We start from the raw sequence: 53,431 nt of genomic DNA, 5'->3' as shown, positions 1-53,431 counted from the left end.
GCCGGGCAGGAGGCGGCGCTCGCCCGCGATGGCGCGGGTGCAGTATGCGACAGCGATCCCGTGCTCATCGCCATGCCGGCGGACCACCTGATCGCGGATCGCGCGGCGTTTGCCGCCGCACTCGAAGAAGCGGTGGGGTACGCGGCGCGTGGCGCGATCGTCACGCTGGGCGTGCCGCCGCAGCGCGCGGAGACCGGCTACGGGTACATCGGCGCGGGGGCGGCGCTCGGTGCCAGCGGCGCGCGCGTGATCGAGCGTTTCGTGGAAAAGCCCGCCCCCGAACTCGCGGCGAATTACGTGGCCTGCGGCGATTACCTCTGGAATAGCGGCATTTTCGTGGTGCGCGCATCGGTCTGGCTCGCCGCGATTGCGCATTGCCGGCCGGCCATCGCGGCGCAATGCGCGGCGGCGTTCGAGGCGGCCGCAATCGACGCCGACGGCACCGTGCATCTCGATGCCGCGGCGCTCGCCGCGTGCCCGTCCGATTCGATCGACTACGCGGTGATGGAGTCGCTCGGCGCCAACGCGCGGCTCGCGGGCGTGGTCGTGCCGCTCGTGGCCGGCTGGTCCGACGTGGGCGCGTGGGATGCGGTGTGGCAGGTGTCGAACAAGGACGCAAGCGGCAACGTGGCCCGCGGGCGCGTGATGTTCGAAGACGTGACCGACACCTTCGCGCATTCGGACGGTCGGCTCGTGGCTTGCGTGGGCGTGCACGGCGTGGTGGTGGTCGAAACGGCCGACGCCGTCCTCGTCGCGGCGAGGGATCGCGTGCAGGACGTGAAGGCGATCGTGGGCAAACTCAGGCGGGAGCGCAGCGCGGTCGCGCAGCATCACCGGCGCGTGGAGCGGCCGTGGGGCTGCTACGACTCGCTCGATCAGGGAGAACGCTTCCAGGTCAAGCGTATCGTCGTGAAGCCGGGCGGGCGGCTGTCGCTGCAGATGCATTATCACCGCGCGGAACACTGGACCGTGGTGCGTGGCACGGCGTGCGTCACGCGCGGCGAGGAAGTTTTCCTGCTTTCGGAAAACGAATCGACCTACATCCCGCTGGGCGTCAAGCACCGGCTGGAGAATCCAGGCAAGACGCCGCTCGAGATCATCGAGGTGCAGTCGGGCGGTTATCTGGGCGAAGACGACATCGTGCGCTTCGACGATGAGTACGGCCGGATACAACGTTGAATAAGCGCAACGTCGAAAAGCACAACGTTGGGCCGCGCGCGAAAAGCGTGCGCAGAAGAAACATGCACGCCGGCGTCCCTGCATATGCACAGCCAGGGACTGCCGATTGATTTGAAGCCGATTGAAAGCGTGTCGATTGAAGTAAGTGGACGATCCATACGATCGCCTTACAAAAAACAGCAGCGCAAGGGCCGACGTAACACGCGTAAATACGAACAAGATGCATCCCGCAAGCATCATGTCAGGAGATATCCTGGCTGGCGAATTATGCGAAGCGCATGCAACGTAATACCTAAGTTCGACGACGCACGAGGGCCCGCGCAGTATCCGGCAAACATGGGCGATAACGCCCACATCGGGGGGGTAGGGTCATGGAACTGGGGAACAAGGAACGCTCGCTCGTCAGCAAGGTGATGGACGGGCTGATTTCAGGCATCGTCGAGGAGCGGTATGGCGCCGTGCTGCCACCGCAGGACATCCTCTCAAAGGAGTTCGACGTGAGCCGCACGGTGATGCGCGAGGCGCTCTCCATGCTGCTCGCGCGTCACATGCTCGACGTGCGGCCGAAAATAGGCACGCGCATCCGGCCCATGCGCGACTGGCGCATGATCGACGAGGACGTCGTGAACTGGCGTTTCCGTTCGAAACCGGACAAGACGTTTTTGCGCGACGTGATCGAATTTCGCGGCCTGATCGAACCGGCGGCGTGCGCGCTCGCGGCCACCCGCGCGAGCGCGGCGGAGATTACCGGTATTCGCGAGGCGTTCGAAGCGCTGCGCCAGACGAGCACCGACGATCCGAATTTCCAGACCGCCGATGCGCTTCTGCACACGCGTATCCTCGCGGCGAGCGGGAATCAGTTTTATCAGCAGATGGCGGCGATCATTCGCGGCGCGCTCTCGCTTGTGAATCCGATTCTCAGCACGCGTGACGGTGGCTGGAACAACGTCGTGGCGGCCCATGGGCGCATCGTCGAAGCGATCGAGCGGCGTGCGCCGAAAGAGGCCGAAGCGGCCGCGCTGGCGATGATCGAATACACCGCCGACGAACTCACTCGTGCGCTCGCGCCCGAGGCGTTGGAGCAGCGCTAAGCCCGTTCGCAGCGTCGCTTCGCTCGCGTCAGTCAGTGCGCTCGCTGCGCGCGGATTGAGGCGAGCGCATTGCGGCGCGCTGCGCGTGCCGGTATCGTGCGTGTCTTTGGGTGCGCCTCGCGTGACGTACGTGACATACGTTGTGCGGCGGGCCCTTGACCTCACAGCCGGAGCACGCAGCATATGAGCGAAACACAAACGATACGTTGGGGCATCGTCGGCGCGGGCCGCATTGCGCATCGCTTCGCGCAGGGCGTTGCGCACGTCCCGCATGCACGCGTCGAAGCGGTCTGGTCGCGGCGCGCGGCGACTGCGCAGGCGCTTGCCGCTTCCCGCGGCGCGCAGGCGTGCGAAAGCGTGGATGCGCTCTTCGCGAGCGGCATCGACGCCGTGTACATCGCCACCATGCAGGACAGCCACGCCCAGTACGCCATTGCCGCGCTCGAGGCCGGCCTGCCCGTGCTGTGCGAAAAGCCCGCCACCGTCAACGGCGCGCAGCTCGAACGCGTGCTCGACGCGGCGCGCCGCGCGCAGCGCCTCTTCATGGAGGCGATGAAGCCGCCGTTCTATCCCCTCTATCGAAAGTTGCGCGCGCAACTAGATGCCGATCCCATCGGGCCGGTCGGGCTCGTGCGCGCGGGTTGTTCGGTGGCAAGCGTCCCTGCCGACCATCCCTCGCTTTCGTTCGAGCAAGCGGGCGGTGCGCTGCTCGACATCGGCGTGTACGAAATGTTTCTGGCCGTCGACTGGCTCGGCGCACCACGCGAGGTGCAGACCGTCGGGCGCCTCGGCTCGACTGGCGTGGATACGTTCGCGAGTCTGAACTGCCAGCATGAGCGCGGCATTGCGCAGTTGTTCTGCGGGCTCGATCTGCACGGTTATGGCGACGCGCTGCTGGCGGGGCCGCTTGGCAACGTGACGATACACGCGAACTGGTGGAATCCGGCGCGCGCGACAGTGCGCTATGTGGATGGCCGAGTCGTCGAACTCGACGAGCCGTTCGAGGGCGGCGGCCTGAACTACGAGACCGCGCACTTCTGCGAGCTGCTACGCGCGGGCGCGCTGGAAAGCCCGGTGATGACGCATGACACCTCGCGCCGCATGCTCGCCATGGCCGACGCCGCGCGAGCGGCGCTCGGACTGCGTTTCCCCTGTGAGTGACAAGCCGAATAGCGGCCCGAAAGCGACACGGCCCGCATGTGCGGGCCGTGTATGAAAAAACGCGCGTGAGGTCAGGGACGTAATCAGTGGCGCGCAGGCAGTGCGAGGCGCCTTTCGTACCAGTGCTGCACCCATTCGAGCACCTGGCAAAGCACCCAATACACGGCGGCGGCCGCGAGATAGAGCGGCAGCGGCTGATAGGTCGAAGCGATGATTTCCTGCGCGCTGCGCAGCAGCTCCGTCACGGTGATGACCGAAACGAGCGACGTGTCCTTGATGAGGCTGATGAGGCTGTTCGAAAGACTCGGCACGGCGATGCGCAACGCCTGCGGCGCGATCACGTAGCGCAGCGTCTGCGTGCGCGAGAGGCCGAGGCTATAGGCCGCGAGCCACTGTCCGCTATGAATGCCGAGAATCGCGCCGCGCATGCTCTCCGAGAGATACGCCGCCACGTTCGCGGAAAGCGCGATCACGCCTGCGGGCGTCGGGTCGAGCGAGATGCCGACGCTCGGCAATCCGTAGTAAATCACGAAGATCTGCACGAGCAGCGGCGTGCCGCGCATCAGGCTCACATACACACGCGCGATGAACACGAGCGTGCGGTTCGAGCTGATGCCCATGAGCGCGAGCACGGCACCGCCGATGAGCCCGAAGATCATCGAAAGCACGGCGAACTTGACCGTCAGCACCGCGCCCTGTGCGAGCACCGGCAGCGACTGGATGATGAGCGTATAGATGGGCATGGGCGTAGGTAACCAATGGAAGTGGCGCGGTTTGCAATGGATGCATATGTGCGAAGGGCGGCATCGTTCGATGCCGCCCTTCGCGTCAGCCGGACTGTGCGGCGCTCTCGATCATTGCCGGATCATTGCGAGATCGGCTTCGTCACGTCGATGCCGAACCACTTGTCCGAGATCTTCGTGAAGGTGCCATCGGCTTCGAGCTGCGTCATCGCTTCGTCGATCGCCTTGGCGAACTTCGGATTGCCCTTCTTGAACGGGATGGCCGACGGGTTGCCGGCGCCGACCGTCGTGCCCGTGCGCAGCGGCAGCTGCGAGTTCTTCATCAGGTAGGCGAGCATCAGGCGGTCGTTGAGCGCCGCGTCGAGGCGGCCCGCTGCGAGGTCGCGCAGATATTCGGGGGCGCCCGGATAGGTCTTCACGTCGATGCCCGGGACCGACTTGGCCATGTCCATGTAATTGGTGCCGAGACCGACGCCGAGCTTCTTGCCTTTGAGGTCTTCGAGCGTCTTGAACTGGCGCGTGTCGTCCTTGCGCTGGATGAGCTGCGCGGCCGAGTACGTGTACGCCGGCGAGAAGTCGAGCGCGGCCTTGCGCTGGTCGGTCACGCCGACCTGATTCACGATCACATCGAACTTGCCTGCCTGCAGGCCGGCGATGATGCCGCTCCATTCGGTCGTGACGAATTCGGGCTTGAGGCCCATTTTCGCGGCCACGGCTTTGGCGATGTCGACGTCGTAGCCGACCAGCTCGCCGTTGGGCGCCTTCGAGTCGAACGGAGGGAACGTGCCTTCGAGACCGATGCGCAGCGTGCCGCGCGCCTTGACCTGGTCGAGCAGGTCGTCGGCGTGGGCGCTCGCCGCGACGAACGATGCGCCGACGATTGCAAGTGCAAGGAGTTTTTTCAGCAAACCGGATTTCATGTTTTCCTCTTGTTCTGCTGCTGCGATTCTGGTGCTAGCGCACAGCGCCTCCGATGCGCCATGACTAGCCTGCCACTATAGCTTTACGCGCGGCCCGAGGCCAGCGCCCGCGCACATTCGGCGACGAGCGCCGGGCCCCGGTAGATGAAGCCCGTATAGACTTGCACGAGCGAGGCGCCGGCCGCGATCTTCGCGCGCGCATCGTCGCCCGAAAAGATGCCGCCCACGCCGATGATGGGCACGTCGCCGCCCAGCTCGGCGCGCAGCTTGCGGATCACGTTGTTCGATGCGTCGAATACCGGGCGCCCCGAGAGGCCGCCCGTTTCGTTCGCATTCGGCATGCCTTCCACCGCCGCGCGCGAAAGCGTGGTGTTGGTCGCGATCACGCCTTCGATCTTGTGGCGCAGGAGCGTGTCGGCGATTTCCTTGATCTGCTCGTCGTCGAGATCGGGCGCGATCTTGAGCGCGAGCGGCACGAGCTTGCCGTGCATGTCGGCCAGACGCTGCTGCTTGTCCTTGAGCGCGGCGAGCAGGGCATCGAGTTCGCCGCCGCCTTGCAACTGACGCAGATTCTTCGTGTTCGGCGACGAGATGTTGATCGTCACGTAGCTCGCAAACGGATAGACGCGCTCGAGGCAGAAGAGATAGTCGTCGGCGGCGCGCTCGATCGGCGTATCGGCGTTCTTGCCGATGTTCAGGCCGAGAATGCCGCGATAGCGCGCGGCCTGCACGTTCTTCACGAACTGCTCGACACCGTGATTGTTGAACCCCATGCGGTTGATGATGCCGCCCGCCTGCGGCAGCCGGAAAATGCGCGGGCGCGGATTGCCCGGCTGCGGACGCGGCGTCACGGTGCCCACCTCGATGAAGCCGAAGCCGAGCGCGGCGAAACCGTCGATCGCGGCGCCTTCCTTGTCGAGGCCCGCGGCGAGCCCTACCGGGTTGCGGAAGGTGAGGCCCATGACGGTGCGCGGCGAATCGGGCACGCGTGGGGCGAGCAGGCCCGCCATGCCGGTGCGGCCGGCGGCGCCGATCATGCGCAGCGAGAGGTGATGGGCGTCTTCGGCGTCCATGCGAAAGAGCTGGTCGCGGACGAACGGATAAAGGGTGCTGAACACGGGAAGAAGGCGCGGGCGCCGGAAAATGGGAACCCGCTATTTTAGCGGCAACGCGGGCCCGGGGCGACGCGCCGCGGGCTCAGGCTTCGGGCGTGAGTGCGGCCCATGCGCCGTCGAAGAGGCCTTCGAGCGGCTGGAAGCGCGCCTTGTAGGCCATTTTCGGGCTCTCGCGGATCCAGTAGCCGAGATAGACGTAAGGCAGCTGAAGGCTGCGGGCCTGCTCGATCTGCCAGAGGATGTTGTAGGTGCCGTAACTCGTGTGGACCGTGTCCGGGTCGAAGAACGTGTAGACCGAGGAGAGCCCGTCGCCGAGGATGTCGATCATGCTCACCATGCGCAACGCGCCGGGCTCGTCCGGATGCGCGGGGTCCGGCTCGCGGAATTCGACCAGCCGTGAGTTGATCCGGCTTTGCAGCAGGAACTGCTCGTACTGGTCGCGGCTGTCGCGATCCATGCCGCCGCCCGCGTGGCGCGCGGACTGATAGCGCATGTAGAGCGCGTAGTGCGCCTCGTCGTAGTGCAGCGGCGCGACCGTGGCGACGAGCGCGCCATGCCGCTTCCACGCGCGGCGCTGCGTGCGGCTCGGCGTGAAGCGCTCGACCGGCACGCGCACCGGCACGCACGCGCGGCAGCCGTCGCAGTAGGGACGATAGGTGAACACGCCCGAGCGCCGGAAGCCGGCCTTCACGAGATCGGTATAGACGTCGGAGTTGATGAGATGACTGGGCGTCGCCACCTGCGAGCGCGCGATGCGCCCCTCCAGGTAACTGCAGGGGTAGGGCGCCGTTGCATAGAATTGCAGCGCGGAAAGCGGTGAAAGCGGCAGCTCGTTTGGATGCGTCACGTTGGCAGCTCTCGTAGCAGTTCGGATCGTCGCGTGGCGCGCGCGTCGCGCACCCAGCCTCGCGCGCAAGCCTTGCCAGACCACACGGCGCGCCGCACGTGGCGTGCCAGGGAAGGCCGGGCGGCGACAGGTTCGCTCTTGAGTCTAACATTGACGCCGAACATGTATCCATCGAATTGCGCGGGCTGTCGCAAGCGCGCACGCGAGCGCTCATGCGCCGTTCATGTGCCACTCATTTGCCGCTCATTTGCCGCTCATGTGCCACTCATGTGCCACTCATTTGCCGCTCGCCGGCCACTCACGCAGCGGGCAAGAACTCGTCGGGCGCGCCTGACCCGCCGAGCAGATCGGCGAGCACCGCTTTATCGAATTTCCAGGGAATGGGCGCGGCGTTCACGTGCGTGCGCACGTGGGCGATGAACGCCTTGCGCGAGATTTCGCGCCCGCCGAGCGAGGCGAGATGCGCGGTGTTCTGCTGGCAATCGATCAACTCGACGCCGTGGCGGCGCAGATGCGCGACGAGCGCCGCGAGCGCGATCTTCGAGGCGTCGGTCATGGAGGCGAACATCGACTCGCCGAAGAACATCGTGCCGAGCGCCACGCCGTAGAGTCCGCCCACACGTTCGCCGCCGAACCAGGCCTCGACGCTGTGCGCGTCGCCCACGCGGTGCAGGGTGGAGTAGGCGTCGATCACATCGCCGGTGATCCAGGTGCCGCGCTGGCCGCGCCGCGGCGCGTTCGCGCACGCGCGCATCACGGCGGCGAAATTGTTGTCGACGCGAATTTCCCACGCGTCCTCACGCAGCACGCGCTTGAGCGTTTTCCGGAACGAGGGCGAGACCTTGAATTCGTCGGGGCGCAGGATCATGCGCGGGTCGGGGCTCCACCAGAGCACCGGCTGGCCGTCGGAGTACCACGGGAAAATGCCGCGCCGGTAGGCGTCGATGAGGCGCGAGGGGAGCAGGTCCGCGCTGGCGGCGAGCAGGCCAGGCGCGCCGCTCGACGCGCCGAGTGCGCGCTCGACGGCGGGAAACGGTTCGTCGGGCGAAAGCCAGGGGACCATCGTCGCGGGCGCAGTCAGATAAACAATCAGCCGTCGCGCAGCGAGCGCAGGACGTCGCCGGTGTGCAACCCGAAGCTGCCCGACTGGCGATCGGCGAAGAAACAGCGCAGGGTCTGCCCGACCGTTGGGAACGCAATGTCGTTCCAGGGAATCTCGTGCTCTTCAAAAAGCCGCACTTCGAGGCTTTCCTCGCCTGCTGCGATGTCGATGTCGAGCAGGCGCGCGAGATAGAACAGATGCACCTGATGCACGCGCGGCACGTTCAGGAGCGAAAAGAGGTTCTGCACCTCGACGCGCGCGCCGGCTTCCTCGAGCGTCTCGCGCGCCGCGGCTTCGGCGGTCGTCTCTCCCATCTCCATGAAGCCCGCGGGCAGCGTCCAATAGCCGTAGCGCGGCTCGATTGCGCGGCGGCACAACAGCACCTTGTCTTCCCAGACCGGAACCGTGCCGACCACGTTGCGCGGATTCTGATAGTGGATGGTGCCGCAGTGTGAGCAGACGTAGCGTTCGCGATTGTCGCCGGGCGGAATGAGCAGGCTGACCGCCTGACCGCAAGTCGAGCAGAATTTCATGGGCACGATAGGGGGATGGGTGATGCGAGTTTATCACCGCTCAGTGCCTTCGCTCACGTGCCCTCATGCGCCAGCAGGGAGCGACCGAAGAAGGCGGCGAGGATGCCGCGCCTTGAAGAGGCGTAAACGGAAAAAGGGTTACAGGCCAATGACCTGTAACCCTTTCGAATTCTGCTGGTTGCGGGGGTAGGATTTGAACCTACGACCTTCGGGTTATGAGCCCGACGAGCTGCCAGACTGCTCCACCCCGCGTCCGTCGAAGAAAAGATTATATGACAGTTCGCGCCGCGTTGCAACAACTAATGACGAGCGCCTTTCCATGCGTTTGCAAAATGTTTGCAGGACGCGTGCGCAAAGGCTTTTGAACCGTCAGGATAGAATCGGGGCTCGGTCGGCGCCGTGCATGCTCTTCGCAACGTTCATGCTGCGCCTTTGCCTTCTACAGCGCACTGCGCTTCATTTGCCTCTTCCATGGACATTCCCCTCGATCTGCAATCGATAGCCGCTCAGGAGCACGCGCTGGTGTTTCCCCGTTTCGACGCCGATCGCGCCTGGCAGCTCGGCTCGCATCTGCATGAACTCGCGCGCGCTCGCGCGCTGCCCGTCGCCATCGATGTGCACACCTTCGGCCAGCAGCTCTTCTTTTGCGCGCTGGACGGCGCCACGCCCGACAACGCCGACTGGGTGCGCCGCAAGTCGCGCGTGGTCGAGCACTTCCGGCGCAGCTCCTATGCGATCGGCTTGCGCATGCAGCAAACCGGCACGACGCTTGCCGAAAAGCACGGCCTGCCCATCAGCGATTTCGCGCCGCACGGCGGTTCGTTTCCGCTCACGGTGGTCGGGGCGGGCGTGATCGGCTCGATCACGGTCTCGGGCCTGCCGCAGCGCGCCGATCACGAACTGGTGGTCGAAGCGCTCTGCGCGCAACTCGACGTCGACTACGCGCAGCTCGCGCTCGCGAAGGTCTGACACGATGCGCATTCCGCCGTTCTCGGCCTGGACCTGGCTCGTCATCGCGATCGTCGCGGAAGTTATCGCCACTTCTGCGCTGCGGGCTTCAGATGGCTTCACGCGGCTCGTACCTTCGGCGATCGTCGTGGTGGGGTATGGCATTGCGTTCTACGGGCTCTCGCTCACGTTGCGCAGTTTGCCGGTAGGCATCGTCTATGCGGTGTGGTCGGGCGTGGGCATCGTGCTCATCACGCTCGTGGCGATGGCGCTCTATCGGCAGGTGCCCGATCTGCCGGCCGTGCTCGGGCTCGGGCTCATCGTGGCCGGCGTGGTCGTGCTGAATCTGTTCTCGAAGATGCAGGCGCATTGAAAGACGGTGGCTGAAGCGGCTGATTTGCCGACTGCGGTGGCCACCGCATTGGCCACATTCGCGCCAGACATTGCGCCTCGCGCGTAACATGGCCGGTTACCGCCGTGCGCCGCGTCGTCCTCCGGCGGCAGTGCTTTCTGCTGATGTTCCCCACTGGGGCTGGATATGATCATTCGCTTTCCCGCCGACGCGCCGCTCTATCGCGACGCCAATCTGACCGTGGTGTTTCCCGCACTCGTCGACGGCACACGCGTACCTTGCGCGATATCCGTCGAGGCGCTCGAGGACCATTTCGGCGCGCTGCCCGCTAACCTCGACGCGTGGATGCAGGCGTTCGACGCCGGCCGTCCGCGCATCGAGGCTGTGGCGCGCGCTCATCTCGAACTCAGCAACGGCACGCCGGTGCTGCTCAAGAGCGGTCACTTTCCGCCCGGACGCCTCGACTCGTAGGCTTGTACTCGTAGTCAGGCACGCCCGCTCGGGCGTCACGGGAATTTTCGATTGCCTCAGCCGTCTGGCGTCACCATGGGCATTGCCGAACACAAGGACCGCGAACTCCACGCACGGCACGCAGCGCGCGCGCACGACCAGCGCGAGCGCATCCTCGAGGCTGCGCGCCGCATCGTCATGCGCGAAGGCTTCGCGGCGCTCTCCATGCGCAAGATCGCCGACGCGATCGGTTATTCGCCTGCGTCCCTCTATCTTTATTTCGCCGGCCGCGATGAGATCGCCGAGGCGCTCGGCCGCGAAGGTTACGCGCAACTGCTCGCGCAGCTCGAACCGCTCGCGTTGATCGCCGATGCGCGCGAGCGGCTTCATGCGCTTGCGCAAGCATACGTGGCGTACGGCTGCGACCATCCGCAGACTTACGAACTCATCTTCATGGCGCACAAGGCGCGCTCGGAGCACGTGGGGCCGGCCGCCCGCCGTCAGCGCGACGCGGCCGATGCGGCTGGCGCGCCTGAAGCGGGCGCCGCGCTGGCCTGCGGCGCGCAGCTGTTTGCCGCTACGCTGTCCGCGCTGACGCCGGCGAGCGGGGCGCATATCGACGGCACCCTGCTTGCGCAATCGCTTTGGGCCACGCTGCACGGCGTGGTGATGCTCACACTCGCGCGCGCCGGCTTTCAGCACACGGCGCCCGGTCCGTTGATCGACGCCACGCTCGATGCCTGGTTCGGCGCGCGCGCCGCTTCGCCTCCGTTGCCGGCCGTGCAAGCGCCCGGTGTGGCGTCGTGATAGCCTCGGAAAGCCTGTGATCGCGCTTCGGCCGATTCAGGCGCCGCTCATCGTTCTGCCTTGCCAATCGCCATGTCACACGAAGCCAACGCAAGCCCGACCGCAGCCGATGCCGACTCGCATGTGCTTACGCGCGTCGCGAACCGTATCGGCTTTATCGAACTCGAGCGCCCGCAGGCGCTCAATGCGCTCACCACCGCCATGGTCCGCACGATGCACGCGGCGCTCGATCGCTGGCGCGACGACCCGGGCGTGCTCGCCGTGATCGTGCGCACGCGGCATGCGCGCGCGTTCTGCGCCGGCGGCGACATTCGCTTTCTGTACGAGTCGTATCGCGCGGGCGAACAGGCGGCGCTCGACACGTTCTTCTCCGACGAATATCGCCTCAATCACGCCATCTTCACCTTTCCGAAGCCGTACATCGCGATGCTCAACGGCGTGGTCATGGGCGGTGGCATGGGCATCTCGCAGGGCGCGCATCGCACGGGCGGGCTGCGGCTCGTGGGTCCGGCCACGCGCATGGCGATGCCGGAGACGCGCATCGGCCTCTTTCCCGATGTCGGCATGGGCTGGTTCCTTGCGCGCACGCCTGGCGCGATCGGCCGCTATCTCGCGGTGACAGGCGAGACGCTCGATCAGGCGAGCGCGGTCTATGCGGGCCTGGCCGATGCGTCGCTCGACGAGTCCGCGTGGCCAGCGCTGCTCGATGCGCTGGAGAGCGAGCCGTTTGCGAGCGGCGCGGAACTGGTCGCGCGCATCCGCCTGGCGGCGCTACCCGCGGCCGAGTTGAAGCGTCTCGCCGAAGGTTCGTCGCTGGCCACGGTTCGTGGCTGGATCGACCGGCATTTCTCGCCAGGCGATGTACCTGCCATGCTGGCTTCGCTCGAAGCCGCGCGCCGTGCAGACTCGGGCGAGCAAGCGCAATGGGCGGGGCAGATGATGGACGTCCTGCGCGAGCGTTCGCCGCTTTCCATGGCGGTGTCGCTCGAGGTGGTGTCGCGCGCCGAAGGCGCCATGGCCGACTGCCTGCGCCGTGATCTCGACCTCACGCGCTCGAGCTTCGCGATTGGTGATGTGATGGAGGGCATACGCGCGCGCATCATCGACAAGGACAATCATCCGCACTGGCGCTTTGCGAATATCGAGGACGTGCGCCGCGAAGACGTCGAGCGGATGTTCGAGAGTCCCTGGAGCTCGATGGAGCACCCGCTGCGCGAACTCATCGGTTGAACTGGCTGGCGCGGGGTAAGGGCGGAAGAAGTGTGAGGGGAAAACGCGCTGGGGAAACGCGGGCCGCGCATCGCGCACGGCCCTCAGGCGGGGTCAGTCTTCGGCGGTTTCGCTCATGAACGCGCGCATGAAAACCAGCGCGCCCCAGCCCCACATCGCATTCGAAGCAAAGCCCGTGGCAAGCCGCGGCAGCATGTTGCCGGTCGGCCAGATGCCGCGCAGCGGATCGACGACGAACACCATCGCCGCGGTGAGCACGATGCCGCCGAACACGAAGGCCTGAACCCACGGCGCGGGCCGCGAAGGCGACACGCGCAGTAGCCACGCCATCAGCACGGCCCAGATGGCGCTCCAGATCGCATTCACGAGGAACTCGGGCAGCCCGAGCGGCACGAACGGGTCCGTCGAAAATCCGGCCGTGTCGATGACCTGCGCGGCATGCAGGAGCGCGAGCGTCGCCTCGCGAAAGAAGAGCGACGCCAGAAAGCCGGATACGAACGGCAGAATCAGTTTTTGCATGGAGTCTTGCGAGAGCTTGCTTGGCCTCGCTGCGCAATGCGCCTTATGGAGCGTCGTGCGCGCGGCGTGCCGGTGTTTTTGTGGGTGCGTGCGCCATTATATCGGCGCGCGGTGCGCGCGAGGCGCACCGTACGCTAAAGCGTCGGGTAAAGCACGAAAGTGGAAAACCTAAGCTCAAAAAAATCGTTCTAAAGGGTGCGAGCCGTCCCTAGACTGGTTCCCCATGAAGACGGCGCCGCCGTCGCCGGGCGCTCCCGCGAGGCGCACGGAGAACGCGCCGGCGCATTCCGTCTGCTGTCGAACCCTTTCAATTGAGCCACGAGCGGCGCGTTCGTTTGCGCGGCGTGCCCGCGCGCGCCCGCTGGCCGGCAGTCACCCGATTCGTGTTTCGAATTTCCAGGCAGGAGCAATGCATGAATGTGTTCTGGTTCATCCCGACCCACGGCGACAGCCGCTATCTGGGCACGACCCAGGGCGCGCGCGCGGCCGATCTCGCGTATTTCCAGCAGATCGCCGTCGCCGCCGATACGCTCGGCTACGAAGGCGTCCTGCTGCCCACGGGCCGCTCGTGCGAGGACGCGTGGGTCGTGGCGTCGAGCCTCATTGCCGCGACGCGGCGTCTGAAGTTTCTCGTGGCGATCCGCCCGGGCCTCTCGTCGCCGGCGCTCTCCGCGCGCATGGCTGCCACGTTCGACCGGCTCTCCAATGGCCGCCTGCTCATCAACGTCGTGACGGGCGGCGATACGGCCGAACTGGAAGGCGACGGCCTTTTCGTCGATCACGACACGCGCTACGAGATCACCGACGAGTTCCTGCATATCTGGCGCAAGCTGCTCGCGGCATCGCACGCGAACGAGGCGGTCGACTTCGAGGGGCGCCATCTGCGCTCGGTGGGCGGCAAGGTGCTGTATCCGCCCGCGCAGCGCCCGCATCCGCCGTTGTGGTTCGGCGGCTCGTCGCCGGCCGCGCACACCATGGCGGGCGCGCACATCGACACCTATCTGACGTGGGGCGAACCGCCCGAAGACGTGGCGCGCAAGATCGCCGACATTCGCGCGCGGGCCGCAGAGCACGGACGCACGATCCGCTTCGGCATTCGCCTGCACGTGATCGTGCGCGAGACAGAAGACGAAGCGTGGGCCGCCGCCGACAAACTCATCAGCCACCTCGACGACGAAACGGTTGCGCGCGCCCAGGCCGCGTTCGCCAAGATGGATTCGGAAGGCCAGCGCCGGATGGCCGCGCTGCACGGCGGCAAGCGCGGCACGCGCAAGGATCTCGAGGTGTATCCGAATTTGTGGGCGGGCGTGGGCCTCGTGCGTGGCGGCGCGGGCACGGCGCTCGTCGGCAATCCTGAACAGGTGGCCGCGCTCATGAAGGAATATGCGCAGCTTGGCATCGAGACGTTCATTTTGTCCGGCTATCCCCATCTCGAGGAATCCTACCGGTTTGCGGAACTCGTGTTTCCGCTGCTGCCGGGGCGCGCGGCGAAGGGCGCCGGCGGCCCGCTCTCGGGGCCGTTCGGCGAAGTGGTCGGCAATCACTATCTGCCGAAAGTGAGCCAGAGCTGAGGCGCTGGAGAACGGCAGCAATCGTGGAGGACGCAACGATGACGCAATCCGTAGTCACGGCCGCACCGAGCCCAGGCGGCGCGCCGCGCGCCGCGCGGGCATTCGTGCGGGCGAGCCGGCGACGGCTCGCACCCTGGCTCGTGCCGCTGGCGGTGCTTTTGATCTGGGAGCTTGCCGCAAGGAGCGGCGTGCTCTCGACGCGCGTGCTGCCCGAGCCGCTCGCCGTGGTGCGGGCGGCCCGGTCGCTGATCGAGTCGGGAGAAATGTGGGCGGACGTGCGCGTGAGTACGTGGCGGGCGCTTTCGGGGTTCGCGATCGGCGGCGGCATCGGGCTCGTGCTCGGGCTGGCCACCGGGCTTTTCAAGCCCGTTGAAACCGCGCTCGATTCGACCGTGCAGATGGTCCGCAATATTCCGGCGCTCGCCATGATTCCGCTCGTGATTCTCTGGTTCGGCATTGGCGAGGAGGCGAAAGTCTTTCTCGTGGCGCTGGGCGTGTTCTTTCCCGTGTACGTGAATACGTTTCACGGCATCCGGTCGGTGGACGCCCATCTCGTCGAGATGGCGCGCAGCTACGGGCTCAAGGGTTTCGCGCTCTATCGCGAGGTGATATTGCCGGGGGCGTTGCCTTCGATTCTCGTCGGCGTGCGCTTTGCGCTCGGTCTGATGTGGGTGACGCTGATCGTCGCCGAAACGATCTCCGCGCAGTCGGGCATTGGCTACATGACGATGAACGCGCGCGAATTCCTGCAAACCGATGTGGTGGTGGTCGGCATCCTGCTTTATGCGGCGCTTGGCAAGCTCGCCGACTGGCTTGCGAAGTCGCTCGAGCGCGTGGCGCTGCGCTGGCACCCCGCTTATCAACAGGAGAACGAAGCATGAGCGCGAGTCAACTGGCGCCGAACTACGGCGTGGGGCGGGATGGTTTCGAGCGTGTGCAGGCGCGCGAACGCAACGACAGGGCGCAAGCGGCGCGCGAGGGCGTGGCGCTGCGTACGCCTACACCCGACATGGACGCCGCCGTTGCCCTTCGCGGTGTGGGAAAACGCTACGGCGAGCGCGCCGTGCTGGACGGCTTCGATCTCGCGATCGAGCGCGGCAGTTTTGTATCGATCGTCGGACGCAGCGGTTGCGGCAAGTCGACGTTGCTGCGCCTGATCGCCGGCCTCGAAACACCGGACGAGGGCGCGGTGGAGCGGCGCGGCGCAGGTGGCGCGCCGCTCGATACGCGCATCATGTTTCAGGACGCGCGCCTCTTGCCGTGGAAGACTGTCTTGCAGAACGTGATGCTAGGCCTCGGACGCGGCGCGCGTGACGACGCCCGCGCGGTGCTCGACGAAGTGGGCCTGCTCGCGCGCGCCGACGAGTGGCCCGCGCGCCTCTCGGGCGGCCAGCGCCAGCGCGTGGCGCTCGCCCGCGCGCTCGTGCATCGTCCGAGCCTGTTGCTGCTCGACGAGCCGCTCGGCGCACTTGACGCGCTGACGCGCCTCGAGATGCATGCGCTGATCGAGCGACTGTGGCGCGAGCATCGCTTCACCGCGCTGCTGGTGACGCACGACGTGCACGAAGCCGTCGCACTGGGCGACCGTATTTTGCTCGTCGAGGCCGGGCGCATCGCACTCGATCAGCGCGTGCCGCTCGAGCGCCCGCGGGCGCGCGTCGATGCACGCTTCGCCGCGCTCGAGGAGCGCGTGCTGCAGCGCGTGCTCGGCCACGGTTCACAGCAAGCCGCCGGGCGGCCAGCGGGTGCAGTGGCTTGAATCATTCATCAGGAATCCTCTTGTTTATACTCGAACTGACGGAGTCGAACTTATGAGTATTACCGCCATCAACGTGCGCAACCAGTTTCGCGGCAAGATCAAGGAGATTATTCGCGGGCCCGTCGTTTCGGAAGTCGATGTCGACACGGCATTCGGCATCGTCACATCGGTCATCACCACGCGCTCGATCGACGAACTCGAGCTGAAGGTGGGCTCGGAAGTGGTCGCGCTGGTGAAGTCGACGGAGGTGTCGATCGCGCGCCTGTGAAGCGCGTCTGTGAAGTGTGCCCGCGCGTCGCCGCCGCCTTCGAGGCGCGGCGCCCGGAAGTGCTAGCATGAACCGTCAGCAGCAGACGAAAGAGGCGAGCATGGAGCCGAAGGGCATCGACATGGGCGACTACCAGGAGCGCTACAAGGACTACGACATCGAAGTCGCGGTCGAGCAGGTGCTCACGGGCGTGAAGGCGCACTATCGCGTGCTGAAGGGCGAGACGGTCGTGGAGGACTGGCAACTCGTGCATATCACGCGCCTGTGGTCTACCGAGCACGCGGCCGCGGAAGCGGGCTTCGAGGCAGCGCGCGCGTGGATCGATGCGCGCGGCACGCAGGCGCGCTAGCGTTTGCCCTGCGAGCCCGCGCCAGCCGACTGGCTTGCCCGGCGCTCTGCATCGGCGAACATGTCGCGTAGTTGCTGGCGCTCGGCGCCGGTCAAATGTGCGGCGGCTGCCGGCATCGTGAGGACCAGATGCAGCGTAAGGTTGCCGCGTGCGCCGTTGCGGTCCGCGAGTCCAACACCGGGTAGACGGATTGGCGTGCGCACATTCGCGTTCGCCGGAATTTTCACTTCGAACGTGCGGCCGAGGACCCTTGCCTGAACGCCGCCGCCCAATATGGCCGTCATGAAGTCGATTGGAAGCTCGCAAGCGAGATCAAGCCCGTTGCGCGTGAAGCCCGGGCCGCAAACGATGGAGACCGAGAAAGTCGCGTCTCCCGGCGGGCCGCCGTTCACGCCGGGATGGCCGCCACCGGCTACCACGAGACGCTGACCGTCCCATGCTCCGCGCGGAATCTCAACCACTTCCGACTTGCGCCATGTCTTTACGCCGGTGCCGTGGCATTGTACGCAAAGCGCGCCGCGATCTTGCTGTTCGCACGCTGGGCACGGACCTTTGACAGGGTAGTGGGCCTGAACGCCGCCGCCATTGATCGCGACGTCGAGCGGCACGAATAGCTCGAGGAGGCAGTTGGCGCCGCGCATGGGCGGCGCCGCGCGGCGCTGGCGCGGTTGAGCTTCGTCGTTGCGCGTCTTGGTGGCTGAACTCGCGGCGCCCGTTGTTCTGGCCGTTGGGGCGATGCGCCTGCCGCTCAGAATCTCGAAGGCCTCCTGAATGAGCTTGAACACCGGCTCGACTGCCGCCTCGCGACCCTTGTTGCGGTCGGGGTGGTACTTCGCACGCAGTTGACGGTAGGCGCGCTTGATCTCTGCCGGCGACGCAGTCTCCGGCAGTTGCAGCCGCCTGTAGTATTCCTCGAAGCTCAAAGGCGTTCCCGGGTGTCTCTCGTGCACAGACGCAAAAAAGCCCGCAACCAGTGCGGGCTCATTTGTTCACTGCTGAATTCTTTGGGGTGGCTGATGGGACTCGAACCCACGACAACAGGAATCACAATCCTGGACTCTACCAACTGAGCTACAGCCACCGCTGTTTTCCTCAACTAGCGCTGCTTCGAAAGCGGCGCCAATCAAGAAGGAAGATTATATACATACCAAAGCTAGCTTGCCTAGCCCTTTATTCAAGAATTTCGTCCGGAACGCGCAGATATTCGCGGGCCTCGTCGAAGATCGCGAGGTCTGCTGTCGCGAGCTTGCGGCTGTCTGAGAGGATGCGGCGCCAGCCGCGCGCACCGGCTACGCCGCGGTACAGACCCAGCGCATGGCGCACGATCGCGCCCAGGTAAGTGCCGCGCGCGATTTCGCTCGCGCAGTACTCGATGAGCCTCGCTTCGACTTCCTCGCGCGTGAGCGCGGCACCGGTTGCGCCATAGAAGCGCGCATCGACGTCGGCGAGCACGTAGGGGTTGTGGTAAGCCTCGCGGCCGAGCATCACGCCATCGACATGCTGCAGATGCTGCTCGACTTCGTCGAGCGTCTTGATACCGCCGTTGATGATGATTTCGAGCTGCGGGAAATCGCGCTTGAGCTGGTACGCGTAGTCGTACTTGAGCGGCGGGATCTCGCGGTTTTCCTTGGGGCTCAAGCCCTTCAGGATCGCGTTGCGCGCGTGCACGATGAAAACCTCGCAGCCCGCTTCGGCAATCGTGCCGACAAAGTCGCGCACGTACGCATAGTCCTCGACTGTATCCACGCCGATGCGGTGCTTGACCGTCACGGGCGCGGATACGACATCGCGCATCGCCTTCACGCAGTCCGCCACCAGTTGCGGTTCGTTCATCAGGCACGCGCCGAACGCGCCGCGCTGCACGCGCTCGGATGGGCAGCCGCAGTTCAGATTGATCTCGTCGTAGCCCCACTGTTCGCCGAGCTTCGCGGCGCGCGCCAGGTCGACGGGTTCGCTGCCGCCCAGTTGAAGCGCGACCGGCGCCTCGGCCGGCGTGAACGCGAGATGGCGCGGCACGTCGCCGTGGAGGAGGGCGCCCGTCGTCACCATCTCCGTGTACAGCCAGGTGTGCCGGGAGATGAAGCGATGCAGCGAGCGGCAGTGGCGATCGGTCCAGTCCATCATCGGCGCGACGGAGACGCGGCGGGGGCTGGCTTGACGGTTGGCGGACATGGCGATGGAAACCGATGAGTAACGGCTGGCGTGGAACAACCTTGCATTTTAACGCATACCGGGCTGGCCCTTCGTACCCTTTGCGCACTGCGCCAATTTGCCGGATATCTCTGCAGGAAGCGCGCCCAAAGCCCCTTTTTGGCCGAAAAACCCTACCGGCGTTATGTAATCCGCGTGGAATTTGCTGCGTTGCGCAAATTCTTTTGTGGGCGCTTTTAGGGTCTGTTCGTCGCTCAGCCCCGTCAGAACTGCCTGACGGGATTGTTGTGGAACGGAGAATAGTAAATTCGGATTATCGCGATTATTTTCCAATAGTAGGTGTATACACTGAGTTTCGTTGACGCAGCTCGTGGGCACTGACCTCCCAGGCGCGGCGCCTTCCCGATCCGCAACTGAACCTGATATTGGAGTCCACCATGAAGACCAAACTCATCGCAGCGCTGCTGGTCGCAGCTACCGCTTCTGTTGCCGCTCCGGCGTTCGCCAGCGGCTACGGCCCGGCGCCGTTCTATCGCCCGGACGTCGGCGCGCCCGCTTCGCAGCGTGGCCAGAGCGTCCAGACCGTGGCCGCCGAACGCGTCCAGGAGCAAGGCGCCCAAACGGCTTACGGCGGTGTCGCCGGCTCGGCTTCGCAGTCGGGCAGCCACGCGAAGGCCACGGGCCCGCAATCGGTCTTCTTTGGCCAGTAACTCGCGCCGAAGTTTCCGCTTCGTTGCCGGGCCGCCTGCTAGACGGTCGGCCTGAAAGCCGGATGTCGATTCGACGTCCGGCTTTTTGCATTTCTGCGCCCGATCTAATTTGTCCCTCGGGCGACGCTCAGGAAGCGGCGCGCACGCGCTTGTCGATCGCCTCGCGAATACGGTCGAAGGCCGCGTCGAAGGCGTTGTCCTGGGTAGGAAAGCGGCCGGCGGCGATGCCGTCGACCGGCACGTTGGCGTTTTCGGCGTCCGTGAGGCTCTGGATGGTTTGCGTCGAGACAAAAAAGCCGGCTTCGTGGTCGCCGTCCACGCCGGCTGTCATGTCGAAACCCATGTATTCGTAGCTGCGTCGGTTTTCCATGCCGATTTCTCCTCGTAGGCGCCTGTGCGGATTCTGGCACGTCTCCCGCTGAACGGCGTCACGACCGGCCGCGGCGCATGCGGCCGCGTTCGGCGGAAAGCGGCCGTATTCTGCAACTCCTGAAAAAATTCCCGCGCCGTGGTAGTTTCGGCGCTCCCCAACCGAACTGATGGACAACGTTTCCATGGAATACCGCACACTCGGCGATACCGACGTCAAGGTAAGCCTGATCGGGCTCGGCACGATGACGTGGGGCGAGCAGAACACGGAGCGCGAGGCGCACGAGCAGATCGACTACGCGCTCGACCAGGGCGTCACGCTGATCGATGCTGCTGAAATGTACCCCGTGCCGCCGCGTCCGGAGACGCAGGGACAGACCGAGCGCTTCATCGGGACGTGGCTCGCGCAGCATCGCGCGGCGCGCGAGCGCATCGTGCTCACCACCAAAATTGCGGGCCCGGCTCGCCAGCCGCACAACCCGCAGCACATTCGCGGGCCGCAGAACCAGTTCGACCGCAAGAATCTGACCGAAGCGCTCGACGGCAGCCTGAAGCGCCTGCAGACCGATTACGTCGACCTGTATCAACTGCACTGGCCCGACCGCAGCACGATGACGTTCGGCCGCGGCATGTATCCGTATCTCGACGATGCCTACACGGTGCCGATCGAGGAAACGCTCAGCGTGCTCGCCGATTTCGTGAAGGCGGGCAAGATCCGCCATATCGGCGTATCGAACGAAACGCCGTGGGGCGTTGCGCAGTTCCTGCGCGCCGCCGACAAGCTCGGTCTGCCGCGCATCGTCAGCATCCAGAATCCGTATAGCCTGCTCAACCGCACGTTCGAAAGCGGCCTGTCCGAATTCACGCACCGCGAAGGCGTGGGCCTGCTCGCGTATTCACCGCTCGCGTTCGGCTGGCTTTCGGGCAAGTACGAGGGCGGGGCGCGTCCGCAAGGCGCGCGCATTACGCGGTTCGAACGCTTCAAGCGCTACAGCAAGCCGGAATCGGTGGCCGCGACGACGCGTTACGTGGAACTCGCCCGCGCACACGGCTACACGCCCGCGCAGTTTGCGCTTGCGTTCGTCAACAGCCGGCCGTTCCTCACCAGCAATCTGATCGGCGCGACCTCGCTCGAGCAGTTGAAGGAAAATATCGCCAGCGCCGACGTCGAGCTCACCCCCGAACTGCTCGCGCAGATCGACGCGCTGCACGAGCAGCAACCTAATCCGGCCCCTTAAAGGGAAAGCGGGAAACCGACCGGTCCCGTGCCGGGCCGCGCGGCGCCGCGCGAACGCCGACGCCGCAAAATCGTTGGCGATTCGCAAGGCATACACTACGATCCAGCATGCGCCGCCCGGGGCAGCCATCACGCCTCGCGTGACGGCGCCCCGGCGGCCGTCCATACGCTCAATCCCGGAGAATTTTTACAATGACGAGCGCACGTCCAGCGCAATCGCCCCCGTCTTACGGCTGGCCCATTTTCATTTTGCTGGCGGTGGCCGGCCTCTTCTACGTGAAGTGGTTTCCGTACTATCACCGCGCATTCACCGCCGAGGAAACCCACTCCATCGGCAAATCGATCCTGATGGGCGGCGCGGCCACGGCCCCCGACCCCTCGTTCTCCGCTGCGCTCGATTACGCCTTCGCCTACGGCCGGGCGATCTGGCAGGCCATGGTGCTCGGCCTGCTGCTCGGCTCCGGCGTGCAGGCGCTCCTGCCCGTGCAATGGGTCGCGCGCGTGCTCGGCCGGCGCGGCTTTGGCAGCGTGGCGGCGGGCGGCCTGCTCGCGGTGCCCGGCATGATGTGCACCTGCTGCGCCGCGCCCGTGGTCGTGGGCCTGCGGGCGCGCAATGCGTCGGCCGGCGGCGCGATCGCGTTCTGGCTCGGCAACTCGGTGCTCAATCCCGCCACGCTCGTGTTCATGGGCTTCGTGCTCGGCTGGCAGTGGAGTGCGCTGCGTCTCACGCTGGGCCTGCTGATGGTGTTCGGCCTCGGCTGGGTCTGCAACCGGCTCGTTACACCCGAGGAATCGCGTGCCGCCGACGACCGCCTCGCGCAACTCGCCCAGCAGCAGGCCGAAGGCGGCAACGTCTTCGTGCGCTGGGCGCGTATCTTCGCGCGCATGGCCGTGCGGCTGGTGCCGGAATACATCGTGCTGGTGCTGTTGCTCGGCGCCGCGCGAGCGTGGCTGTTCCCGCACATCGGCCCGGAAGTCACGAGCAGCCTTGGCTGGATCGTCACGTTCGCCGTGGTCGGCATGCTGTTCGTGATTCCCACGGCCGGCGAGGTCCCCATCATCCAGGCGATGCTCGCGCTCGGCATGGGCGTGGGGCCCGCGGGCGCGCTGCTGATGACGCTGCCGCCCGTGAGCGTGCCGTCGTTCGCGATGCTGGCGGGCTCGTTCCGGCCGCGCATGCTTGCCGTCGTGGGCACGACGGTGGTGTTCTTCGGCATCGCCGCCGGGCTAGCGGCGGTGGCCCTCGGCTTCTAGGGACGCCGGGACGAGGCAGGCGCCATGCGCTCAGCGTTGGCATTCTTGTAATACGCGGGCGGTTCGCCGTCCGCCACGGAGCGGGCCGCGGCCCGAAAACCAGCATGGCAAAGCAAAAAACCAATCCGAAACTCGAGCAGGCGCTCACGCGCGGCGATCTCGCCATTCGCCAGGCCAATTCGGCCCGCGCCACGGCGGTGCTGCGCGCGCTCGGCAAGATGATCGTCGAGGCTTCGGCCACCATCGGCGTCGAGGCGGATACCTCGATTCCCGACGGCGATCGCATTTACGACCCGGCCGACGGTCTCTGGCCGCAGTCGCTGCTGGTTTCGCTCGATGGCCCGGTGGAGGAGTCGGATCCCGAAGAGGTCCGCACGGTGCGTTTGCTCGCCCAGACCCAATCGACGATGTTCCGCGTGGAATGGCATCGCGCCGACGGCAAGGTCGGCCGCCAGGAAGGCGGCCCGTTCGCGACGGTCGCGTTCATTTCGGACGTCGATATTCCCTGGGGCGATGACGAGGACTGAACGCCGCGCGGTGCGCTTTCAGCGCATCATGCGCCGGCGGAACAGCACGGAAGCGATCGCGAACGGCACCACCACGTAGATCGCGAGCACCAGCAGGTGCAGGCCTGCCTGCTCGACAGGCCGGTCGAGCATGGCGGGGCGGATCAGCGCAACGGCATGCGCGAGCGGCAGCATCAACGTGATGTGTTGCGCGGCCGCGGGCAGTTGCGCAATCGGAAAGAACACGCCGGAGAGCAGCAGCATCGGCGTGAGCACGAGCGTCTGATAAAACATGAAGAAGTCGTAGGACGGCGCGAGCGCGGTGACGATCATGGCGCAGCTCGCGAACGCGAGGCCCGCGAGCGCGATCACGGGCAGCGCGAGCAGCATGGAAGGAAAGCTCGCGTAGCCGAGCAGGCCCGCCACCACCATGATCGCCAAGCCCGAGAGCATCGACTTGCTCGCGGCCCACATCACTTCGCCGAGCACGACGTCGCCGAGCGTGAGCGGCGTGTGCATGATCGCTTCCCACGTGCGCTGCACGTGCATGCGCGAGAAGCCCGAGTACATCGACTCGAAGCTCGCCGACATCATCACCGAAGACGACACCGTGCCCGCCGCGAGAAACGCGATGTACGAGACGCCGTCGACGTGCCCCACCATCAGCCCGAGCCCGAAGCCGAGACCGAACAGATAAATCATCGGATCGGCGAGATTGCCGAACATCGACGCGAGGGCGAGCTTGCGCCAGACCAGATAGTTGCGTCGCCACACGGCCATCCAGTGCGTGGCGTTCGAAGGCAGCGCAGCGCGCGGCTCGCGCACGCTCGCATGCTTGGGGCGCGAGGGCGTCGGGTTGTTGGTGCGTGTCTGCATGGTGTCCTTGGCGATTCGTCCGCCGCCGTCGATCTTGCCGCCGTTAATCTTGCCGCCGTCAATCCTGCATCTCGCGGCCCGTGAGCCGCAGGAACACGTCTTCGAGATTCGCGGGCCGGTGCAGGTAGCGCAAATCGGAACGATGGCGCAGCTTCGCATGAACGGGCGCGGGGTCGTCCACATAGCAGAACAGCGTCTCGCCGCTGATCTCCGTGCGCTTCGCATCGGCCGCGAGTTCGTCGCGCAACGCGACCGGGTCCGGTCCGTACACCTCGATCACATCGCAGCCGATTTCCGATTCGATCAGCGCCTTGGGCGCGCCCTCGGCGATCTTGCGGCCTTCCTCGATCACGCAGACGCGATTGCAAAGCCGTTCGGCCTCCTCCATGAAATGCGTGGTGAGCAGAATCGTCTTGCCGCGCGCGAGCAGCGAGCGTAGCCGCTCCCAGATCAGATGCCGCGCCTGCGGATCGAGGCCCGTGGTGGGCTCGTCCATCACGAGCACGTCGGGGTCGTTCACGAGCGCGCGCGCGAGGGTGAGACGACGGCGCATGCCGCCGGAGAGTTCGCCCACGCGTGCGTCGGCCTTGCTTTCGAGGCGCGCGAATTCGAGCAGCGGCGCGACGAGATCGCGCGTTTCACGCGCGGACAAGCCGAAGTAGCGGCCGAACACGAGCAGATTCTCGCGCACGGTGAAGTCGGGGTCGAGATTGTCGAACTGCGGCACCACCCCCACGCGCTGGCGGGCGTGGCGCGCACGCGCCGGCACCGGCTCGCCGCACAGGCTGATGCGCCCTGCATCGGGCGAAACGATGCCGAGCAGCATGCGCAGTGTCGTGGTTTTTCCCGCGCCGTTCGGACCGAGCAGTCCGAAGCACTCGCCGGGAAGAACGTCGAACGACAGGCCGTTGACGACCGCCCTGTCTCCGTAATGTTTGATGACCTGCTCGAATTCGATGGCGGGTGCGGGCATGGACCGGTTGAACGTGAGTCGAACGGGCATCGCGCGAGTCGATCGAAGCATCGAACGGAAAATCGCACGAAACAAGGCGGCCCATTTTAGTGCATTGCTGCCTGGCGGGTCAGGCCTCGCTTCGAGGCGGTTTGACGATGCGCGGGCAAATGCATGTCGCGGCAAGCATTCGCCAGTGCACAAGATGCGTGCGCCGTTCGGGGCGCATCTGGCGTTTTTCGATGCACACCTGGCGTTTTCCAGCCCTTGCGTGTGGAATTGCGGCGCACCATCATGAGAATCGCACAGCCTGCAAATCACGCGGGCGGGGAGAAGCGATCATGGCGAGCTATAAAAAAATTCTGCTCTGTTACGACGGCTCGCGCGAAGGCCGCAAGGCACTGCGCTGCGGCGCCGACCTTGCGCTCGATCTGCAGGCTGAGACGCACCTGCTCTCGGTCGTCGACATGCGTTCGACGATCGCCCAGAGCGCCGGCCTGCTGACCGACGTGGCCTGCGGCCGCTTCGAGGAAACGGCGCGCGAGATTCTTCAGGAAGGCGTGGACTGGCTAACCGAGCGTGGCGTGCGCGCCCAGGGGCACTTCGCGTTCGGTCATCCGATCGACGAAATCGCGAATCTGGCCAACGAGCTGAATGCGGACCTCGTGGTGGTGGGCCACCGTTGCCGCACGGGGCTCTCGCGCTGGTGGATGGGCGCGGGCAACACGCCGCTGCTCGACCGCGTATCGTGCAGCATTCTCGTGGCGTGTTCGTCGGCGGCTGAGGAAAAGAAGCAGCAAGCCGCCGCGTAAGGGATCAAGCAGGCCGGTTCGCGCAGAACCGGCCTGGCTCCGCTGTCACTTCCGAACTGTCTCAGTTCGAGACGTTTCCTTCGTTTAGCTCGACCGCCGAGAGCTTCCACGAGAAGAGCCCGTGACGCTGCAGGATGGCGGCGTAGTGCTCGCCCGTATTGCCGCGGTCCCACGTGAGCGCGAACTCATTGAGGCCGCGATAGCCGGCCGTGGTCACCGGCCGAGCCTCGGGCGCGGGGTTGCCGGATGCCGCCGGAGCAGGTGGCGCGGCGGGTGCGGGTGCCGATTGAGCTGGTTCTGCCGATTGCGTGGATGGCGCGCCGGATTCTGCTGGTGGCGGCGCGTGCGGCCGGTCGCCGGGCTTGCCCGTCGGCGGCATGCCATCGAGCAGGGCGGCCACGCCTTCCGGTGTGGCGTAGGCATCCACGAGCGGACTAATCAATGCCGCGCCAATCACGGCGCCGAGGATCAGCAGCGGATTGCTGCTGTGCTGCCCCTCGACGCGCCGCTGCAGCATCTCGCCAACCTGCTGTTTCAGGCTCAGGCGCAGTGCAGGGTAATCGACGTACTCGTTGAGCGCGACGGCGTCACGCGCGTCGGCGGCGGCTTTCATGTGTTTCACCGCGATATAGGGCGACGCATAGGCGTAGCCGATCGCGGCAACCACCATGGCGAGCGCAACCGTGATCGCGACCGGCTTTTTCCAGCCTTGGGTCTTACGCGGGGTCGAGAGAGATTCCGTCATCGGCATAGGGCAAATCGTTTAGACACGGTGTTGACCGCAAACCAGGCCAAACGATCCCGCCCGTAACCTCTTCTCACATTTGAGCAGCGTTGCGGCTTACTTCGCGAGTGCAGCCGGCAGGTCGCTGTGCTGCTCGGCGATGCAGCGGTCGATCGCGCGGCAAACCGCGTCAACCGTGCCGACGAGGATGAGCCGCGACGGACCCTGATAGACGCGCACGGGCGCGCGGCGCATGGGCTGTTCGGTGTTGAGCGTGCTGTTGAGCGACACGCGCGCAAACGCTGGCTGGGCCGAGGGCAGCACCGGCAGGTCGGCCGTGCTGGCCGCCACCATCTCTGGCGAGTCTTCGAAGAGCGAGCCGCTCAGTGCGGTAGCCGAATCGCGGACTTCGCGGACCGCGCACGAGGCGATACCACGGAGATGGCGAAGACGGCCGAATTGGCGGAAGGGCAGCAAGCGGGCAAGACGTTCCATGACTCTCTCCAGGTAGTGCGCAGAGGGTGCGCAAACAATGTGCAAACAATGTGCAAACAATGTGCAAACTGCGCGCAGACGGATTGCTCAGAATTCGGTGGGGCGGATCAGCCCAACCGCGATGCCTTCGAGCGCGAATTCCGCGCTGCCGGCCTCGACAAAAATATTGTCGTAATCGGGGTTCTCGGCGATCAGCTCGAGCCCGTTCGGACGGCGCTTCAGGCGCTTCACGGTGACGTCGTCGCCAAGACGCGCCACGATGATCTGGCCGTCTTTCGCTTCGGCCTTCTTCTGCACGGCGAGCAGGTCGCCGTCGAGGATGCCGGCGTCGCGCATGGAAAGGCCGCGCACCTTCAAGAGGTAGTCGGGGCGGCTCGAGAAGAGCGCCGGGTCGCACATGTAGTTCTGCGAGATGTGCTCCTGCGCGAGGATCGGGCTGCCCGCTGCGACACGGCCAACGAGCGGCAGCGAGAGCTGCATGATGCTCGCGTGCGGAAGCGTGAACTGATGCGGCAGGTCGTCGGGCCCCGGCATGAGGCGGATGCCGCGCGAGGCGCCCGCAGCCAGTTCGATCACGCCCTTGCGCGCCAGCGCGCGCAGATGCTCCTCCGCGGAGTTCGCCGAGCTGAAGCCGAGTTCCGCCGCGATCTCGGCGCGCGTGGGCGGGAAGCCCGTGCGCTCGATGGCCCGGCGAACCAGATCGAAAACCTGCTGCTGTCGTGCGGTGAGTTTGGTCATGGCGCCACTGTATGTTTGAACAGGTAACTGTATTTTTATACAGTACTCGCCACTTTTCAAGTGTTACTTGAAGTTCGTCGACTGAGCGTTGCCATCAGGCCGCTTTCCCGCGTTTGCGCGGATGAAACCGCGCTCCAGCAGCGACTTCCTCTGTCCTTACCACTTTTGCGTATTAAAAAATGAAAAAACATCATTTTTAATAATGTAAGCAGATCGCTAGACTGGCCTCCATCGTTCGCTGCACTTCACCAAGGGGCGCAAACGAGCACACACGAGAACGGAGAACAGATAGATGGGCACGACACATACGGGGCGCGCGGGCTGGCTGAAAACACTGGCGGCAAAACTGGTGATCGGCGTTGCGCCGCTCGTCGGCGTCGCGACGATGGCGGCCATGGCGCCGGTGGCTGCTCACGCGGATACATCGCTGCTCAATGTCTCCTACGATCCGACGCGCGAACTGTACCAGGACATCAACGAAGCCTTCATCAAGCAGTGGAAGGCGAAGACGGGCGAAACGCTCACCATCAAGCAGTCGCATGGCGGCTCGGGTGCACAGGCGCGCTCGGTGCTCGACGGCCTGCAAGCCGACGTCGTGACGCTCGCGCTGGCATGGGACATCGACGCGCTCGCCAACAAGGGCATCGTCGCGAAGGACTGGCAAAAGCGCCTGCCCGACAACGCGTCGCCGTACACGTCGACCATCGTGTTCCTCGTACGCAAGGGCAACCCGAAGCACATCAAGGACTGGGATGATCTGACCAAGCCGGGCGTCTCGATCGTCACGCCGAATCCGAAGACCTCGGGCGGCGCGCGCTGGAACTATCTCGCGGCGTGGGCGTATGCGCTGCACCAACCGGGCGGCAACGAGCAGAAGGCGAAGGACTTCGTCTCGAAGCTCTACAAGAACGCGGGCGTGCTCGACTCGGGCGCACGAGGCGCCACGACGAGCTTCGTGCAGCGCGGCATCGGCGATGTGCTGATTGCATGGGAGAACGAAGCATTTCTCTCGCTCAAGGAATTCGGTCCGGACAAGTTCGAGATCGTCGTGCCTTCGGTGAGCATTCTGGCTGAGCCGCCGGTGACGGTGGTGGACAAGGTGGTCGACAAGAAGGGCACGCGCAAGGAGGCCGAGGCCTACCTGCAGTTCCTCTATAGCGAAGAGGGTCAGGAGATCGCCGCGAAGAACTTCTACCGTCCGCGTTCGGACAAGGTCCCGGCGGCGCTCACGGCGAAGTTTCCGAAGCTCAAGCTCTACACGGTCGACGACACCTTCGGCGGCTGGCCCAACGCGCAGAAGACGCATTTCGCGGATGGCGGCGTGTTCGATTCGATCTATCAACCGCAGTAAAGCTGTCAAGCAGCAAGCGGTCCGCATAGCGACGTGACCGGATAACAACGAAGCGCGCCTACGGGCGCGCTTTTCGGCGCCGCTTTGAATACAGGAAGCGCGCAACCCATGTCTGGATGATGAGCATGACCACGTTTAGATTCCGCAAGCCTAGTGCGCTGCCCGGATTCGGCTTGACGCTTGGCATCACCGTGGCTTACCTGAGCCTCGTGGTGCTCATTCCGCTCGCCGCCACCTTTCTCAAGACGGCGACACTCGACTGGAACCAGTTCGTGCGCGCAGTGTGGTCGCCGCGCGTGATCGCGTCGTACCGGCTCACGTTCACCGCCGCGCTCGGCGCGGCGTTGATCAATGCCGTATTCGGCTTCCTGCTCGCATGGGTGCTGGTGCGCTATACGTTCCCGTTCAAACGGGTGATCGATGCGCTCGTCGATCTGCCGTTCGCGCTGCCGACTTCCGTGGCGGGCATTTCGCTCGCCGCCGTGTATGCGGGCAATGGCTGGATCGGCCAGTTCCTGCAGCCGCTCGGTCTCAAGATCGCCTTCACGCCGCTCGGCGTGCTCGTGGCGCTGACCTTCATCGGCTTGCCGTTCGTCGTGCGCACGGTGCAGCCGGTACTCGAGGACTTCGAGCGCGAACAGGAAGAGGCCGCCGCGTGCCTCGGCGCCTCGCGCTGGCTCACGTTCCGCCGTGTCGTGCTGCCCGCGGTACTGCCGGCGCTCCTCACCGGCTTCGCGCTCGCATTCGCGCGCGCGCTGGGCGAGTACGGCTCGGTCATCTTCATCGCTGGCAACGTGCCGATGAAGTCGGAGATCACGTCGCTGCTCATCATCACGAAGCTCGAACAATACGACTACGCGGGCGCAACGGCGCTCGCCGTGATGATGCTCTGCGTGTCGTTCGTCATGCTGCTCCTCATCAATTCACTCCAGTGGTATTTGCAACGCCGCACGAGCCGGGGTGTAACGGCCGGCAGCGCGCCGAATGCCGTGGTGGGCGCAACCGTCGCGGGAGGTGCGCAATGAGCCCGCTGCCGCAACAACGAAGCACGCGCCGGCCGGACCCGGTCACCGAAGCAGCGTGGGTGCGCTGGCTCCTGATCGGCATCGCGCTCGCGTTTCTCGCGCTGTTTCTCGTGGTGCCGCTCGTCGCCGTGTTCTGGCAGGCGCTGTCGAAGGGCATCGGCTTCTACTTCACGTCGCTCGTCGATCCCGACGCGCTCGCCGCGATCAAGCTCACGCTCATCACCGCGGCGATCGCGGTGCCGTTGAATCTGGCTTTCGGCCTCGCGGCTTCGTGGGCGATCGCGAAGTTCGAGTTTCGCGGCAAGGCGCTGCTCACCACGCTGATCGACCTGCCGTTTTCGGTTTCGCCCGTGATTTCGGGTCTCATTTACGTGCTGCTGTTCGGCGCGCAGGGCTGGCTCGGGCCGTGGCTCGAAGACCACAACGTGCAGATCATCTTCGCGGTGCCGGGCATCGTGCTCGCCACGATCTTCGTGACGTTCCCGTTCGTCGCACGCGAGCTGATTCCGCTGATGCAGGCGCAGGGCAACGACGAAGAAGAGGCCGCCCACGTGCTGGGCGCCTCGGGCTGGCAGATGTTTCGCCGCGTGACGCTGCCCAATATCCGCTGGGGTTTGCTGTACGGCGTGATTCTCTGCAACGCGCGCGCGATGGGCGAGTTCGGCGCGGTTTCGGTGGTGTCGGGCCATATTCGCGGCCAGACCGACACGATGCCGCTGCACGTCGAGATTCTTTACAACGAGTACAACTTCGCGGCGGCGTTTGCCGTGGCATCGCTGCTCGCGTTGCTCGCGCTCGTCACGCTCGGCCTGAAGCTGCTCGCGGAGCGCCGCCTTTCGTCGGAACTGCGCGGCGCGGATGAGATTCCCGCCTATGCGGGCCCGCAACCCGTGGCCGTGCAACATGTTTCACAACACGCAGCGCCTCGCGCCGTGCGCCAACCGATTCAAGTAGGGGAGCAGTAAACATGGGCATCACCGTCAGCAATCTGCACAAGCGCTTCGGCGACTTCACTGCCCTCGACAACGTCTCGCTCGACTTTCCGCCCGGCGAACTGGTTGCGCTGCTCGGACCTTCCGGTTGTGGCAAGACCACGCTGCTGCGCGTGATCGCGGGCCTCGAATACGCCGACGCGGGCCAGGTCGTGCTGCAAGGCCAGGACGTGGGTGAGGTGGGCGCGCGCGAGCGCCAGGTGGGCTTCGTGTTCCAGCATTACGCGTTGTTCCGCCACATGACGGTGTTCGAGAACGTGGCGTTCGGCCTGCGCGTGAAGCCGCGCAGCGAGCGGCCCTCGGAGGCCGTGATTCGCGAGAAGGTGCATGAGCTGCTCAAGCTCGTGCAGCTCGACTGGCTCGCGCAGCGCTATCCGTCCGAGCTTTCGGGCGGGCAGCGTCAGCGCATCGCGCTTGCGCGCGCGCTCGCCGTGGAGCCGAAGGTGCTGCTGCTCGACGAACCGTTCGGCGCGCTCGACGCCAAGGTGCGCAAGGAGCTGCGCTCGTGGCTGCGCCGCCTGCACGACGATCTGCACATCTCGACGATCTTCGTCACGCACGACCAGGAGGAAGCGCTCGAGGTGGCCGATCGCATCGTCGTGATGAATCATGGGCACGTGGAGCAGGTGGGCAGCCCGCAGGACGTCTATGATCATCCGCAGACCGCCTTTGTCTACGAATTCCTCGGCGCCGCGAACCGGCTGCGCGGCAGCGTGGATGCGCGCGGTTTCGTCGCCGAGGGCGCGGCGCAGCCGATCTCGGTGCACGCGAGCTTCGAAGGCCCGGCGCTCGCCTACGTGCGGCCGCACGACCTCGTGCTGCACCGCGAAGCGAGCGATCATCGCGACGGCATCGTGGTCGACGTGCGCCGCGTGGTGACGCTGGGCGGTTCGGTGCGCGTGGAGCTGGAAAGCCGCACGGGCGGCGCGCTCGAAGCCGAGCTCGACCGCGAGTCGTGGCGCGCGCTGGGCCTCGCAGTGGGCGAGGGCGTGACGGCGGTGCCGCGCGGGCTGCGCGTATTTCCGGCGCAATGAGCGTTACAGTGCTCACATCGAGAAAAACGAACAATCGGTCAGCAGTCCCGGAGAGAAGACCATGAATTTTCAGCAGTTGCGTTTCGTGCGCGAAGCCGTGCGGCAGAACATGAACCTGACCGAAGTGGCGAACGTGCTGTATACGTCGCAGTCGGGCGTCTCCAAGCAGATCAAGGATCTCGAAGACGAACTCGGCGTGGACATTTTCATTCGCCGCGGCAAGCGCCTGACCGGCCTCACGGAGCCGGGCAAGGCCGTGCATCAGCTGATCGAGCGCATGCTGCTCGACGCCGAGAACCTGCGCCGCGTGGCGCGCCAGTTCGCGGACCAGGACAGCGGTCACCTCGTGGTCGCGACGACGCACACGCAGGCGCGTTACGCGCTGCCGAAGGTCGTGCACCAGTTCCGCGAAGTGTTTCCGAAAGTCCACCTCGCGCTGCGCCAGGGCAATCCGCAGCAGATCGCGCAGATGATCATCAACGGCGAGGCCGACCTCGGCATCTCGACCGAGGCGCTCGACCGCTTCCCCGATATCGTCACGTTTCCGTGCTACTCGTGGCATCACGTGGTGGTCGTGCCGAAGACGCATCCGCTCGTGGGCCGCGAAAATCTCACGCTCGAAGACGTGGCCGAGTACCCGGTCATCACCTACGACCAGGACTTCACGGGCCGCTCGCATATCGACCAGGCGTTCGCGAAAGCGAGCGTGGTGCCTGACGTGGTGTTGACCGCCATCGACGCGGACGTGATCAAGACCTACGTCGAACTCGGCATGGGCGTTGGCATCGTCGCGGCGATGGCCTACGACCCGAAGCGCGACAGCGAACTCGTCGCGCTCGACACGGAGCATCTCTTCGATGCGAGCACGACGCGAGTGGGCCTGCGCAAGGGCGCGTTCCTGCGCCAGTACGCATACCGGCTCATCGAAATGTTCGCGCCGCAGCTCACCGAGCAGCAGATCGCGAGCCAGTTGCGCGAGGCAACCTGAAAGGCGGGCTGATTTTCCCGGCGGGCGGCGGATCGCTTAAAATCGCCGCCATGAATACTTCCACTTCCTCTTCAGCGGCGACGCCAAAGGCGCTGCCGCGTATCGCCGTGCTCGCCACCGGCGGCACGATTGCGGGCTCTGCCGCAGACGCTGCGAACACCGCCGGCTACCAGGCCGGCGTGATCGGCGTCGCGCAGCTGCTGGCCGCCGTGCCGGGCCTCGACGCCATCGCGCAGATCCATGCCGAGCAGGTCGCGAGCATCGACAGCAAGGACATGTCGCTCGCGTTGTGGTCCACGCTCGCGCAGCGCGTGAACGAACTGCTGGCCAGCGACGAGATCGACGGCGTGGTGATCACGCACGGCACGGATACGCTCGAAGAAACCGCGTACCTGCTGCATCTCACGGTGAAGAGCACGAAGCCATGCATCCTGACGGCCGCCATGCGGCCCGCCACGGCGCTTTCCGCCGACGGCCCGCTCAATCTGCTCAATGCCGTCACGCTCGCGGCGAGCGAGGCGGCGGCCGGGCAGGGCGCGCTGGTGGCGTTCAATAACCGCATTCATTGCGCACGCGACGTCGCGAAGGTCAGCACCTATGCGGTGGATGCGTTCCAGTCGCCGGAAATCGGCGCGCTGGGCTGGGTGCAGGATGGGCGCGTGGAATTCCAGCGCCGCGCGCTGCGCCCGCATACGGTCGATGCGCCGTTCACGGCATCGGCGCAATGGCCGCAGGTCGAGATCGTGACGAGCTACGCGGGCGTGTCGCGCGCGGCGGTCGAAGCGCTCGTTGCCGCCGGCGTGGATGGGCTCGTCGTGGCCGGCACGGGCAACGGCTCGATACACGGCGCGTTGCAGCAGTCGCTGGCCGAGGCGGCCGCCAAGGGCGTGGCCGTCGTGCGCGCCTCGCGCGTCGGCTCGGGTCACGTGATGCACAACGGCGCGGCCAAGGACGATACGCTCGGCTTCGTCTCGTCGGGCACGCTCAGCCCGTACAAGGCGCGTGTGCTGCTGCTGCTCGCGCTGGCAGCGGGCACGACCGACAAGGCAGGGCTGCAGGACGTGTTCGACACGTACTGAGGCGGGCCGCGCACAGGGAAGAACGGGCCTGGCGGATCGCTCCGCCAGGCCCGTTTCGTTTCTGGCCGTGTTTGCGAGTTGCCGCGCTTACTGCAGCGGCGGAATCACGAGCACCTGACCCGGATAGATCTTGTCCGGGCTCTTGAGCATCGGCGTGTTCGCCTGGAAGATCGCGTCGTTTTTCGCGCCGCTGCCGTAGTACTTCTCGGCGATCTTCCAGAGGTTGTCGCCAGAAACGACCGTGTGGTGCTGCGCTTCGGGCGCGGGGTTCGTCACCGTCATCTGGTCGTCGACCTTGTCGACGTTCTGCACGTTGCCGGCCGCGACGAGGATCTTCTCCTTCGTCGGCTGGTCGGCGGCGTTGCCGGTGACCGTCACCGTGTGCGAGACGCCGTCGTAGGTCACCCCGAGGTTGTCGGCGTCGAGGCCTTGCGAGCGGATATAGGCCGCGATCGCCTCGCCGGCCTTCTGGTTCAGTTCGGCGAGATTCGCAGCGGGATCTGCCGGTGCGGCAGCGGGTTCCGCGGCGGCGGCGGGCGCTGCAGCCGTGCCGAACAGTTTTTCGCCTGCTTCCTTGATGAAATTGATAATGCCCATCGATCACACTCCTCACGTGCTGGAAATGACTGGGTGGTCACGCGTCGTGTCCACCTTGACCCGTCTGCGTGACAGCCGGATGAAAGCACAATTTTGGAAACGCGGCCGCGAAGGCGTCCATCGGGGCAGCGTCAAAGAGTGTGAAACCTGCGAGAAAAAAGAAGGCAAAGAAAAACGGGCATCCGACACGCGGACACCCGATGACGACGTCTGACCGACCAAGGCTTCCCCGCCGTCACCGGGCGCCGCTTTCGGACCCCACTGGCCGCCCTCAGCCCAGAGCGGCACCGATTTGCCTCGCGACGGTTGCCGCCGCCGCGAAGCGCCCCACGGGAGGCTCGTGCGCTTGTGTTGCTTCGCGCGAGCCGGTATGCGTGATCCGGTTCTGCGGGCGGTCCGCACGTTGCGTCGCGCGAACCGCCGTCCTGCAACCGCTAGTGCTCAAGCCACCTTCGCCTGCGCTTGCGGTTCGGCGATCTCGAAGTTCGCCATGATCTCCAGCGCGCGGATCATGGCCGAGTGGTCCCATGCCTTGCCGCCGTTCGCGGCGCACACGCTGAAGAGCTGCTGCGCGCTCGCGGTGTGCGGCAGGGCGATGCCCAGCTTGCGCGCGCCGTCGATCGCGAGGTTCAGGTCCTTCTGGTGCAGCTCGATGCGAAAGCCCGGATTGAACGTGCGCCTTGTCATGCGCTCGCCGTGCACTTCGAGAATGCGCGACGAAGCGAAGCCGCCCATCAGGGCCTTGCGCACGCGCTCGGGGTCCGCGCCCGAACGTGCCGCGAACAGCAGCGCTTCGGCCACGGCCTCGATGTTCAGCGCGACGATGATCTGGTTCGCCACCTTGCAGGTCTGGCCCGCGCCGTTGTCGCCGATGAGCGAAATGTTCTTGCCCATCAAGTCGAACAGTGGCTTGGCAAGATCGAACGACTTTTGCGGGCCGCCCACCATGATCGTGAGCGTGGCTTCGCGTGCGCCAACTTCGCCGCCCGAGACCGGCGCGTCGAGATAGTCGCAGCCGAGCGCGTTGATCTGCTTGGCGAACTGTTGCGTTTCGAGCGGCGAGATCGAGCTCATGTCGATTACGAGCTTGCCGGCCGAGAGACCCTTGGCGACGCCGTCGTCGGAGAACAGGACGTTGGCGACATCAGGCGTGTCCGGCACCATCACGATGACGATGTCCGAGACCTTCGCCACAGCCGTCGAATCGGCGACGACTTCGGTTTGCGTGCGCAGGTCGTCGGGCACGGGGTACTTGCCGTTCACGGCGAGCGTGTGGCCGCCCTTGATGAGGTTGCGCGCCATGTGCGCGCCCATGATGCCGAGTCCGATAAAGCCAATCTTTGCCATCTTGTGTCTCCGTGAAAGCGAATGCGTGAATGTGCGTAGGGGCTCAGGCGAGTTCGGCGGTGCGCAGCTTCGCGCTGCGCAGCCAGCCGAGGCCTTCGACGGTCGTCGTGCGCGGCTTGTATTCGCAGCCGATGTGGCCTTCGTAGCCGAGCGTGTCGAGCAGATCGAACAGGAACGGGTAGTTGATTTCGCCCGTGCCGGGTTCGTTGCGGCCAGGATTGTCGGCGAGCTGGATGTGGGCGATCTTCGCGAAGTGCTTCTTGATCGTCGCGGCGAGTTCGCCTTCCATACGCTGCATGTGATAGATGTCGTACTGCAGGAACAGGTTGTCCGAGCCGGTCTTTTCGATCACGTCGAGTGCTTCGGCCGAGCGGTTCAGCGCGAAGCCGGGAATGTCGTACGCGTTGCATGGCTCGACCAGCAGGCGGATGCCTTCGCGTTTCAGAGCGTCTGCGGCGTAGCGCAGGTTCTCGACGATGGTGGTGAGTGCCGTGTCGCGATCGACGCCGGCCGTCGGAATGCCGACGAGGCAGTTGAGTTGCGGCACCTTCAGCGCCTTCGCATATTCGATCGCGCGGCCCACGCCTTCCTGGAATTCGCCGCGGCGCTCGGGCAGGCAGGCAATGCCGCGCTCGCCCGCTTCCCAGTTGCCGGCGGGCAAGTTGTGGAGGACGAGCTTCAGCCCGTTGACGTCCAGACGCTCGGCCAGTTCGGCGGCCTTGTACGGATACGGGAACAGGAACTCCACGGCGTCGAAGCCCGCTTGTGCGGCCGCTGCGAAGCGGTCGAGGAAGGGCACTTCGTTGAACAGCATGGTGAGGTTCGCGGCGAATTTTGGCATGGTGCTGGGTCTCGCTGGTCGGTCAGTAGAGGAAGTCAGGCGGGAAGTCACGCGGTAAATCACGCGGTAAATCGGTCAGGCAGCGCGCCGATGCCGTGTGCGCTGCCAATGCTGCGGTGATGCGTGGTCGAATACGCTCAGTCGAGGGCATTCAGCGCGCTGATGGCAGTCGGCGCGTGCTCGGGCTTTTCGGCCAGTTCCTCGAACTCGTTGATCGCGTCGATTTCAGCGCCCATCGAGATGTTGGTCACGCGCTCGAGAATCACTTCGACGACGACCGGCACGCTGTGCTCGGCGGCGAGCGCCTGGGCCTGCTTGAGCGCCGGGGCGATCTCTTCCGGCTTGAACACGCGCAGCGCCTTGCAGCCGAGGCCTTCGGCGACCGTGACGTGATCGACGCCATAGCCGTTCACTTCAGGCGCGTTGATGTTCTCGAACGCGAGCTGCACGCAGAAGTCCATGTCGAACGCGCGCTGCGCCTGGCGGATCAGGCCGAGATACGAGTTGTTCACGACCACGTGCACGTACGGCAGTTTGAACTGCGCGCCCACGGCCAGCTCTTCGATCATGAACTGGAAGTCGTAGTCGCCCGAGAGCGCCACGATGGGACGCGTCGGATCGGCTGCGCGCACACCGAGCGCGGCGGGAATCGTCCAGCCGAGCGGGCCTGCCTGGCCGCAGTTGATCCAGTTACGCGCCTTGTACACGTGCAGGAACTGCGCGCCGGCGATCTGCGAAAGGCCGATGGTGCTCACGTAGCAGGTGTCGCGGCCAAACGCCTTGTTCATCTCTTCGTACACGCGCTGCGGCTTGATCGGCGTGTTCTCGAAGTGCGTCTTGCGAAGCATCGTGCGCTTGCGTTGCTGGCAGTCGGCCACCCACGCGCTGCGATCCTTCAGCTTGCCCGCGGCCTTCCATGCCTGCGCGATTTCGACGAACAGTTCGAGCGCGGCCTTCGCGTCCGAGACGATGCCGAGATCCGGGCCGAACACGCGGCCGATCTGCGTCGGTTCGATATCGACGTGCACGAACTTGCGGCCCTTCGTGTACACCTCGACGCTGCCCGTATGGCGGTTGGCCCAGCGGTTGCCGATGCCGAGCACGAAGTCGGAGGCGAGCATCGTGGCGTTACCGTAGCGGTGCGAGGTCTGCAGACCGACCATGCCGGCCATGAGCGGATGGTCGTCGGCAATCGCGCCCCACGACATGAGCGTCGGGATCACGGGCACGCCCACCGTTTCGGCGAACTGCACGAGCAGGTCTTCGGCTGCTGCGTTGAGCACGCCGCCGCCCGAGACGATCAGCGGCTTGTCGCTCGCGTTGAGCAGTTCGAGCGCGGCTTCGATCTGCTTGCGCGTCGCGCGCGGCTTGTAGACGGGCAGCGGCTCGTACGTGTCGATGTCGAATTCGATTTCGGCGAGCTGCACGTCGATCGGCAAATCGACCAGCACCGGACCCGGACGGCCCGAGCGCATCAGATGGAACGCCTGCTGGAACACACGCGGCACGAGCGCCGGCTCGCGTACGGTGACGGCCCACTTGGTGACGGGCTTGGCGATCGACTCGATGTCGACGGCCTGAAAGTCTTCCTTGTAGAGGCGGGCGCGCGGCGCCTGGCCCGTGATCGCGAGGATCGGAATCGAATCGGCCTGGGCCGAGTAGAGGCCTGTGATCATGTCAGTGCCCGCGGGGCCCGAGGTGCCGATACACACGCCGATGTTTCCCGGCGTGGCGCGCGTAAAGCCCTCGGCCATGTGCGAGGCGCCTTCGACGTGGCGCGCCAGCACGTGCGTGATGCCGCCCGCCTTTTTCATCGCCGAATAGAACGGATTGATGGCGGCGCCCGGCACGCCGAAAGCGGTATCGATGCCTTCTTTCTCGAGCACCAGAACGGCGGCGTCGACGGCTCTCATTTTGGCCATGATTGTCTCCTGAATGTCTCGTATGCGAGGAATGGCGATGTGTTGAGGCCCACTTTAGGGGCGCAGGAAAGGTTTGATAAGATCAGTCCAGGTCGTTTATTCCGAAACAAAAAGTATGGAATGTCCGTGAGGCGGGGCTTCCGGCCGCGCCGGGGCCTGCGGCGCGCGGCATGGGCATCACTAAGCGCTGAAGCGCCAAGTGCTGCCGACACAGGAGACAAGCAATGGACCGCTTCAAGCAGATCGAAACCTTCGTGCGCGTCGCAGAAGCGGGCAGCCTCGCGGCGGCGGCGCTCGAGGAAGGTGTTTCGCCGGTGATCCTCGGGCGGCGTATTGACGCGCTGGAAAAGCGCCTCGGCGTGAAGCTCATTTACCGTTCTACGCGGCGGCTCGTGGTGAGCGAGGAGGGCGCGGCCTTTCTCGAACGCTGCCGCGGCCTGCTCGCCGACTGGGATCAGGCCGAAAACGAGCTGTCCGCCGGGCGCCAGGTGGTGAGCGGCCATCTGATCGTTTCGGCGCCGGCGGCGTTCGGGCGCAAGCACGTCGCGCCGCTCGCGCCCGAGTTTCTCGCCGACAAGCCCGAACTCCAGGTGTCGTTCAACCTCACCGACCGCGTGGTCGATCTGGTGCGCGAGGGCTATGACCTGTCGATTCGCATCGGCGGCGCGGTGGACCCGAACTTCGTCGCCGTGAAGCTCGCCACGAACCGGCGCGTCGTGTGCGGCACGCCCGAGTATTTCCGCAAGCACGGGCGGCCGAAAACGCTCGAAGATTTGCCGAACCACAACTGCCTCGCGTTCAACCTGCAGGGCGGCCAGAACCGCGGCTGGTACTTCAGCCGCGGCGGCAAGCTCGTCACCGTGCGCGTGGGCGGCACGCTCGACTGCAACGACGGCGAGCTGCTGCACCGCTGGGTGACCGAGAGCCTCGGCCTCGGCTGGCGTTCGACCTGGGAGATCGACGCCCAGCTCGCGCGCGGCGAACTCGAAACGGTGCTCGACGAATACGCGCTGCCCGATTACGACATCCTCGCGGTGTATCCGCAGCAGCGCTACGTGCCGGCGCGCGTGCGCTACTTCATCGACTATCTCAAGGAGGTCTACGCGCGGCCGGGGTACTGGACCGGCGCGTAATTGCGCACTTCGAATTATTTTTCGTTTTCGTGTGCACAGAGCGGGAATAAACTGGCCCGAGCTTCGGTAGTGCCTGTATGCGGCCACGGTCGCGCAAGCCAAATGAAGAGGCGAGGGGACGACGTGGGCGAAACCGCGTACGAGCAGGATGAGGCCGGGCGCAGCCGCCGCTTTCAGGCGCTGGCGCTGCCGCATCTCGATGCGGCCTACAACCTCGCGCGCTGGCTCTCGCGCAACCCGGGCGACGCGGAAGATATCGTCCAGGAGGCGTTTCTGCGCGCGTTCCGCTTCTTCGACGCGTTTCGCGGCGACGAGGCCCGCCCCTGGCTGCTCGCGATCGTGCGGCGTGTCTGGTACGACGAATGGCGGCGGCGCGCGGGCGCGGAAGAGGTGGCGCCGTTCGACGAGTTGCGCGACGACGCGCCGCTCGAAGGCTGGGAAACGGGCGGCGTTGATCCCGAGACGCTCGCGATCCGTGCCGAAGACGCCCGCCACGTGCAGGACGCGCTCAGGCGCCTGCCGGTGGAGTATCGGGAAGTGCTGGTGCTGCGTGAACTGGAGGAACTGGGCTACCGCGAGATCGCGGCGATCGCCGATCTACCGGTCGGCACCGTGATGTCGCGGCTCGCACGCGGCCGCAGGCGTTTGGCGACGCTGCTGGCGGCGTACCGCGGCGGCGAGCGCGACAGGACAGCGGCGGGTAGTGCAGTCAACGAGACTGCGAGCGATTCGGTTGTCCGCGCCCACGGCTGCGCGGACGACAGGGCCGGAGTCGGGGGAAGCAATCAAGCCAGGAGACCATCCGGCCGGGGGAACGGCGGTCGGTTCCGCGAGGAGCCGGCCGCCGACGGCGGAGCGCCGTTGCGCTCTCGCACCGAAGGCCGAACGACGGAGGCGCCCGATGAACTGTAACGAAGCGCGCCCGCTGGTCGACGCGAGCGTCGACCGCGAACTCTCTGCCGCCGACGAATGGCGTGTGCGCGAGCATCTCGCGGGGTGCGAGACGTGCCGCCATGTCGCCGACGACGTGCAGGCCATCTCTCAAATGATCCGCTCCGCGTCATACCACCGCGCGCCGGCTGGGCTGGCTGCGCGTATCGTCGCGGCATTGCCGGCGACGGACGTGCCGCCTGCGAAGGCAGCGCCTTCGCCAACCCCCGTGCGTGACTCGGGAGGCTGGCGCGAGTGGGTGCGCAACTGGTGGCCGGGCAGTGGAGGCCGGGAGCGAGGCGATGTGGGCGGGCATGGCTGGGGCGCTGCGTCCGTGAACGCGGGTCCGCGCGCGGCCACGTTCGCGTGGTTCGGCTGCGCGGTGCTGATCCTTTGTGCGCTGGCTGTGATCGCCACGTTGCATCTACGCCGCCCGGCCGCTGAGACGGCCTTCGTCGACGATCTCGTGTCGAGCCACGTGCGGGCCCAGATTTCCGGCCGCGATATCGACGTGATCTCGACGGACCGCCATACCGTGAAACCGTGGTTCAACGGTCGCATCGACTACGCGCCACCTGTCTTCGATCTGGCGCAGCAGGGCTTCGCGCTGGCGGGCGGACGTCTCGATTATGTGGGGCGCGAACGGGTTGCCGTGCTGGTCTATCACTATGGCAAGCATGTGATCGACGTCTATGTGTTCCCGCCGGGCGCGAGCGGACCGGCCGTCTCGGGCATCGCGCCGCCGGGTTCGAGCGAAGGCTACGCGCTCCGGCGCTGGCAGGCGGCGGGCATGACCTGGTGGGCGGTGAGCGACGCCGGCGCGGACGCGCTCGACGGCCTGCGCGCGGCGCTCGACGCGAGGCTCGCGGCGGGCGCGAGCGAGGCGGCAGGCAGCTAGGCCGTCGTCTCACACGAGCGCGGCGAGGAGCGCTCCGGGCGCTTCTCGCCGCGCAAGTCATTGAAAACACGCCCGATTCATCGCCCCAACGCACGATCTGTCTTGCGTGCGTAGCCCATCCGCGCTACAATCTTCGGCTTCTCACTTGCCACACCGGTTCCGACGCCCGGGTGGCTTATATCCACAAGTAAGCACAAGGAGTGATACATGCGTCATTACGAAATCGTCTTCATCGTGCACCCCGATCAGAGCGAGCAAGTTCCCGCCATGATCGAGCGCTACAAGGGCACGATCACCTCGCACGGTGGTCAGATCCACCGCATCGAAGACTGGGGCCGTCGTCAACTGGCCTACATGATCGAGAAACTCGCGAAGGCTCACTACGTCTGCATGAACATCGAATGCGACCAGACCACGCTCGACGAACTGGAACACGCGTTCAAGTTCAACGACGCTGTTCTGCGTCACCTCATCGTCAAGATGAAGAAGGCCGAAACCGGCCCGTCGCCGATGATGAAGGAAGTGCAGCGCGAAGAAGCCAAGAAGGCGGCTGCCCAGCCGACCGAAGCGCAGGCTTAAGTACACAAGCCATCAGGATTCAAGCTCATTTGCCTGAGTTAGCCCCGTGAACAGGCTGCAGCTTACGGCTAGCGTCGTCGAACGCGAACCGGTGCGGTACACCCCCGCCGGCGTTCCGATCGCAAGTGTCACGTTGCAGCACCGCACGGAGGTCGTCGAAGCCGGCATTCCCCGCTTCGTCGAGCTCACGATGCCCGCGGTGGCGGCCGGCAAGGCCTGCGGTCTCGTGGAAAGCTGTGAGATGGGCGTGGAAGCGCTCTTCACCGGTTTTCTGGCGAAAAAGCACCGCAATGCGCGAACCCTGGTGTTTCACATCACCGAAATGCAAGGCACAGGAAAGGACTAATCATGCCCCGCCCGACTGGTAAGAAATTCGACAAGCGTCGTCAGCAACAAAACCCGCTCTTCAAGCGCAAGAAGTTCTGCCGCTTCACGGCTGCAAACGTCGAACAAATCGACTACAAGGACCTTGACACGCTGAAGGACTTCATCGGCGAAAACGGCAAGATCACGCCGGCTCGTCTGACGGGTACGAAGGCCCACTATCAGCGTCAGCTGGACACGGCTATCAAGCGCGCGCGTTTCCTCGCGCTGATGCCGTACACCGACCAGCACAAGGCCTAACAAGACGACGCGATAAGGAGCAATAGAATGCAGATCATTCTTCTGGAAAAAGTCGTCAACCTGGGTAACCTCGGCGACATCGTCAAGGTGAAGGACGGTTACGCACGTAACTTCCTGATCCCGAACAAGAAGGCACGCCGTGCTACGAAGGACGCAATCGCTGAATTCGAAGTCCGCCGCGCAGAACTCGAAAAGGTCGCCGCTGAAAAGCTGGCAGCAGCGCAAGCCGAAGGCGAAAAGCTCAACGGCCTGACCGTCCAGATCGGCCAGAAGGCCGGCGTGGACGGCCGCCTGTTCGGTTCGGTCACGAACGCGGACATCGCCGTTGCGCTCACGAAGCAAGGCTTCGCAGTGGAAAAGGCGCAAGTGCGTCTGCCGGAAGGCCCGCTGAAGATGGTGGGCGACCACCCGGTGCACGTTGCGCTGCACACCGACGTCCTCGTCGACGTCACGGTGTCGGTGCTGGGCGAGCACGCCTAAGTACCCACGTGCGGCCCTCGCGGGCCGCGCGGTTTGACGCAAGACTCAGGAAGGGCAGGAGCCGCAGGGCTTCTGCCTTTTTTGTTGTGCGCTGCCTGGACGCTCCGCTCGTTGCAAGTTTTCAAGCTTGTTCGAGGCACCCCCATGTCCGATAATTGCCCTCCATGAACGCTCCGAAAGATCCCCAACTCGACTCGCTGAAAGTCCCGCCGCATTCGATCGAAGCCGAGCAATCGGTGCTCGGCGGCCTGCTGCTGGATAACGCGGCCTGGGACCGGATTGCCGACTTCCTCTCGCAAAGCGACTTCTATCGCTACGACCACCGCATCATCTTCGAGCACATTGGCCGGCTGATCGCCGCCACGCGCCCGGCCGACGTGGTGACGGTGTACGAGGCGCTCGGCACCTCGGGCAAAGCGGATGACGTGGGCGGCCTCGCGTACCTGAACGCGCTCGCGCAGAACACGCCGAGCGCCGCGAACATTCGCCGCTACGCGGAAATCGTGCGTGACCGTGCGGTGCTGCGCCGGCTCGTTTCCGTCGCCGACGAAATTTCCGCCGACGCCTTCAACCCGCAGGGCAAGGAAGTGCGGCAGCTGCTCGACGAGGCCGAGTCGAAGGTGTTCTCGATCGCCGAGGACGGCGCGCGCGGCACCCAGGGCTTTCTCGAGATCGGGCCGTTGCTCACGCAGGTCGTGGAGCGCATCGACACGCTCTATCACACGGCCAACCCGAGCGACGTGACGGGCACGCCCACGGGCTTCATGGACCTCGACCGCATGACGTCGGGCATGCATGGCGGCGAGCTGATCATCGTGGCAGGGCGCCCCTCGATGGGTAAGACCGCGTTCTCGATGAACGTCGGCGAGTACGTGGCCGTGGAGTACGGCCTGCCGGTGGCGGTGTTCTCCATGGAAATGCCGGGCACGCAGCTCATCATGCGTATGCTCGGCTCGGTTGGCCGTCTGGATCAGCACCGCATGCGTACGGGGCGCCTCACCGACGAGGATTGGCCGAAGCTCACGCACGCCGTGCAGAAAATGAGCGAGGCGCAGATCTTCATCGACGAAACCGGCGGCCTGAACCCGATGGAATTGCGCTCGCGCGCGCGGCGTCTGTCGCGCCAGTGCGGCAAGCTCGGGCTCATCATCATCGACTACCTGCAGCTCATGAGCGGCTCGTCCACGGGCGAAAACCGCGCGACCGAAATTTCGGAAATTTCGCGCTCGCTCAAGAGCCTGGCGAAGGAACTAGACGTCCCGGTGATCGCGCTGTCGCAGCTGAACCGCGGTCTGGAGCAGCGTCCGAACAAGCGGCCGGTGATGTCGGACCTGCGTGAATCGGGCGCAATCGAACAGGATGCGGACGTCATCCTGTTCATCTATCGCGACGAAGTCTACAACCCCGACAGTCCCGACAAGGGCACGGCCGAAATCATCATCGGCAAGCAGCGTAACGGTCCGATCGGACCCGTTCGCCTCACGTTCCACGGCCAATACACGAAGTTCGATAATTTTGCCGGGGCGCAGACCTTCTACGCCGAATAACGCAAATCGTTGCGCGGCTTGCGCCAAAGTGGCGCAAATGCCGCGTTGGCGGCTGCCGATCCATGCGGCAGATCTCGCCTGGCGATACAATGTTGCCGTTTTATGACAGCCATCTCTGTCGCTTATTTTGCCGCCCGATTGCCGCGAAGTGACCACGAAGTCACTGCTTCGTGACGGCAATCCGAGACCAATTTCCGGGATACCAATGTTCGGTCGATTCATGCCCACCGAGGGCAAGTTCTTCGAAATTTTCAATGCGCATGCGAAATGCATCGTTTCCGCGAGCCGCGAACTCGAACTCCTGATCGATAACCTCGCCGACGCCGAGATCCACAAGCAGAACGTGCAGGCCTCCGAAAAGGCCGCTGACAAGCTCACGCACGAGGCGATCGACCTGCTGCACAAGACCTTCATCACGCCGCTCGACCGCGACGAGATCCACAAGCTCATCACGACGATGGACGACTGCCTCGACCTCATGGAGGACGTCGCTACGGCCATTTCGCTCTACGACGTGCAAGCCGTGACCGCCGAGGCGAGCCAGCTGGCGCACGTGGTGACGGCCACGGCCGAGCGCGTGCAACTGGCGGTGGGCCTGCTCTCCGACATGAAGCAGGCGCGCGAGATCCTGCAGGCCTGCGAAGACATCGACCGCCTCGAATCCGACGCCGACCGCTTGCTGCGCGCGGCCATTTCGAAGCTCTTCCGCGAGGAAGACGACGTCAAGAACCTGATCAAGCTGAAGGCAATCTACGAACTGCTCGAAGCGATCACGGACAAGTGCGAGGATGTCGCAAACATCATCGAAGGCATCGTGCTAGAGAACGCCTGAGCTCACTGCGATGCAATCGATACAACTCGCTCTCTGGGCGGTCGCGACGCTGGTCGCCATCGCACTCGTGTTCGACTTCATGAACGGTTTTCACGACGCGGCGAATTCCATCGCCACGGTCGTGTCCACGGGTGTTCTGAAGCCGCAGCAGGCGGTGGCGTTCGCCGCCATGTTCAACGTGATCGCCTATTTCGTGTTCCACCTGAAGGTGGCGCAGACGGTAGGCAAGGGCACCATCGACCCCGATATCGTCGACCACTACGTGGTGTTCGGCGCGCTGATGGGCGCGATCGGCTGGAACGTGCTCACCTGGTACTACGGCATTCCGTCGAGTTCGTCGCACGCGCTGATCGGCGGCCTCGTGGGCGCGGCGCTCGCGAAGTCGGGCTGGGCCTCGCTCAACTTCGACGGCCTCATGAAGACCGTGGCGTTCATCTTCATCTCGCCGCTGCTCGGTTTCATCCTCGGTTCGTTCTTCATGCTCACGGTGTCGTGGCTGTACTTCCGCACGCCGCCAAGCAAGGTCGACCGGCGCTTCAGGCGCCTGCAGCTGCTTTCCGCTGGCCTCTATAGCCTCGGCCACGGCGGCAACGACGCGCAGAAGACCATCGGCATCATCTGGATGCTGCTGATCGCAACGGGCTACTCGGCGATCGGTTCGGACGCGCCGCCCATCTGGGTGATTGGCGGCTGCTATCTGTCGATGGGTCTCGGCACGCTGTTCGGCGGCTGGCGCATCGTGCGCACGATGGGTCAGAAGATCACCAAGCTCAAGCCGGTGGGCGGTTTCTGCGCGGAGGCGGGCGGGGCGCTCACGCTTTTCACGGCTTCGTCGCTGGGCATTCCCGTTTCGACCACGCACACGATCACCGGCGCGATTGTCGGCGTTGGCGCGACGCAGAAGCTCAGCGCGGTGCGCTGGGGCGTGGCGGGCAACATCGTCTGGGCCTGGGTGCTGACCATACCGGCCTCGGCCACGCTGGCCGCGGCCGCGTGGTGGCTCGGTCACCGCTTCATGTAAAAGCTGCGGCGCCTTCGGGCGCCGCAGTGGCTTTGAGGCCTCGCCCACGCGCTGGCGGGCGCTTCAGATCAGCGGCGTGCTCGCCCCATCCATCGGAATGAGCGCGCCCGTGACGTAGCTCGCGCGGCGGCTCGCGAGGAAGAGCGCGACATCGGCAATTTCCTCAGGCTTCGCGTAGCGCCCGAGCGGCACCTTCGATTCGCCGCTCGCCAACGCCTCCTGCGCGCCGACGCCCGTGCGTTGCGCTTCCAGCTGAACGGCCTCCTGCAGGCGCTCCGTAAGCGTGGCGCCGGGGTTGATCGCGTTGATGCGGATGCCGTAGCGCGCGTGATAGTGCGCGAGGCCCACGGTCGCGAGCATCAACGCCGCGTTGGCCGCGCCGCCCGCGATATGAATGTCGCTCGCGAACTTGCCGCCCATGCCGATGATATTGACGATCGCCCCGGGCTCCATGCTCTCGCCCGACTTGATCCGCTGCACCATGCGCCGCAGCACCTCCTGCTGCGGGTAGATGTAGGGGAAGTATTTCGCCTCCATCGTGGCCCTGAACGCGTCCGCATCGAGCGTTTCCGGGTCGTAGCGGCGCGCCGCGCCCGCGCTGTTGATGAGGATGTCGATGGGGCCGACCGCGGTGGAGACTTCTTCGACGACGTCGGCCGCGCTATGCGCTTCGTGCAGGTCCGCGCGCGTGAGGTGCACATGCAGGCCTTCGCTCGCCAGTTGCTCGCGGGCGCGCGCGAGATTGGCGGGGTCGCGCGAGACGATCGCCACGCGGGCGCCTTCCTGCGCAAAGGCGCGCGCGCAGGCAAGGCCAATGCCCTTGCTGCCGCCCGTCACGAGTACCACCTTCTTGCTGAGTCCAAGATCCATCGTCGCCTCGCTGCGCGAAAGTATGAAAAACGGTCCCAAAACGATAGCAGAGGCGCGGGGCGCCGCAAACCGCTGCAAGCATGCTTAGCCGTGCGGCCAGGGGCAACGTGCCGCTCAGCGCCGCGGCGGGGCTGCTTCAGTCGCCGCTGTTGGCAAAGCGCGCAATGGGGTCGTCGCTTGACTGGGTCGGGGCCGGCGAAGCTGGGCCGGCTGTCGAGGCGCGTATGACCTGCGCGCCACCCGCGGCCGGCGACGCCGCCTGGATCGGCGTCGAGCCCACCTGGCCGGCCTGGCGCGCCGCTGCGCTTGCCGTGGGCGGCGGGGGCTCGAAGGCGTCGGCGGCGGCGTTGATGGCGTCGCGCGGGGCGCTGGCGGCGGGGCTGGCAGCGTAGGCAGGTGTGTTGTTGCCGGGCGCAACCGCGGGTGCGAGCGCGCCCGCATCGCGTGCCTGCGTCTGCGCCGCGCCGAGCGAGGCGGGCGGCGGCTCGAACGCGTCGGTCGGGGCGACGGCGGCCGTGGAAGCCGTCGGCGTGTTGGCCGGCGTTGCCGCGTAGGCCGGTTGCGGCGCGGCGACGATGCGGTTCTGGCTCGCGGCCACGGCTCGCGGCGCGGGCTGCGCCGCCGCAGCCGGCGAGACGCTCGCCATTGCCGCCGCCGGTGGCGCGGCGTTCGCGCCAGGCACGCGTTCAGCCGGCGCAGACGCTTCCCAGGTCGGCGTCTCGAAAGGCGTGCGCTTGGGCGCCGCCATGCGGCGAATCCCGTCGAAGCGCTTCGCCCAGTAGGGATTGGTCAGATAGTCGAGTCGCACCGTGCCGCCGGTCGAAGGCGCGTTAACGAAGCGCAGGTTGCCGACGTAGATCCCGACGTGCGAATGCGGCCGCCCCGTCGTATTGAAGAAGATGAGATCGCCGGCGGCAATCTCGTCGGGCTCGATCGTTTCGCCGCGCGTGCTCATTTCGGCCGTGGTGCGGGGCAAGTCCACCGAGGCCGAGCGTGCTAGCACGTATTTGACGAGACCGCTGCAATCGAAGCCGCTATCAGGCGTATTGCCGCCCCAGCGATACGGAATGCCGACGAGCCCCATCGCCTGGATCGAGATTTCCTCGCGGCCCACGCTGTGGTCGACGAAATTGGGAAAGCCCGGGGGCCTTGTGCGCCCCCCGTTTTCGCTGGCAGACGAACCGCTGCGCGATACCCTTTGCGGCGCGCTGGAGCACGCGGCAAGCAGGACTGCGATCAGAAGCGGAAGCCAGAGTCGACGCATGAAACGGATGTGGCGCGCGCGACGCTTGCGCCATTGGGAAAACGGGTCATGGGCGGATGGTAGCCCGCCCGTCAGGGCTTTCGCAAGAATTCTTCACAACTTACTTGAAGTTCGCGCGCCAACTGTTGTGCTGGGGGACGCCCGGCCAATAAAAAAGGACCGTATCCAGTTCCCCGGATACGGTCCTCGCCATATGCATGGGCGCCCCCGAAAGGCGGCGCCCAGCGAATGGATTACAGGATATCGGATGCGTAATCGGCAAGCCGCGAGCGTTCGCCGCGTGCGAGCGTCACGTGGCCGCTGTGCGCCCAGCCCTTGAAGCGATCCACCACGTAGGTGAGGCCGGAACTGCCTTCGGTCAGATACGGCGTGTCGATCTGCGCGATATTGCCGAGACACACGATCTTCGTGCCCGGACCCGCGCGCGTAACGAGCGTCTTCATCTGCTTCGGCGTGAGGTTCTGCGCCTCGTCGATGATCAGATACTTGTCCACGAATGTGCGGCCGCGCATGAAGTTCATGCTCTTGACCTTCAGGCGCGAGCGGATCAGCTCCTGGGTCGCGGCGCGCCCCCATTCGCCGGCGGCGTCATCGGTCTTCTGGAGGACTTCGAGGTTGTCATCGAAGGCGCCCATCCAGGGCTGCATCTTTTCCTCTTCGGTGCCCGGCAGGAAACCGATGTCCTCGCCAACCGGCACGGTCGCGCGCGTGACGATGATCTCGTTGTAGCGTTTCTCGTCGAGCACTTGCGCGAGGCCCGCCGCGAGCGCGACGAGCGTCTTGCCCGTGCCGGCCTGGCCGAGCAGCGTGACGAAGTCGATCTCCGGGTTCATCAGCAGGTTCAGCGCGAAGTTCTGCTCGCGGTTGCGCGCCGTGATGCCCCACACGTTGTTCTTGTGGTGGCCATAGTCGCGCAGCGTCTGCAGGAGCGCCGTCTTGCCGTTGAGCTCGCGCACGATCGCGTGGAACGCCGGTTCGCCGTTCTGCGGCTCGAGATAGACGAACTCGTTCACGAGCATCGAGAGGCACTCGGGACCCGTCACGCGGTAATAGGTCGTGCCGGTCTTGGTGTCCTGCCAGGACTCCATGCCCTTGGCGTGCTTCGACCAGAAGTCCTGCTGGAGGGCGCGCACGCCCGAGTAGAGCAGGTCCTTGTCTTCGAGAACCTGGTCGTTGAAGTAGTCTTCCGCGGGCAGGCCGAGCGCATGGGCCTTGATGCGCATGTTGATGTCTTTCGACACCAGCACGACGAGGCGGTCAGGCCGGTCACGCTGCAGCGCGCGCACCACGCCGAGGATCTGGTTATCGGCTTTGCCCTGGGGCAGGCCGTCGACCGGATCGATATGCGTGAGCGTGGTCTGGAAGTACAGGCGCCCAAGCGCCTCGCGGCTGCCGAGGCGGCCAAGCGAAATGCCTTCCGAGATCGGGCCCGCATTGGCGACCAGCTGGTCGAGCGTGCGGCTCACCTGGCGCGCGTTGCGCGCGACTTCCGACATGCCCTTCTTGTGGTTGTCGAGTTCTTCCAACGTCATCATCGGCAGATAGACGTCGTGTTCCTCGAAACGGAACAGGCAGGTCGGGTCGTGCATCAGCACGTTCGTGTCGAGTACGAAGAGCTTCTGGACTTCGGTGCTCTCTTCGGGATGCACGCGTTTTTTCGCCCCGGCGCGCGTGGCGGGCGCAGCGGCGCCGCCGGAGGCTTTTGCCGAGGCGGGTTTGCCGCCGCGCGCAACGGGCGTGTCGTCCGCGCCGGTGCGGGCCTCGAGAGGCTGCAGCAGCGCGGCCGTGACTTGCTTGTTGTTGTTGCGCCTGTTGCGCGCGGGCGCCGGGGCGACCGGTTCGAGCGCAGCCAGTTCGGCGCTGGCGCTCGAAAGCGGCACCGTGCGCAAGGTGGTCGCGGCGTTGGCGGCCAGCGTCATCGGCTCGGCGACACTGCCGGGGCCGTATTCTGCAACGTCGGCCGCGTCGTTCTCGCTCGCGGCCTTGCGTGTGCTGCGCGTCGTGCGGGCACGCGCCTTGTATTCTTCGGGCGGCAGGAGGTTGCCGAGCTTGCTGGGGGGAGTAGGCAAAGGCATGGTGTCCCTCGAAAAAATCGGGTCGAGTGGTCGCGGGGTTACCCAGTAAGGCGCGCTTTCGGGCGGTGCGTGCGGGTGCCGGGTAGGCCTCCGCCGTTACTGCGCAAGGTGCGCGCTCAGGTCAGAAAATGCCGGTTCGCCTGGTTTTCGATCAGCTCCTTGACGATTGCGCGCGCCGGGTCGCAAAGCCGGCACGAACGGGGAGAAAAGCGGGAGAGAACAGCATGGAACAAACAAAAAAGCCGCCGCCCCGGATGACGAGGCAAGCGGCTTCACTTCGGTGGTGTCCCGTTGCCTCGGATACGCATTTCCGGTCATTCCATGACCGGCTGCGAAACCGCCGCAACGCGACGTAAAAAGGGTTGGACAGGCACTCATTGCAGCCCAATATAACGCTCCTCAAAGCGCTTGTACAGCCTCCAGAACTTCGTCGACGTGGCCCGGGACCTTGATGCCGCGCCACTCCTGGCGCAGCACGCCGGTCGCGTCGATCAGGAAGGTCGAGCGTTCGATCCCTCGTACCTGTTTGCCATACATTTTCTTCAATTTGATGACGTCGAAGAGCGTGCACAGCGCTTCGTCGGCATCCGATACCAAGGTATACGGCAGTTCGAGCTTGGCCTTGAAGTTATCGTGCGAGCGCACGCTGTCGCGCGACACGCCGACGATCTGCGCGCCGGCCTTTTTGAACTTCGGATAGAGATCGCGGAACTGCAGGCCTTCGGTCGTGCAGCCCGGCGTGTTGTCTTTCGGATAGAAGTACAGCACCACCTTGCTGCCCTTCAGGCTCGACAGCGTGAAGTCGCCGCCGGTAGCGGGGGCGGTGAAGTCCGGAACGGGGTGGTCGACTGCGATGGTCACGTCAGGCACGTGGCTCTCCCTTTGTTTTTGGCTGGCATTGCCGCTGCGCACGGTGCCGTTTCGCCGGGACGGCGTGTCGCCCGCGGCGGGGGCGTTGCGCGGGCGAGGGTCCTGGCAGGCACTGAGCGGCGCGCAGGCGGCGGATTCAGTCGGGCTGAACGATCAGCTGGCCGGAGCGGCCGGCGATCTCGCCCCAGGTGACAGGGTACGATGGCAGCGAATCCGGGTCCAGCGTCGCATGGTAGTCGCCCATCGTGGCAAACGTGTGGCCTTGCGCGCGCCAGCCGGCGAGCAGCTGCTCGAACACCGGTGCGAGCTTCTGGCCTTCGAGTTCGGCGTGCAGCGTGAAGACCTGGTCGTGCGGGTTGTTTTCGGTACGCTTGAGCATCCATGCCGCGACCGTATCGGTATCGACGCCATCGACGCCGAGCACCTCGTCGAGCGTGGGCAGCGTGGTGGGCATTTGCACGTGATTCAGCGTGCGGCCCGCCACCACCGGACGGTAGGGCGAATGACCGCGCCCGTCGGAGGCGTAGCGCATGCCCCACGTGTCGATCTGCTCGAAGGCGGCCTCGTTCATCTGCCAGCCCGCCGCGCCGTGCGTGACGGGCGGCGTGCCGAAGATGCGCGTGAAGCGGTCGTGGCTCTTCTGCATCTGGCGCGCGGTCCACTGTGCGTCGCGCTTGCGCACGTTGTCCTGCCAGTACACGTGATCCCACGTATGGATGCCGCACTCGAAGCCGGCTTCGTGGATCGCGCGCATTTCCGCCGCGGCTTCCACGCCGATGTCGGGGCCCGGCAGCAGCACGCCGTACATCAGCTGCTTCACGCCGTAGTGCTCGACCACCGACGTGCGCGAGACCTTCTTGAGGAAGCCCGGCCGCAGCACGCGGCGCAGCGCCCAGCCCGTGTGATCGGGGCCGAGGCTGAACAGGAACGTGGCGCGCGCCTTGTAGCGGTCGAAGATACGCGCGAGATTCGGCACGCCTTCGCGCGTGCCGCGCAGCGTGTCGACATCGATTTTCAGGACGATGCGGGCCAAGTGGCGAAGTCCTTTCTCTAGCGCTTAATGTTGCTCGACGAGCGCACGCGCTTCGGCCACGTGGCCGCGGTACGCTTCGAAGATCTTGCGCAGCGCTTCGTCGAACGTCGACTTCGGCGCCCAGCCGAGTTCCTGCTTCGTGTTGTCGATCTTCGGCACGCGGTTCTGCACGTCCTGATAGCCCGCGCCGTAGTACGCACCCGACGACGTTTCGACGAGCTGCACCTTCTTTGCCATTTCCGCGTATTCCGGGAATTCGGCGGCGAGCGCGAGCATCTTGTGCGCGAGTTCGCGCACCGAGAAGTTGTTGGTCGGGTTGCCGATGTTGTAG

At 65.4% G+C, this 53,431-nt stretch carries 60 protein-coding genes and 2 tRNA genes (2 of these 62 running past the window's edge); 35 read left to right on the top strand and 27 right to left on the bottom strand.

What is annotated here, in order from left to right; translation table 11 throughout:
* The 3 genes from M3A49_RS12565 to M3A49_RS12555 all read left to right on the top strand — a co-directional run.
* Window positions 1-1,179, top strand: partial view of a mannose-1-phosphate guanylyltransferase/mannose-6-phosphate isomerase gene (locus tag M3A49_RS12565; protein ID WP_266228954.1) — the 3' portion only. 381 nt of this gene lie to the left of the window's left edge; the window shows 1,179 of its 1,560 coding nt (coding positions 382-1,560); the start codon falls outside the window, past its left edge; its stop codon occupies window positions 1,177-1,179.
* A 371-nt stretch (window positions 1,180-1,550) separates the two neighbouring features.
* Window positions 1,551-2,270 (top strand): FadR/GntR family transcriptional regulator, encoded by a 720-nt coding sequence (locus M3A49_RS12560; protein ID WP_266228953.1) that lies wholly within the window; start codon window positions 1,551-1,553, stop codon window positions 2,268-2,270.
* A 183-nt stretch (window positions 2,271-2,453) separates the two neighbouring features.
* Window positions 2,454-3,431, top strand: a complete 978-nt coding sequence (locus tag M3A49_RS12555; protein WP_266228952.1) for a Gfo/Idh/MocA family protein — start codon at window positions 2,454-2,456, stop codon at window positions 3,429-3,431.
* Between the two features lie 83 nt (window positions 3,432-3,514).
* On the opposite strand, the gene M3A49_RS12550 is transcribed toward M3A49_RS12555, so the two are convergent.
* The 7 genes from M3A49_RS12550 to M3A49_RS12520 form a co-directional block, all read right to left on the bottom strand.
* On the bottom strand, window positions 3,515-4,174 hold the full coding sequence (locus M3A49_RS12550; protein ID WP_028204859.1) for an amino acid ABC transporter permease: 660 nt from the start codon (window positions 4,172-4,174) through the stop codon (window positions 3,515-3,517).
* A gap of 122 nt (window positions 4,175-4,296) precedes the next feature.
* Window positions 4,297-5,094, bottom strand: coding sequence for a transporter substrate-binding domain-containing protein (locus tag M3A49_RS12545; protein ID WP_266228951.1), 798 nt, complete (start codon window positions 5,092-5,094; stop codon window positions 4,297-4,299).
* A gap of 83 nt (window positions 5,095-5,177) precedes the next feature.
* Window positions 5,178-6,212: a quinone-dependent dihydroorotate dehydrogenase gene (locus tag M3A49_RS12540; RefSeq protein ID WP_028204861.1), complete on the bottom strand. Its 1,035-nt coding sequence runs from the start codon at window positions 6,210-6,212 to the stop codon at window positions 5,178-5,180.
* 79 nt (window positions 6,213-6,291) lie between these two features.
* Window positions 6,292-7,056 (bottom strand): arginyltransferase, encoded by a 765-nt coding sequence (locus M3A49_RS12535; protein WP_254355141.1) that lies wholly within the window; start codon window positions 7,054-7,056, stop codon window positions 6,292-6,294.
* 298 nt (window positions 7,057-7,354) lie between these two features.
* Window positions 7,355-8,119 (bottom strand): leucyl/phenylalanyl-tRNA--protein transferase, encoded by a 765-nt coding sequence (aat, locus tag M3A49_RS12530; protein WP_266228950.1) that lies wholly within the window; start codon window positions 8,117-8,119, stop codon window positions 7,355-7,357.
* 26 nt (window positions 8,120-8,145) lie between these two features.
* A complete protein-coding gene (locus tag M3A49_RS12525) occupies window positions 8,146-8,691 on the bottom strand; it encodes an NUDIX hydrolase (RefSeq protein ID WP_028204863.1) in 546 nt (181 codons plus the stop codon).
* Between the two features lie 175 nt (window positions 8,692-8,866).
* Window positions 8,867-8,943: transfer RNA gene (locus tag M3A49_RS12520), tRNA-Met, on the bottom strand.
* A 219-nt stretch (window positions 8,944-9,162) separates the two neighbouring features.
* Between M3A49_RS12520 and M3A49_RS12515 the strand changes: the two genes are divergently transcribed.
* The 5 genes from M3A49_RS12515 (at window position 9,163) to M3A49_RS12495 (ending at window position 12,478) form a co-directional block, all read left to right on the top strand.
* Entirely contained in the window at window positions 9,163-9,660 is a 498-nt protein-coding gene (locus M3A49_RS12515; RefSeq protein ID WP_266228949.1) for a heme-degrading domain-containing protein, read from the top strand.
* Between the two features lie 4 nt (window positions 9,661-9,664).
* The gene (locus tag M3A49_RS12510) at window positions 9,665-10,012 is read left to right on the top strand and encodes a DMT family transporter (RefSeq protein ID WP_042268604.1); all 348 of its coding nucleotides are present in this window, start codon (window positions 9,665-9,667) and stop codon (window positions 10,010-10,012) included.
* 165 nt (window positions 10,013-10,177) lie between these two features.
* Entirely contained in the window at window positions 10,178-10,462 is a 285-nt protein-coding gene (locus M3A49_RS12505) for a DUF1488 domain-containing protein (protein WP_028204866.1), read from the top strand.
* Window positions 10,463-10,537: 75 nt separating this feature from the next.
* Complete coding sequence (locus tag M3A49_RS12500; RefSeq protein WP_266228948.1) at window positions 10,538-11,248, top strand: TetR/AcrR family transcriptional regulator; 711 nt, start codon at window positions 10,538-10,540, stop codon at window positions 11,246-11,248.
* 72 nt (window positions 11,249-11,320) lie between these two features.
* Entirely contained in the window at window positions 11,321-12,478 is a 1,158-nt protein-coding gene (locus tag M3A49_RS12495; protein ID WP_266228947.1) for an enoyl-CoA hydratase/isomerase family protein, read from the top strand.
* A 93-nt stretch (window positions 12,479-12,571) separates the two neighbouring features.
* Here M3A49_RS12495 and M3A49_RS12490 read toward each other — a convergent pair whose 3' ends face one another.
* Complete coding sequence (locus M3A49_RS12490) at window positions 12,572-12,997, bottom strand: hypothetical protein (protein ID WP_266228946.1); 426 nt, start codon at window positions 12,995-12,997, stop codon at window positions 12,572-12,574.
* A 413-nt stretch (window positions 12,998-13,410) separates the two neighbouring features.
* On the opposite strand from M3A49_RS12490, the gene ssuD reads away from it, so the two are divergent.
* From ssuD to M3A49_RS12465, 5 genes are all read left to right on the top strand, one after another.
* On the top strand, window positions 13,411-14,568 hold the full coding sequence (gene ssuD, locus M3A49_RS12485; RefSeq protein WP_266228945.1) for an FMNH2-dependent alkanesulfonate monooxygenase: 1,158 nt from the start codon (window positions 13,411-13,413) through the stop codon (window positions 14,566-14,568).
* A 38-nt stretch (window positions 14,569-14,606) separates the two neighbouring features.
* Window positions 14,607-15,449 (top strand): aliphatic sulfonate ABC transporter permease SsuC, encoded by an 843-nt coding sequence (ssuC, locus tag M3A49_RS12480; RefSeq protein ID WP_266228944.1) that lies wholly within the window; start codon window positions 14,607-14,609, stop codon window positions 15,447-15,449.
* Window positions 15,446-16,327 carry an ATP-binding cassette domain-containing protein gene (locus tag M3A49_RS12475; protein WP_266228943.1) on the top strand — a complete coding sequence of 294 codons (882 nt, stop codon included), beginning with the start codon at window positions 15,446-15,448 and terminating at the stop codon, window positions 16,325-16,327. Before ssuC ends, M3A49_RS12475 begins: the two co-directional genes overlap by 4 nt.
* A 52-nt stretch (window positions 16,328-16,379) precedes the next feature.
* Window positions 16,380-16,595: a TOBE domain-containing protein gene (locus M3A49_RS12470; protein ID WP_028204871.1), complete on the top strand. Its 216-nt coding sequence runs from the start codon at window positions 16,380-16,382 to the stop codon at window positions 16,593-16,595.
* Between the two features lie 100 nt (window positions 16,596-16,695).
* Complete coding sequence (locus tag M3A49_RS12465; protein WP_266229034.1) at window positions 16,696-16,944, top strand: hypothetical protein; 249 nt, start codon at window positions 16,696-16,698, stop codon at window positions 16,942-16,944.
* Here the strand turns inward: M3A49_RS12465 and M3A49_RS12460 are convergent.
* The 3 genes from M3A49_RS12460 to dusA all read right to left on the bottom strand — a co-directional run bounded on the left by M3A49_RS12460 (window position 16,941) and on the right by dusA (window position 19,116).
* Complete coding sequence (locus tag M3A49_RS12460) at window positions 16,941-17,867, bottom strand: DnaJ C-terminal domain-containing protein (RefSeq protein WP_266228942.1); 927 nt, start codon at window positions 17,865-17,867, stop codon at window positions 16,941-16,943. The genes M3A49_RS12465 and M3A49_RS12460 overlap by 4 nt on opposite strands.
* Before the next feature lie 82 nt (window positions 17,868-17,949).
* Window positions 17,950-18,025 (bottom strand) — tRNA-His (locus M3A49_RS12455).
* Between the two features lie 89 nt (window positions 18,026-18,114).
* Entirely contained in the window at window positions 18,115-19,116 is a 1,002-nt protein-coding gene (dusA, locus tag M3A49_RS12450) for a tRNA dihydrouridine(20/20a) synthase DusA (protein ID WP_266228941.1), read from the bottom strand.
* Between the two features lie 416 nt (window positions 19,117-19,532).
* On the opposite strand from dusA, the gene M3A49_RS12445 reads away from it, so the two are divergent.
* Window positions 19,533-19,805, top strand: a complete 273-nt coding sequence (locus M3A49_RS12445; protein ID WP_028204875.1) for a hypothetical protein — start codon at window positions 19,533-19,535, stop codon at window positions 19,803-19,805.
* Window positions 19,806-19,932: 127 nt separating this feature from the next.
* Here the strand turns inward: M3A49_RS12445 and M3A49_RS12440 are convergent, their stop codons facing one another.
* Complete coding sequence (locus M3A49_RS12440) at window positions 19,933-20,175, bottom strand: hypothetical protein (RefSeq protein WP_266228940.1); 243 nt, start codon at window positions 20,173-20,175, stop codon at window positions 19,933-19,935.
* A 184-nt stretch (window positions 20,176-20,359) separates the two neighbouring features.
* Here M3A49_RS12440 and M3A49_RS12435 point away from each other — a divergent pair, with 184 nt between their 5' ends.
* The 3 genes from M3A49_RS12435 (at window position 20,360) to M3A49_RS12425 (ending at window position 23,192) form a co-directional block, all read left to right on the top strand.
* Complete coding sequence (locus tag M3A49_RS12435; RefSeq protein WP_266228939.1) at window positions 20,360-21,412, top strand: NADP(H)-dependent aldo-keto reductase; 1,053 nt, start codon at window positions 20,360-20,362, stop codon at window positions 21,410-21,412.
* A 191-nt stretch (window positions 21,413-21,603) separates the two neighbouring features.
* Window positions 21,604-22,665, top strand: a complete 1,062-nt coding sequence (locus tag M3A49_RS12430) for a permease (protein WP_266228938.1) — start codon at window positions 21,604-21,606, stop codon at window positions 22,663-22,665.
* A gap of 104 nt (window positions 22,666-22,769) precedes the next feature.
* Complete coding sequence (locus tag M3A49_RS12425; protein ID WP_028204879.1) at window positions 22,770-23,192, top strand: hypothetical protein; 423 nt, start codon at window positions 22,770-22,772, stop codon at window positions 23,190-23,192.
* Between the two features lie 18 nt (window positions 23,193-23,210).
* On the opposite strand, the gene M3A49_RS12420 is transcribed toward M3A49_RS12425, so the two are convergent.
* Window positions 23,211-24,047 carry an ABC transporter permease gene (locus tag M3A49_RS12420; RefSeq protein WP_266228937.1) on the bottom strand — a complete coding sequence of 279 codons (837 nt, stop codon included), beginning with the start codon at window positions 24,045-24,047 and terminating at the stop codon, window positions 23,211-23,213.
* 58 nt (window positions 24,048-24,105) lie between these two features.
* On the bottom strand, window positions 24,106-25,020 hold the full coding sequence (gene nodI, locus M3A49_RS12415; RefSeq protein ID WP_028204881.1) for a nodulation factor ABC transporter ATP-binding protein NodI: 915 nt from the start codon (window positions 25,018-25,020) through the stop codon (window positions 24,106-24,108).
* Window positions 25,021-25,340: 320 nt separating this feature from the next.
* On the opposite strand from nodI, the gene M3A49_RS12410 reads away from it, so the two are divergent.
* On the top strand, window positions 25,341-25,811 hold the full coding sequence (locus tag M3A49_RS12410) for a universal stress protein (RefSeq protein ID WP_254355153.1): 471 nt from the start codon (window positions 25,341-25,343) through the stop codon (window positions 25,809-25,811).
* 61 nt (window positions 25,812-25,872) lie between these two features.
* On the opposite strand, the gene M3A49_RS12405 is transcribed toward M3A49_RS12410, so the two are convergent.
* The 3 genes from M3A49_RS12405 to lexA all read right to left on the bottom strand — a co-directional run bounded on the left by M3A49_RS12405 (window position 25,873) and on the right by lexA (window position 27,768).
* Window positions 25,873-26,556: a DUF2939 domain-containing protein gene (locus M3A49_RS12405; protein ID WP_266229033.1), complete on the bottom strand. Its 684-nt coding sequence runs from the start codon at window positions 26,554-26,556 to the stop codon at window positions 25,873-25,875.
* 96 nt (window positions 26,557-26,652) lie between these two features.
* Window positions 26,653-27,030, bottom strand: a complete 378-nt coding sequence (locus M3A49_RS12400) for a hypothetical protein (protein ID WP_254355155.1) — start codon at window positions 27,028-27,030, stop codon at window positions 26,653-26,655.
* Window positions 27,031-27,117: 87 nt separating this feature from the next.
* Window positions 27,118-27,768 (bottom strand): transcriptional repressor LexA, encoded by a 651-nt coding sequence (lexA, locus tag M3A49_RS12395; RefSeq protein WP_028204885.1) that lies wholly within the window; start codon window positions 27,766-27,768, stop codon window positions 27,118-27,120.
* A 292-nt stretch (window positions 27,769-28,060) separates the two neighbouring features.
* Here lexA and M3A49_RS12390 point away from each other — a divergent pair, with 292 nt between their 5' ends.
* The 6 genes from M3A49_RS12390 (at window position 28,061) to M3A49_RS12365 (ending at window position 34,237) form a co-directional block, all read left to right on the top strand.
* Window positions 28,061-29,119 (top strand): sulfate ABC transporter substrate-binding protein, encoded by a 1,059-nt coding sequence (locus tag M3A49_RS12390; protein WP_266228936.1) that lies wholly within the window; start codon window positions 28,061-28,063, stop codon window positions 29,117-29,119.
* A 125-nt stretch (window positions 29,120-29,244) separates the two neighbouring features.
* Entirely contained in the window at window positions 29,245-30,144 is a 900-nt protein-coding gene (gene cysT / locus M3A49_RS12385) for a sulfate ABC transporter permease subunit CysT (protein WP_254355156.1), read from the top strand.
* Window positions 30,141-31,109 carry a sulfate ABC transporter permease subunit CysW gene (cysW, locus tag M3A49_RS12380; RefSeq protein WP_266228935.1) on the top strand — a complete coding sequence of 323 codons (969 nt, stop codon included), beginning with the start codon at window positions 30,141-30,143 and terminating at the stop codon, window positions 31,107-31,109. The genes cysT and cysW overlap by 4 nt, the downstream gene beginning before the upstream one ends.
* A 2-nt stretch (window positions 31,110-31,111) precedes the next feature.
* Window positions 31,112-32,170: a sulfate/molybdate ABC transporter ATP-binding protein gene (locus M3A49_RS12375; protein ID WP_266228934.1), complete on the top strand. Its 1,059-nt coding sequence runs from the start codon at window positions 31,112-31,114 to the stop codon at window positions 32,168-32,170.
* Between the two features lie 61 nt (window positions 32,171-32,231).
* A complete protein-coding gene (locus M3A49_RS12370; RefSeq protein WP_266228933.1) occupies window positions 32,232-33,158 on the top strand; it encodes a CysB family HTH-type transcriptional regulator in 927 nt (308 codons plus the stop codon).
* A 50-nt stretch (window positions 33,159-33,208) separates the two neighbouring features.
* A complete protein-coding gene (locus M3A49_RS12365; protein WP_266228932.1) occupies window positions 33,209-34,237 on the top strand; it encodes an asparaginase in 1,029 nt (342 codons plus the stop codon).
* A gap of 87 nt (window positions 34,238-34,324) precedes the next feature.
* On the opposite strand, the gene lysM is transcribed toward M3A49_RS12365, so the two are convergent.
* Entirely contained in the window at window positions 34,325-34,834 is a 510-nt protein-coding gene (gene lysM / locus M3A49_RS12360) for a peptidoglycan-binding protein LysM (protein ID WP_254355161.1), read from the bottom strand.
* On the opposite strand from lysM, the gene M3A49_RS12355 reads away from it, so the two are divergent.
* Window positions 34,827-35,048 (top strand): hypothetical protein, encoded by a 222-nt coding sequence (locus tag M3A49_RS12355; protein WP_266228931.1) that lies wholly within the window; start codon window positions 34,827-34,829, stop codon window positions 35,046-35,048. The two genes, lysM and M3A49_RS12355, sit on opposite strands and share 8 nt — an antisense overlap.
* A gap of 227 nt (window positions 35,049-35,275) precedes the next feature.
* Here M3A49_RS12355 and M3A49_RS12350 read toward each other — a convergent pair whose 3' ends face one another.
* The 3 genes from M3A49_RS12350 to gcl all read right to left on the bottom strand — a co-directional run bounded on the left by M3A49_RS12350 (window position 35,276) and on the right by gcl (window position 38,944).
* Window positions 35,276-36,181 (bottom strand): 2-hydroxy-3-oxopropionate reductase, encoded by a 906-nt coding sequence (locus tag M3A49_RS12350; RefSeq protein WP_028204892.1) that lies wholly within the window; start codon window positions 36,179-36,181, stop codon window positions 35,276-35,278.
* Window positions 36,182-36,224: 43 nt separating this feature from the next.
* Window positions 36,225-37,022, bottom strand: a complete 798-nt coding sequence (gene hyi / locus M3A49_RS12345; protein ID WP_266228930.1) for a hydroxypyruvate isomerase — start codon at window positions 37,020-37,022, stop codon at window positions 36,225-36,227.
* Window positions 37,023-37,159: 137 nt separating this feature from the next.
* Window positions 37,160-38,944 (bottom strand): glyoxylate carboligase, encoded by a 1,785-nt coding sequence (gene gcl / locus M3A49_RS12340; RefSeq protein ID WP_266228929.1) that lies wholly within the window; start codon window positions 38,942-38,944, stop codon window positions 37,160-37,162.
* Window positions 38,945-39,168: 224 nt separating this feature from the next.
* Between gcl and M3A49_RS12335 the strand changes: the two genes are divergently transcribed.
* The 10 genes from M3A49_RS12335 (at window position 39,169) to M3A49_RS12290 (ending at window position 46,988) form a co-directional block, all read left to right on the top strand.
* Window positions 39,169-40,077 carry a substrate binding domain-containing protein gene (locus M3A49_RS12335; RefSeq protein WP_028204895.1) on the top strand — a complete coding sequence of 303 codons (909 nt, stop codon included), beginning with the start codon at window positions 39,169-39,171 and terminating at the stop codon, window positions 40,075-40,077.
* Between the two features lie 102 nt (window positions 40,078-40,179).
* Window positions 40,180-40,989 carry an RNA polymerase sigma factor gene (locus M3A49_RS12330; RefSeq protein ID WP_416338948.1) on the top strand — a complete coding sequence of 270 codons (810 nt, stop codon included), beginning with the start codon at window positions 40,180-40,182 and terminating at the stop codon, window positions 40,987-40,989.
* Complete coding sequence (locus M3A49_RS12325) at window positions 40,979-41,905, top strand: anti-sigma factor family protein (protein ID WP_266228927.1); 927 nt, start codon at window positions 40,979-40,981, stop codon at window positions 41,903-41,905. Before M3A49_RS12330 ends, M3A49_RS12325 begins: the two co-directional genes overlap by 11 nt.
* 207 nt (window positions 41,906-42,112) lie before the next feature.
* Window positions 42,113-42,484, top strand: coding sequence for a 30S ribosomal protein S6 (gene rpsF, locus M3A49_RS12320; protein WP_028204897.1), 372 nt, complete (start codon window positions 42,113-42,115; stop codon window positions 42,482-42,484).
* Between the two features lie 46 nt (window positions 42,485-42,530).
* Window positions 42,531-42,830 (top strand): primosomal replication protein N, encoded by a 300-nt coding sequence (gene priB / locus M3A49_RS12315; protein ID WP_028204898.1) that lies wholly within the window; start codon window positions 42,531-42,533, stop codon window positions 42,828-42,830.
* Between the two features lie 2 nt (window positions 42,831-42,832).
* On the top strand, window positions 42,833-43,108 hold the full coding sequence (gene rpsR, locus M3A49_RS12310) for a 30S ribosomal protein S18 (RefSeq protein ID WP_027797225.1): 276 nt from the start codon (window positions 42,833-42,835) through the stop codon (window positions 43,106-43,108).
* Between the two features lie 27 nt (window positions 43,109-43,135).
* Window positions 43,136-43,588 carry a 50S ribosomal protein L9 gene (gene rplI, locus M3A49_RS12305; RefSeq protein WP_254355166.1) on the top strand — a complete coding sequence of 151 codons (453 nt, stop codon included), beginning with the start codon at window positions 43,136-43,138 and terminating at the stop codon, window positions 43,586-43,588.
* Window positions 43,589-43,752: 164 nt separating this feature from the next.
* A complete protein-coding gene (locus M3A49_RS12300; RefSeq protein ID WP_254355167.1) occupies window positions 43,753-45,135 on the top strand; it encodes a replicative DNA helicase in 1,383 nt (460 codons plus the stop codon).
* Between the two features lie 205 nt (window positions 45,136-45,340).
* On the top strand, window positions 45,341-45,967 hold the full coding sequence (locus M3A49_RS12295; protein ID WP_266228926.1) for a DUF47 domain-containing protein: 627 nt from the start codon (window positions 45,341-45,343) through the stop codon (window positions 45,965-45,967).
* 10 nt (window positions 45,968-45,977) lie between these two features.
* Window positions 45,978-46,988, top strand: a complete 1,011-nt coding sequence (locus M3A49_RS12290) for an inorganic phosphate transporter (protein ID WP_254355168.1) — start codon at window positions 45,978-45,980, stop codon at window positions 46,986-46,988.
* 63 nt (window positions 46,989-47,051) lie between these two features.
* Here the strand turns inward: M3A49_RS12290 and M3A49_RS12285 are convergent, their stop codons facing one another.
* From M3A49_RS12285 to M3A49_RS12260, 6 genes are all read right to left on the bottom strand, one after another.
* Window positions 47,052-47,858 (bottom strand): SDR family oxidoreductase, encoded by an 807-nt coding sequence (locus M3A49_RS12285; protein ID WP_254355169.1) that lies wholly within the window; start codon window positions 47,856-47,858, stop codon window positions 47,052-47,054.
* A gap of 136 nt (window positions 47,859-47,994) precedes the next feature.
* Window positions 47,995-49,122 carry a C40 family peptidase gene (locus M3A49_RS12280; RefSeq protein ID WP_266228925.1) on the bottom strand — a complete coding sequence of 376 codons (1,128 nt, stop codon included), beginning with the start codon at window positions 49,120-49,122 and terminating at the stop codon, window positions 47,995-47,997.
* Between the two features lie 233 nt (window positions 49,123-49,355).
* Window positions 49,356-51,197 (bottom strand): PhoH family protein, encoded by a 1,842-nt coding sequence (locus tag M3A49_RS12275; protein ID WP_254355171.1) that lies wholly within the window; start codon window positions 51,195-51,197, stop codon window positions 49,356-49,358.
* A gap of 399 nt (window positions 51,198-51,596) precedes the next feature.
* Window positions 51,597-52,058, bottom strand: coding sequence for a peroxiredoxin (locus M3A49_RS12270; protein WP_266229032.1), 462 nt, complete (start codon window positions 52,056-52,058; stop codon window positions 51,597-51,599).
* Between the two features lie 145 nt (window positions 52,059-52,203).
* The gene (locus M3A49_RS12265; RefSeq protein ID WP_028204907.1) at window positions 52,204-53,100 is read right to left on the bottom strand and encodes a polysaccharide deacetylase family protein; all 897 of its coding nucleotides are present in this window, start codon (window positions 53,098-53,100) and stop codon (window positions 52,204-52,206) included.
* Between the two features lie 24 nt (window positions 53,101-53,124).
* Window positions 53,125-53,431, bottom strand: the end of a protein-coding gene (locus M3A49_RS12260) for a bifunctional UDP-4-keto-pentose/UDP-xylose synthase (protein ID WP_254355172.1). The gene runs 743 nt beyond the window's last position; only the last 307 of its 1,050 coding nucleotides appear in the window; its start codon lies beyond the right edge, outside the window — the gene reads right to left on this strand; the stop codon is at window positions 53,125-53,127.

This window comes from Paraburkholderia sp. CNPSo 3076, from assembly GCF_026343935.1.
In the GTDB taxonomy this organism is placed as follows: Bacteria; Pseudomonadota; Gammaproteobacteria; order Burkholderiales; family Burkholderiaceae; genus Paraburkholderia; species Paraburkholderia nodosa.
The sequence above is the reverse complement of the archived record's forward strand: the minus strand, read 5'-3'. Positions and strand labels throughout refer to the sequence as shown.

Excerpts from the sequence above, each read along its gene's own strand:
- M3A49_RS12400 (WP_254355155.1), bottom strand. The coding sequence starts at position 27,030 with ATGGAACGTCTTGCCCGCTTGCTGCCCTTCCGCCAATTCGGCCGTCTT.
- M3A49_RS12500 (WP_266228948.1), top strand. The coding sequence starts at position 10,538 with ATGGGCATTGCCGAACACAAGGACCGCGAACTCCACGCACGGCACGCA.
- M3A49_RS12365 (WP_266228932.1), top strand. The coding sequence starts at position 33,209 with ATGAATACTTCCACTTCCTCTTCAGCGGCGACGCCAAAGGCGCTGCCG.
- M3A49_RS12510 (WP_042268604.1), top strand. The coding sequence starts at position 9,665 with ATGCGCATTCCGCCGTTCTCGGCCTGGACCTGGCTCGTCATCGCGATC.
- M3A49_RS12410 (WP_254355153.1), top strand. The coding sequence starts at position 25,341 with ATGGCGAGCTATAAAAAAATTCTGCTCTGTTACGACGGCTCGCGCGAA.
- M3A49_RS12425 (WP_028204879.1), top strand. The coding sequence starts at position 22,770 with ATGGCAAAGCAAAAAACCAATCCGAAACTCGAGCAGGCGCTCACGCGC.
- M3A49_RS12440 (WP_266228940.1), bottom strand. The coding sequence starts at position 20,175 with ATGGAAAACCGACGCAGCTACGAATACATGGGTTTCGACATGACAGCC.
- rpsF (WP_028204897.1), top strand. The coding sequence starts at position 42,113 with ATGCGTCATTACGAAATCGTCTTCATCGTGCACCCCGATCAGAGCGAG.
- lysM (WP_254355161.1), bottom strand. The coding sequence starts at position 34,834 with ATGGGCATTATCAATTTCATCAAGGAAGCAGGCGAAAAACTGTTCGGC.
- M3A49_RS12550 (WP_028204859.1), bottom strand. The coding sequence starts at position 4,174 with ATGCCCATCTATACGCTCATCATCCAGTCGCTGCCGGTGCTCGCACAG.
- M3A49_RS12300 (WP_254355167.1), top strand. The coding sequence starts at position 43,753 with ATGAACGCTCCGAAAGATCCCCAACTCGACTCGCTGAAAGTCCCGCCG.
- M3A49_RS12405 (WP_266229033.1), bottom strand. The coding sequence starts at position 26,556 with ATGACGGAATCTCTCTCGACCCCGCGTAAGACCCAAGGCTGGAAAAAG.
- M3A49_RS12435 (WP_266228939.1), top strand. The coding sequence starts at position 20,360 with ATGGAATACCGCACACTCGGCGATACCGACGTCAAGGTAAGCCTGATC.
- M3A49_RS12475 (WP_266228943.1), top strand. The coding sequence starts at position 15,446 with ATGAGCGCGAGTCAACTGGCGCCGAACTACGGCGTGGGGCGGGATGGT.
- M3A49_RS12465 (WP_266229034.1), top strand. The coding sequence starts at position 16,696 with ATGGAGCCGAAGGGCATCGACATGGGCGACTACCAGGAGCGCTACAAG.
- M3A49_RS12430 (WP_266228938.1), top strand. The coding sequence starts at position 21,604 with ATGACGAGCGCACGTCCAGCGCAATCGCCCCCGTCTTACGGCTGGCCC.
- ssuC (WP_266228944.1), top strand. The coding sequence starts at position 14,607 with ATGACGCAATCCGTAGTCACGGCCGCACCGAGCCCAGGCGGCGCGCCG.
- M3A49_RS12285 (WP_254355169.1), bottom strand. The coding sequence starts at position 47,858 with ATGGATCTTGGACTCAGCAAGAAGGTGGTACTCGTGACGGGCGGCAGC.
- M3A49_RS12280 (WP_266228925.1), bottom strand. The coding sequence starts at position 49,122 with ATGCGTCGACTCTGGCTTCCGCTTCTGATCGCAGTCCTGCTTGCCGCG.
- M3A49_RS12290 (WP_254355168.1), top strand. The coding sequence starts at position 45,978 with ATGCAATCGATACAACTCGCTCTCTGGGCGGTCGCGACGCTGGTCGCC.
- M3A49_RS12355 (WP_266228931.1), top strand. The coding sequence starts at position 34,827 with ATGCCCATCGATCACACTCCTCACGTGCTGGAAATGACTGGGTGGTCA.
- rplI (WP_254355166.1), top strand. The coding sequence starts at position 43,136 with ATGCAGATCATTCTTCTGGAAAAAGTCGTCAACCTGGGTAACCTCGGC.
- M3A49_RS12350 (WP_028204892.1), bottom strand. The coding sequence starts at position 36,181 with ATGGCAAAGATTGGCTTTATCGGACTCGGCATCATGGGCGCGCACATG.
- nodI (WP_028204881.1), bottom strand. The coding sequence starts at position 25,020 with ATGCCCGCACCCGCCATCGAATTCGAGCAGGTCATCAAACATTACGGA.
- M3A49_RS12495 (WP_266228947.1), top strand. The coding sequence starts at position 11,321 with ATGTCACACGAAGCCAACGCAAGCCCGACCGCAGCCGATGCCGACTCG.
- rpsR (WP_027797225.1), top strand. The coding sequence starts at position 42,833 with ATGCCCCGCCCGACTGGTAAGAAATTCGACAAGCGTCGTCAGCAACAA.
- M3A49_RS12515 (WP_266228949.1), top strand. The coding sequence starts at position 9,163 with ATGGACATTCCCCTCGATCTGCAATCGATAGCCGCTCAGGAGCACGCG.
- M3A49_RS12490 (WP_266228946.1), bottom strand. The coding sequence starts at position 12,997 with ATGCAAAAACTGATTCTGCCGTTCGTATCCGGCTTTCTGGCGTCGCTC.
- M3A49_RS12470 (WP_028204871.1), top strand. The coding sequence starts at position 16,380 with ATGAGTATTACCGCCATCAACGTGCGCAACCAGTTTCGCGGCAAGATC.
- gcl (WP_266228929.1), bottom strand. The coding sequence starts at position 38,944 with ATGGCCAAAATGAGAGCCGTCGACGCCGCCGTTCTGGTGCTCGAGAAA.
- M3A49_RS12335 (WP_028204895.1), top strand. The coding sequence starts at position 39,169 with ATGGACCGCTTCAAGCAGATCGAAACCTTCGTGCGCGTCGCAGAAGCG.
- lexA (WP_028204885.1), bottom strand. The coding sequence starts at position 27,768 with ATGACCAAACTCACCGCACGACAGCAGCAGGTTTTCGATCTGGTTCGC.
- M3A49_RS12545 (WP_266228951.1), bottom strand. The coding sequence starts at position 5,094 with ATGAAATCCGGTTTGCTGAAAAAACTCCTTGCACTTGCAATCGTCGGC.
- M3A49_RS12445 (WP_028204875.1), top strand. The coding sequence starts at position 19,533 with ATGAAGACCAAACTCATCGCAGCGCTGCTGGTCGCAGCTACCGCTTCT.
- M3A49_RS12275 (WP_254355171.1), bottom strand. The coding sequence starts at position 51,197 with ATGCCTTTGCCTACTCCCCCCAGCAAGCTCGGCAACCTCCTGCCGCCC.
- M3A49_RS12370 (WP_266228933.1), top strand. The coding sequence starts at position 32,232 with ATGAATTTTCAGCAGTTGCGTTTCGTGCGCGAAGCCGTGCGGCAGAAC.
- M3A49_RS12330 (WP_416338948.1), top strand. The coding sequence starts at position 40,180 with ATGAAGAGGCGAGGGGACGACGTGGGCGAAACCGCGTACGAGCAGGAT.
- M3A49_RS12390 (WP_266228936.1), top strand. The coding sequence starts at position 28,061 with ATGGGCACGACACATACGGGGCGCGCGGGCTGGCTGAAAACACTGGCG.
- cysW (WP_266228935.1), top strand. The coding sequence starts at position 30,141 with ATGAGCCCGCTGCCGCAACAACGAAGCACGCGCCGGCCGGACCCGGTC.
- M3A49_RS12295 (WP_266228926.1), top strand. The coding sequence starts at position 45,341 with ATGTTCGGTCGATTCATGCCCACCGAGGGCAAGTTCTTCGAAATTTTC.
- M3A49_RS12420 (WP_266228937.1), bottom strand. The coding sequence starts at position 24,047 with ATGCAGACACGCACCAACAACCCGACGCCCTCGCGCCCCAAGCATGCG.
- M3A49_RS12375 (WP_266228934.1), top strand. The coding sequence starts at position 31,112 with ATGGGCATCACCGTCAGCAATCTGCACAAGCGCTTCGGCGACTTCACT.
- M3A49_RS12555 (WP_266228952.1), top strand. The coding sequence starts at position 2,454 with ATGAGCGAAACACAAACGATACGTTGGGGCATCGTCGGCGCGGGCCGC.
- ssuD (WP_266228945.1), top strand. The coding sequence starts at position 13,411 with ATGAATGTGTTCTGGTTCATCCCGACCCACGGCGACAGCCGCTATCTG.
- M3A49_RS12560 (WP_266228953.1), top strand. The coding sequence starts at position 1,551 with ATGGAACTGGGGAACAAGGAACGCTCGCTCGTCAGCAAGGTGATGGAC.
- dusA (WP_266228941.1), bottom strand. The coding sequence starts at position 19,116 with ATGTCCGCCAACCGTCAAGCCAGCCCCCGCCGCGTCTCCGTCGCGCCG.
- M3A49_RS12505 (WP_028204866.1), top strand. The coding sequence starts at position 10,178 with ATGATCATTCGCTTTCCCGCCGACGCGCCGCTCTATCGCGACGCCAAT.
- M3A49_RS12525 (WP_028204863.1), bottom strand. The coding sequence starts at position 8,691 with ATGAAATTCTGCTCGACTTGCGGTCAGGCGGTCAGCCTGCTCATTCCG.
- M3A49_RS12325 (WP_266228927.1), top strand. The coding sequence starts at position 40,979 with ATGAACTGTAACGAAGCGCGCCCGCTGGTCGACGCGAGCGTCGACCGC.
- hyi (WP_266228930.1), bottom strand. The coding sequence starts at position 37,022 with ATGCCAAAATTCGCCGCGAACCTCACCATGCTGTTCAACGAAGTGCCC.
- cysT (WP_254355156.1), top strand. The coding sequence starts at position 29,245 with ATGACCACGTTTAGATTCCGCAAGCCTAGTGCGCTGCCCGGATTCGGC.
- aat (WP_266228950.1), bottom strand. The coding sequence starts at position 8,119 with ATGGTCCCCTGGCTTTCGCCCGACGAACCGTTTCCCGCCGTCGAGCGC.